General features: G+C 70.7%; 39 protein-coding genes. 18 read left to right on the plus strand and 21 right to left on the minus strand.

Annotation, left to right across the window (positions count from 1 at the left end):
• Window positions 1–599 precede the first annotated feature (599 nt).
• Window positions 600–2,639 (plus strand): NADPH-dependent 2,4-dienoyl-CoA reductase, encoded by a 2,040-nt coding sequence (locus tag AB0D18_RS22305; RefSeq protein ID WP_362421161.1) that lies wholly within the window; start codon window positions 600–602, stop codon window positions 2,637–2,639.
• A 766-nt stretch (window positions 2,640–3,405) separates the two neighbouring features.
• Window positions 3,406–3,954 carry a PadR family transcriptional regulator gene (locus tag AB0D18_RS22310; RefSeq protein ID WP_362421163.1) on the plus strand — a complete coding sequence of 183 codons (549 nt, stop codon included), beginning with the start codon at window positions 3,406–3,408 and terminating at the stop codon, window positions 3,952–3,954.
• 88 nt (window positions 3,955–4,042) lie between these two features.
• On the opposite strand, the gene AB0D18_RS22315 is transcribed toward AB0D18_RS22310, so the two are convergent.
• Together AB0D18_RS22315 and AB0D18_RS22320 are read right to left on the minus strand one after the other, a co-directional pair.
• Window positions 4,043–4,261 (minus strand): EF-hand domain-containing protein, encoded by a 219-nt coding sequence (locus tag AB0D18_RS22315; RefSeq protein ID WP_362421165.1) that lies wholly within the window; start codon window positions 4,259–4,261, stop codon window positions 4,043–4,045.
• A gap of 86 nt (window positions 4,262–4,347) precedes the next feature.
• Window positions 4,348–5,982 (minus strand): right-handed parallel beta-helix repeat-containing protein, encoded by a 1,635-nt coding sequence (locus AB0D18_RS22320; RefSeq protein ID WP_362421166.1) that lies wholly within the window; start codon window positions 5,980–5,982, stop codon window positions 4,348–4,350.
• A 68-nt stretch (window positions 5,983–6,050) separates the two neighbouring features.
• Here AB0D18_RS22320 and AB0D18_RS22325 point away from each other — a divergent pair, with 68 nt between their 5' ends.
• Window positions 6,051–6,728 (plus strand): GNAT family N-acetyltransferase, encoded by a 678-nt coding sequence (locus AB0D18_RS22325; RefSeq protein WP_362421168.1) that lies wholly within the window; start codon window positions 6,051–6,053, stop codon window positions 6,726–6,728.
• 165 nt (window positions 6,729–6,893) lie between these two features.
• On the opposite strand, the gene AB0D18_RS22330 is transcribed toward AB0D18_RS22325, so the two are convergent.
• From AB0D18_RS22330 to AB0D18_RS22355, 6 genes are all read right to left on the minus strand, one after another.
• Window positions 6,894–8,099: a YncE family protein gene (locus AB0D18_RS22330; protein ID WP_362421170.1), complete on the minus strand. Its 1,206-nt coding sequence runs from the start codon at window positions 8,097–8,099 to the stop codon at window positions 6,894–6,896.
• The gene (locus AB0D18_RS22335; RefSeq protein WP_362421611.1) at window positions 8,096–8,887 is read right to left on the minus strand and encodes a polysaccharide deacetylase family protein; all 792 of its coding nucleotides are present in this window, start codon (window positions 8,885–8,887) and stop codon (window positions 8,096–8,098) included. The genes AB0D18_RS22330 and AB0D18_RS22335 overlap by 4 nt, the downstream gene beginning before the upstream one ends.
• 790 nt (window positions 8,888–9,677) lie before the next feature.
• On the minus strand, window positions 9,678–10,199 hold the full coding sequence (locus tag AB0D18_RS22340; RefSeq protein WP_362421172.1) for an ATP-binding protein: 522 nt from the start codon (window positions 10,197–10,199) through the stop codon (window positions 9,678–9,680).
• 247 nt (window positions 10,200–10,446) lie between these two features.
• Window positions 10,447–11,214: an enoyl-CoA hydratase-related protein gene (locus AB0D18_RS22345; RefSeq protein WP_362421173.1), complete on the minus strand. Its 768-nt coding sequence runs from the start codon at window positions 11,212–11,214 to the stop codon at window positions 10,447–10,449.
• A gap of 108 nt (window positions 11,215–11,322) precedes the next feature.
• Complete coding sequence (locus AB0D18_RS22350; RefSeq protein ID WP_362421613.1) at window positions 11,323–12,492, minus strand: Ig-like domain-containing protein; 1,170 nt, start codon at window positions 12,490–12,492, stop codon at window positions 11,323–11,325.
• A gap of 266 nt (window positions 12,493–12,758) precedes the next feature.
• Entirely contained in the window at window positions 12,759–13,979 is a 1,221-nt protein-coding gene (locus AB0D18_RS22355; RefSeq protein ID WP_362421175.1) for an Ig-like domain-containing protein, read from the minus strand.
• A 169-nt stretch (window positions 13,980–14,148) separates the two neighbouring features.
• Here AB0D18_RS22355 and glgX point away from each other — a divergent pair, with 169 nt between their 5' ends.
• Complete coding sequence (gene glgX, locus AB0D18_RS22360) at window positions 14,149–16,437, plus strand: glycogen debranching protein GlgX (protein ID WP_362421176.1); 2,289 nt, start codon at window positions 14,149–14,151, stop codon at window positions 16,435–16,437.
• Here glgX and AB0D18_RS22365 read toward each other — a convergent pair whose 3' ends face one another.
• From AB0D18_RS22365 to AB0D18_RS22385, 5 genes are all read right to left on the minus strand, one after another.
• Window positions 16,438–17,667 carry a hypothetical protein gene (locus AB0D18_RS22365; protein WP_362421178.1) on the minus strand — a complete coding sequence of 410 codons (1,230 nt, stop codon included), beginning with the start codon at window positions 17,665–17,667 and terminating at the stop codon, window positions 16,438–16,440.
• A gap of 111 nt (window positions 17,668–17,778) precedes the next feature.
• Window positions 17,779–18,441: a response regulator transcription factor gene (locus tag AB0D18_RS22370; RefSeq protein WP_362421180.1), complete on the minus strand. Its 663-nt coding sequence runs from the start codon at window positions 18,439–18,441 to the stop codon at window positions 17,779–17,781.
• Complete coding sequence (locus AB0D18_RS22375; RefSeq protein ID WP_362421182.1) at window positions 18,434–19,642, minus strand: sensor histidine kinase; 1,209 nt, start codon at window positions 19,640–19,642, stop codon at window positions 18,434–18,436. Before AB0D18_RS22375 ends, AB0D18_RS22370 begins: the two co-directional genes overlap by 8 nt.
• Window positions 19,643–19,666: 24 nt before the next feature.
• On the minus strand, window positions 19,667–20,509 hold the full coding sequence (locus tag AB0D18_RS22380; protein ID WP_362421183.1) for an ABC transporter permease: 843 nt from the start codon (window positions 20,507–20,509) through the stop codon (window positions 19,667–19,669).
• A 4-nt stretch (window positions 20,510–20,513) separates the two neighbouring features.
• Window positions 20,514–21,482: an ABC transporter ATP-binding protein gene (locus tag AB0D18_RS22385; RefSeq protein WP_362421186.1), complete on the minus strand. Its 969-nt coding sequence runs from the start codon at window positions 21,480–21,482 to the stop codon at window positions 20,514–20,516.
• A gap of 972 nt (window positions 21,483–22,454) precedes the next feature.
• Between AB0D18_RS22385 and AB0D18_RS22390 the strand changes: the two genes are divergently transcribed.
• Window positions 22,455–24,314, plus strand: a complete 1,860-nt coding sequence (locus tag AB0D18_RS22390) for an ABC transporter ATP-binding protein (protein ID WP_362421189.1) — start codon at window positions 22,455–22,457, stop codon at window positions 24,312–24,314.
• Between the two features lie 83 nt (window positions 24,315–24,397).
• Complete coding sequence (locus AB0D18_RS22395; protein WP_362421616.1) at window positions 24,398–26,248, plus strand: ABC transporter ATP-binding protein; 1,851 nt, start codon at window positions 24,398–24,400, stop codon at window positions 26,246–26,248.
• 69 nt (window positions 26,249–26,317) lie between these two features.
• Here AB0D18_RS22395 and AB0D18_RS22400 read toward each other — a convergent pair whose 3' ends face one another.
• Window positions 26,318–26,890, minus strand: coding sequence for a MarR family transcriptional regulator (locus tag AB0D18_RS22400; RefSeq protein WP_362421192.1), 573 nt, complete (start codon window positions 26,888–26,890; stop codon window positions 26,318–26,320).
• Window positions 26,891–26,976: 86 nt separating this feature from the next.
• Here AB0D18_RS22400 and AB0D18_RS22405 point away from each other — a divergent pair, with 86 nt between their 5' ends.
• The 5 genes from AB0D18_RS22405 (at window position 26,977) to AB0D18_RS22425 (ending at window position 32,941) form a co-directional block, all read left to right on the plus strand.
• Window positions 26,977–27,597 (plus strand): hypothetical protein, encoded by a 621-nt coding sequence (locus tag AB0D18_RS22405; RefSeq protein WP_362421195.1) that lies wholly within the window; start codon window positions 26,977–26,979, stop codon window positions 27,595–27,597.
• A gap of 100 nt (window positions 27,598–27,697) precedes the next feature.
• Window positions 27,698–28,282, plus strand: coding sequence for an NAD(P)H-dependent oxidoreductase (locus AB0D18_RS22410; RefSeq protein ID WP_362421197.1), 585 nt, complete (start codon window positions 27,698–27,700; stop codon window positions 28,280–28,282).
• Between the two features lie 3 nt (window positions 28,283–28,285).
• Window positions 28,286–28,702 (plus strand): PPOX class F420-dependent oxidoreductase, encoded by a 417-nt coding sequence (locus AB0D18_RS22415; RefSeq protein ID WP_362421199.1) that lies wholly within the window; start codon window positions 28,286–28,288, stop codon window positions 28,700–28,702.
• Window positions 28,703–29,216: 514 nt separating this feature from the next.
• Window positions 29,217–31,250, plus strand: coding sequence for a M4 family metallopeptidase (locus tag AB0D18_RS22420; RefSeq protein ID WP_362421201.1), 2,034 nt, complete (start codon window positions 29,217–29,219; stop codon window positions 31,248–31,250).
• Between the two features lie 83 nt (window positions 31,251–31,333).
• A complete protein-coding gene (locus AB0D18_RS22425; protein WP_362421204.1) occupies window positions 31,334–32,941 on the plus strand; it encodes a histidine kinase in 1,608 nt (535 codons plus the stop codon).
• A gap of 21 nt (window positions 32,942–32,962) precedes the next feature.
• On the opposite strand, the gene glgP is transcribed toward AB0D18_RS22425, so the two are convergent.
• Window positions 32,963–35,602, minus strand: coding sequence for an alpha-glucan family phosphorylase (glgP, locus tag AB0D18_RS22430; protein WP_362421207.1), 2,640 nt, complete (start codon window positions 35,600–35,602; stop codon window positions 32,963–32,965).
• A gap of 276 nt (window positions 35,603–35,878) precedes the next feature.
• Between glgP and AB0D18_RS22435 the strand changes: the two genes are divergently transcribed.
• The 6 genes from AB0D18_RS22435 to glgB all read left to right on the plus strand — a co-directional run bounded on the left by AB0D18_RS22435 (window position 35,879) and on the right by glgB (window position 46,464).
• Entirely contained in the window at window positions 35,879–36,751 is an 873-nt protein-coding gene (locus tag AB0D18_RS22435; RefSeq protein ID WP_362421210.1) for a hypothetical protein, read from the plus strand.
• Between the two features lie 221 nt (window positions 36,752–36,972).
• On the plus strand, window positions 36,973–38,211 hold the full coding sequence (locus AB0D18_RS22440) for a S8 family peptidase (protein WP_362421213.1): 1,239 nt from the start codon (window positions 36,973–36,975) through the stop codon (window positions 38,209–38,211).
• A gap of 311 nt (window positions 38,212–38,522) precedes the next feature.
• Window positions 38,523–40,559 (plus strand): alpha-1,4-glucan--maltose-1-phosphate maltosyltransferase, encoded by a 2,037-nt coding sequence (locus AB0D18_RS22445; protein ID WP_362421216.1) that lies wholly within the window; start codon window positions 38,523–38,525, stop codon window positions 40,557–40,559.
• Window positions 40,556–42,304 (plus strand): maltose alpha-D-glucosyltransferase, encoded by a 1,749-nt coding sequence (gene treS / locus AB0D18_RS22450; RefSeq protein WP_362421219.1) that lies wholly within the window; start codon window positions 40,556–40,558, stop codon window positions 42,302–42,304. Before AB0D18_RS22445 ends, treS begins: the two co-directional genes overlap by 4 nt.
• 153 nt (window positions 42,305–42,457) lie before the next feature.
• On the plus strand, window positions 42,458–43,939 hold the full coding sequence (locus AB0D18_RS22455) for a maltokinase (RefSeq protein ID WP_362421222.1): 1,482 nt from the start codon (window positions 42,458–42,460) through the stop codon (window positions 43,937–43,939).
• Window positions 43,940–44,001: 62 nt separating this feature from the next.
• Window positions 44,002–46,464 carry a 1,4-alpha-glucan branching enzyme gene (gene glgB, locus AB0D18_RS22460; protein WP_362421224.1) on the plus strand — a complete coding sequence of 821 codons (2,463 nt, stop codon included), beginning with the start codon at window positions 44,002–44,004 and terminating at the stop codon, window positions 46,462–46,464.
• Here glgB and AB0D18_RS22465 read toward each other — a convergent pair.
• From AB0D18_RS22465 to AB0D18_RS22490, 6 genes are all read right to left on the minus strand, one after another.
• Window positions 46,451–48,895, minus strand: coding sequence for an ATP-binding domain-containing protein (locus AB0D18_RS22465; protein WP_362421226.1), 2,445 nt, complete (start codon window positions 48,893–48,895; stop codon window positions 46,451–46,453). The two genes, glgB and AB0D18_RS22465, sit on opposite strands and share 14 nt — an antisense overlap.
• Window positions 48,896–49,079: 184 nt before the next feature.
• Window positions 49,080–49,421: an STAS domain-containing protein gene (locus AB0D18_RS22470; RefSeq protein WP_362421228.1), complete on the minus strand. Its 342-nt coding sequence runs from the start codon at window positions 49,419–49,421 to the stop codon at window positions 49,080–49,082.
• Between the two features lie 190 nt (window positions 49,422–49,611).
• Window positions 49,612–50,895: an SUKH-4 family immunity protein gene (locus AB0D18_RS22475; protein ID WP_362421230.1), complete on the minus strand. Its 1,284-nt coding sequence runs from the start codon at window positions 50,893–50,895 to the stop codon at window positions 49,612–49,614.
• Window positions 50,896–51,009: 114 nt separating this feature from the next.
• Entirely contained in the window at window positions 51,010–52,617 is a 1,608-nt protein-coding gene (locus AB0D18_RS22480; protein ID WP_362421233.1) for a serine/threonine-protein kinase, read from the minus strand.
• The gene (locus AB0D18_RS22485) at window positions 52,614–54,419 is read right to left on the minus strand and encodes a serine/threonine-protein kinase (protein ID WP_362421236.1); all 1,806 of its coding nucleotides are present in this window, start codon (window positions 54,417–54,419) and stop codon (window positions 52,614–52,616) included. Before AB0D18_RS22485 ends, AB0D18_RS22480 begins: the two co-directional genes overlap by 4 nt.
• A 275-nt stretch (window positions 54,420–54,694) precedes the next feature.
• Window positions 54,695–56,377 (minus strand): MFS transporter, encoded by a 1,683-nt coding sequence (locus AB0D18_RS22490; RefSeq protein ID WP_362421237.1) that lies wholly within the window; start codon window positions 56,375–56,377, stop codon window positions 54,695–54,697.
• A gap of 108 nt (window positions 56,378–56,485) precedes the next feature.
• On the opposite strand from AB0D18_RS22490, the gene AB0D18_RS22495 reads away from it, so the two are divergent.
• Complete coding sequence (locus tag AB0D18_RS22495) at window positions 56,486–57,157, plus strand: TetR/AcrR family transcriptional regulator (RefSeq protein ID WP_362421239.1); 672 nt, start codon at window positions 56,486–56,488, stop codon at window positions 57,155–57,157.
• Window positions 57,158–57,671: the final 514 nt, after the last annotated feature.

The following is a 57,671-nucleotide window of genomic DNA, read 5'->3' on the forward strand; positions in this document are numbered from 1 at the left end:
CGGGCTTTCCTCCGGACGTTTTCGTTCGGTGTTTCATTTTGTTCTGTTCTTGCGTTTCCGACTCTATCAGACCGTTTCCGTTCCGACTTCCTCGGCGCTTTCCAGGTTCTTCGCTTTCGCGTTTTCCCTTTCCGGCGGTTCCGACTCTATCAGATCCTTTCGGGCCTGATTCCCAGTCAGTGGCCACCCGGCGAAGCCGGATGTTTATGCCGTGTCTTTGCGGCCGTGGGGCCGTTCCGACGAGTGAGACATTAGCGGATTCCTGGGCCCCGATGCCAATCGGGGCTCGTCCTCGTCGAACTCATCGAACGCGGATTCCTCATTTCGCAAATGTGCATGGAAATGAGCACGACTGACGTCGGTCACATTGATCATGGTTTCTGCGGAATGGCTGTCACTTGCCCGGTCAGGAACCGGTACTCACATAGGACAACCCGCAGAACCTTACGGAGGCACCGGCTCCGCGTCAAACCGGTGGCGGGTCGGGCCGGGTGTGGGGTACGTGACCCACCGCTCATCCCCTGATCGCCCACCCGACGCTATTGTGCAACTAGTTGCATAAGTGTTGTCGCGTGAGCGCATGGACCTGGAGGCGTCGGATGAGCCAGTCGAGCCCGTCGAGTCAGTACCCCCACCTGTTGGCCCCGCTGGACCTGGGCTTCGTCACTCTGCCCAACCGCGTGGTCATGGGATCCATGCACGTCGGTCTGGAGGAGGCGGAGCACGGGTTCGAGCGGATGGCTGCCTTCTATGCCGAGCGGGCGCACGGCGGGGTCGGGCTCATGGTCACCGGGGGCATCGCGCCGAACGACCGCGGGCGCCCGTACCCCGGCGGCGCCAAGCTGACGACTCCCGAGGAGGCCGCGCAGCACCGCGTCATCACGGACGCCGTGCACGGAGCCGGCGGGCGGATCGCGATGCAGATCCTGCACTTCGGGCGGTACGCCTACCACCCCGAGCTCGTCGCGCCGAGCGCTCTCCAGGCGCCGATCAGCCCGTTCGTACCTCATGCGCTGACGGACGCCGAGGTCGAGGAGACCGTCGAGGACTTCGTACGGGCGGCGGGGCTGGCCAAGGAAGCTGGGTACGACGGTGTCGAGATCATGGGGTCGGAGGGGTATCTGATCAATGAGTTCATTGCCTCCCACACCAATAAGAGGGACGACCGGTGGGGCGGCTCGTACGAGAACCGGGTGCGGTTCCCGCTGGAGATCGTTCGGCGGGTGCGGGAGCGGGTCGGGCCCGACTTCATCCTGATCTACCGGCTCTCGATGCTGGACCTGGTGCCGGGCGGGTCGACGTTCGACGAGGTCGTGGAGCTGGCGAAGGCGGTGGAGGCGGCCGGGGCAACGATCATCAACACCGGGATCGGATGGCACGAGGCGCGGATTCCCACCATCGCGACGTCCGTGCCGCGCGGTGCGTACGCCTGGGTGACGAAGAAGGTCATGGGGTCGGTGGGGATTCCGCTCGTCACGACGAACCGGATCAATACGCCGGAGCTGGCGGAGGAGCTGCTGGCGGGCGGGTTCGCGGATCTGGTGTCGCTGGCGCGGCCGTTCCTGGCGGACCCGGAGTTCGTCGCCAAGGCGCGGGACGGGAAGTCCGCGTCCATCAATACCTGCATCGGGTGCAACCAGGCCTGTCTGGACCACACCTTCAGCGGGAAGATCACCTCGTGCCTGGTGAACCCGCGGGCCTGTCACGAGACCGAGCTCGTCCTCTCCCCCACCCGGCTGCGCAAGCGCGTCGCCGTCGTCGGGGCCGGTCCGGCCGGGCTCGCGTGTGCGGTGACGGCTGCCGAGCGGGGGCACGCGGTGACGCTGTTCGATGCTGCTGATGTGGTGGGCGGGCAGCTGAACGTCGCACGGCAGGTGCCCGGCAAGGAGGAGTTCAACGAGACGCTGCGGTACTTCCGCAACCGGCTTCAGGAGTACGGCGTCGAGGTCAGGCTGTCGACCGCGGTGACGCGTGAGGTGCTTGAGGCGGGTGCGTACGACGAGGTGGTCCTTGCCACCGGTGTCACGCCGCGCATCCCGGAGATCGAGGGCATCGGCCACCGGAGCGTCGTCCGCTACCTGGAGGTGCTGCGCGGTGAGGTCCAGGTCGGTGAGCGGGTCGCGATCCTCGGGGCCGGCGGGATCGGCTTCGACGTCGCGGAGTTCCTGACCGACGAGGGCGAGGAGGCGTCGCTCTCCCCCGAGGTGTTCTTCCGGCAGTGGGGTGTGGACATGGAGTACGAGGGCCGGGGCGGGCTGCGGGCTCCGGAGCGGCCGAAGTCCACGCGGACCGTGCACCTGCTCCAGCGCAAGGAGACCAAGGTCGGCGCCGGGCTCGGCAAGACCACCGGGTGGATCCACCGCACCGAGCTGGCGCAGCGCGGCGTGACGATGGTCGCCGGGGCGACGTACGAGCGCATCGACGACGAGGGGCTGCATGTCGTGGTGGGCGGCGAGCGGAAGGTGCTGGAGGTGGACACCGTCGTTCTGTGCACGGGGCAGGAGCCGCGCCGGGATCTGTACGAGGAGTTGGTGGCCGGTGGCGTGCCGGTGCATCTGATCGGCGGTGCGGACGTGGCCGCGGAGCTGGACGCGAAGCGGGCGATCCGGCAGGGGACGGAGCTGGCGGCCGGCTTGTAGGGCCCCGGCCCTTCCTTCCGGGCCTTTGCTCGGTCCGGCCGGGCGGGCGTGCGGGGCGGGGCCTTTGCTCGGTCCGGCCGTGCGTGCAGGGCAGGGCGGGGCCCTTGCTTGGTCTGGCCGTACCTGCTGGGCGGGGCCCCTGCTTGGTCCGGCCGCTACCTGCGGGACCGGGCCCGTGATCGGCACGACTGTGCCCGCTGGGCTGGAGCCTGCTTGGTCCAGACCGTACCCGCTGGGCAGGAACCTGCCGGTCCGCCCGAACCCGCGGGGCAGACCCTGCCTGGTCTGCCCGAACCCGGCCGGGGCAGACCTGCCTGGTCCCACCCGTGCCGGCTGGGCAGGAACCTGCCGGTCGGCCCCAACTCGCGGGGCAGACCCTGCTTGGCCTCGCCCCGTACCCGCCGGGGCAGGCCTCTTCCTGGCCCGCCTGTACCCGCTGGGCAGGCCCTGCCTGATCCCGTCCCTACCTGCTGGGCCGCCCCCCCTGATCGGCACGACTGAGCCTGCTGGGCCGGAGTCTGCTTGGCCCGCCCGTACCCGCTGGGCAGACCCCTTGGTCGGCACGGCCGTAACTGCTGGGTCGGAGCCTGCTTAGTCTGGCCGTGCCTGCTGACCAGCCCCCTGATCGGCACGACCGTGCCCGCTGGGCCGGCCCTGCTTGGGGCGCCCGTGCCCGCTGGGCCGGCCCTGTTTGGGTCGGGTCGGGCTCGTTGGGGCGGGTCCTGATTGGTCTGGCCGGGGCTGTGTCGCTGCCTAGGATGCGCTCATGTCACTCCCCCACGCGATCCTCACCGCCCTGCTGGAGAAGCCCTCCTCCGGGTTGGAGTTGACTCGGCGGTTCGACGTTTCCATCGGGTACTTCTGGTCGGCGACCCACCAGCAGATCTACCGCGAGCTCGGCAAGCTGGAGCAGGCCGGGCTCATCCGGGCGCTGCCGCAGGACGTGCCGACCCGGGGGCAGAAGCGGGAGTACGAGGTCCTGGACGCCGGGCGCGAGGAGCTGGTCGCTTGGGTGGCCAGGGCCGAGGATCCCAAACCGCTGCGGGACGCGTTCGCGCTGCGCCTGCGGGCCGCGGCGATGGTGGGCACCGGGGAGCTGCTGGCGGAGGTGGAGCGTCATCTCGGTCTGCACCGCGTGCAGTTGGCGACGTACCAGGAGTTCGAGAAGCGGGACTTCCCGGCGCGGGCGAGCGGCCGTGAGGAACGGTTGCAGCATCTGGTGCTGCGGGCCGGCATCGAGATGGAGCGGTTCTGGGTGGGGTGGCTGGAGGAGGCCATGGTGGAGCTGCGGGAACTGCGGGAGCTGGACGGGTAGGCAGAGGTCAGAGGGCAGAAGTCAGAGGGCAGAAGTAGGGAGGGCCGGAAACCCTGGCGGGGTTCCGGCCCTTCCCGTGCTTCGGGCCTCAGCCCTGGCGGGAGGTCCAGAACTCGTTGAAGTCGAGCCGGCCGTCGCTGTTGCCGTCGTGGGCGTTGATGATGGCCTGGGCCACGGTCTCGGTGACGGTGAAGTCGCCGAGCTCCGCCATCACGCTCTTGTACTCGGCAGCCGTGATCGTGCCGTCGCCGTTCTTGTCGAACTTGCCGAACGCCTTGCGCGCCGACTCGATGTCGATGTCCGCCATGTGGTCCACCCCTTGGTGCAGTCAGGCCGGTCGCTGTCGTCGATGTGTCGTCACTGTCGGCCGGGCCAATTCGATACGGCGACAGGTTAGCGGCCCTGGTACGCACCGAGGTGGGGAGGGTTCGGGATCCGGTTGCCGAAGTAGTCGCGGGTGACGCCGTCGGCCTCGGGAGTGCCCGCGCCGCGCGCCGGGGAACCGGGCTTCAGCCGTACGTCGCCGGGGGTGGCCGGAGCGGGGACGCTGAACAGCGGGTCGGCGTTGACCGCGTACGGGTCCCGGGGCTGGGCGGTGTTCAGGTAGAGGTTCCCGGAGAAGGTGGAGAGGGTGTCGACGGTCGGGGAGCCGGTGGGGGTCGGTGCGCCGACGAAGACGTTGTTGCGGAAGGTGGTGCCCGTCTGGCCGTTGTTGCTGACCATCCGGGTGTGGGGGTGCTTGGTGACGATGGTGTTGTGGTGGACCTGGGTGTCGGTGGTGGGGCCGCAGACGACGGCGACGACGCCGTAGGGGGCCTCGGTGTTCCGGTCGTTGATGCTGATGTTGTGGCGGACCTTGTTGCCCTTGCTGGTCATGCCGGCGCCGTTGCAGACGAGGAGGAAGCCGCCCTCGTTGTCGTGGCTGTAGTTGTACTGGAAGACGTTGTCGGTGTTGCCGCCGTCGATGTCGAAGGCCTCGGAGTCGCGGGTTCCGTGGCCGCCGGTGACTTCGTTGTACTGGGTGAGGACGTTGTCGGAGTTCCAGGACCAGACGCCCGCGTTGTAGCCGGCGGAGCGCATGTTGAAGCCGTTGACGTAGTTGTGCTCGACGCGGGCGCCGTCGGCGTTGTGGGTGACGATGGCGTCGCCGCCGACGTCGCGGACGTCGTTGCGTTGGATGCGTACACCGGTGAGGGGCTCGAAGGACGTACCCGGGCCGTCCGGGTATGCGGTGCGGCGGCCCCAGGTGGACATGGTGCCGATGCCTGTCCGGTCGACGTGCTTGACGGTGGAGTCCTCGATGCGGATGCCGTCGAAGCGGGTGGGGGTCCTGTCGCCCTGCACGACGAAGAGGATGCCGCCACTGGGGTCGGGGTCCTTGTGGTCGGAGCCGTTGACGTCGTGCACGTCCACGTGGCCGACGACGTAGTGGCGGCCGACGCCGAAGTCGGTGAGGAGTACGAGGAGGCCTGCGCGGCGCTGTTCGGGGGTGGGGGCCGGGCCGGTGTTGGAGAGGTCGAGGTTGCGGATCTCCCAGCCCTGGGAGTTGCGGAGGAGGAGTGCGGCTCGGGCGCCGGCGCCCTCGATGTGCGGCTTGGCGCCGGTGCCGTACGCGTCGAGGCGGATGGGGGAGGTGGGGGTGCCGTTGCCGGTGGGGGCGAGGGTGCCTGTGCAGGTGGTGCCGCGCTTGAGGAGGAGGCGGTCGCCCGGGCGGTAGGCGGTGGAGGCTTTGGCGAGGGTGCGCCAGGGGGTGCGGACGCTGGTGCCGTTGGAGGTGTCGTTGCCGGAGGTGCAGTCGAGGTAGTGGGTGGTGGTGGGGCGGGGGCGGGTCTCGGTGGTGGTGGGGCGGGGGCGGGTCTCGGTGGTGGTGGCGGGTGTGGCGGTCGCAGTGGTCGCGACGGTCGCAGTGGTCGCGGCCGTTGCGGCCGTTGCGGTGGGCAGTACGGCGGTGGCCAGGGCCAGGAGGAAGGTGGCGGCTCGCGGGGTGGGGCGGTGGGGTACGCGGCGGCGGGGTGCGGGGGTCGACATGGCCGGACGGTAGGCGGTGCGGGTGGGGCGACGCCATGGACGGAACACGCCGGTGCTTGGATCTCTCCATGAGAGATCAAGTCACCGCTCCCCGCGGACCCAACTCGCTTGCCCAGTTCCTCGATTCGGCCGCTCGCGGGGTGTTTCCGCCGCCGGACGGCGGCGTGACCGTCGTACCGCAGGCGGATCAGCGGGTGGCGGGGGTCCTGTCCTTCACCGCCCACTCGGTGATCTTTACCGACCAGGATCCGGAGTGGGTGCGTACGACGCTGGCGGCGACGCCGTGCGATCCGCTCGCGGCGTCCATGAACCCGCTCTTCCTGGTGGCGCTCGCGGAGCGGGCCGGGCGTCGGATGAACGACACGATCGACCTGCTGACCGTGGCGGGCACGTTGCCCGGCCGCCCCGATCCGGAGCTGGGGCTGAAGGAGATCGACGACCCTTCGCATCCGCGGGTGGCACGGGCGATGAAGTTCCGGGACGGGGTGCGGGTGTGGGCGGCGGACGCCGGCGGCGTGCTGGTGCTGGGGCGGGGAGTCGCTGGGCGGTGGGAGGCGGCGATTGAGGTCGACCCGGGGGTACGGGGGCGGGGGCTGGGGCGTCAACTTGCGGTGGCTGCGCGGCAGTTGGTGCCAGGTGGGGTGGTGTGGGCGCAGCAGCCGCCTGGGAATGCACGGAGTGTGCGGACTTTTCAGGCGGCGGGGTTTCGGCCGGTGGGGTCGGAGGTTTTGATGGTGGGGGTGTAGGGGCAGGGGCCTGGGGCGGTCGGCGGGAGGGGCTTGGGGCGGGGGCATCGTGCGGGTGCGTGGGGGCTGATCGCGCAGTTCCCCGCGCCCCTAAAAGATTGCCCCGAGCTGCCTTGGGGAGCGGGGCCGGCGCCCCTGAAGGGCGCCCCCTTGCCTGTCGCGCCCCTATCGGAAGATTCCCGTGTGGCCCAGTGAGTAGCGGCCCGGTTGGGGGTAGACCGCGAGGCCGTGGGGGCCGTCGCCGACCGGGATGCGGGCCAGTTGCTTTCCGGAGGTCGTGTCGATCGCGTACACCTCGGAGTCGTAGCGGCCGGCGAGCCAGAGGACCTTGCCGTCCGCCGAGACGCCGCCCATGTCGGGGCTGCCGCCGTCCGGCAGGTGCCACTTCTTGGTGAGTTTGTTCTTCGCGAAGTCGAAGACGGAGATGGAGCCTTCGCCGCGGTTGGGTACGTACATCTCCTTGGAGTCCCGGGAGATGTAGAGACCGTGGCAGCCCTTGCCGGTGGGGAGGAGTTTGGGGGCGGTGAACTTCTCGCCGTCCAGGACCCACATTCCGTGCGCCATCATGTCGGCGATGTAGAAGGTCTTGCCGTCGGGAGAGATTTTGACGTCCTGCGGCATGGCTCCTTCGAAGGGGAGCTTCTGCTGGCCGACAACCTTCATCTGCTCCGTGTCGACCTTGAGGAGTTCGCCGGAGAACTCGCAGGAGACGACGAAGTAGCGGCCGTCGGCGGAGAAGTCGGCGTGGTTGACGCCCGCGCAGGTGACCGGCACGGTCTTGACGCGGTTCATGGTGTGCGGGTCGCGGAAGACCAGTTCGCGGTCCATGGACGCCATGACGATCGCGTGCTTGCCGTTCGGGGTGAAGTAGAGGTTGTACGGGTCGTGGACCTCGACCGGCTTGCCCGCCACGCCGTCGGCGGGGTTGATCGGGGTGAGGGTGTGGCCGCGGTTGTTGTTGACCCAGAGGGTCTTCAGGTCCCAGGACGGGACGACGTGCTGCGGCTGGATGCCGACCGGGATCGTCTCGATGACCTTGTACGTGGCGGGGTCGATGACCGAGACGGTGTTGGACTTGGTGTTGGGGACGTAGACGCGGGAGGGGAAGTTGCGGGCCACCGGGGCGATGTTGCCGGGACGGTTGGCCGCGTAGATGTCCTGGGGGTTCTGCACCGGGGGCATCCCGGGCAGGCCCGGCGGGGCCGCCTTCTTGAGGTGGGCGGGCGGGGCCTCCGCGTTCGTGCCGAGGGCCTTCACTCCGGTCTTGTCGGACGGCTCCGCGCAGCCCGTGAGGGCGGAGAGCAGGACGGTCGCCGCGCAGAGGGCGCGGGTGCGGGGGGACAGGCGGGAGGACAGCGGCAGCGGGGTCATGTCGTCAGCAGCTCCGTGGTGGTCACCGCGCGCAGCTTGCGGCGGTGGAGGTCGTCGAGGAGGGCGGGCAGCGCGGCGACCGTGTCCGCGTAGCCGAAGTGCAGGCTCACCACGGATCCGTTGCGGATCTCCCCGGCGACCTTGCGGGTGACGGCCGTCGCGCCGGGCGAGGTGAAGTCGAGGGAGTCCACGTCGTACGAGAGGACGTGGGGATAGCCGGCCCGGCGGGCGAGCCGCTGCACGAGCGGGGTCGCGTACTGGGTGCGGGACGGGCGGAACCAGGTGCCGATCGAGCCGGTGAGGCGGCGCAGACGCTGGGCGCAGTCGGTGATTTCGCGGTACGCCTCCCACTCGGGCATCTCGGAGACGGTGAGGTGCCGCTGGGTGTGGTTGCCGAGGTCGTGGCCGCCGTCGAGGATGCGGCGGGCCATGTCGGGGTGCTCGTCGAGCCAGCTGCCGACGGCGAGGACGGTGATGCGGGCCCCTGCGCGTTCGGCCTCGGCGAGTACGGCGCGGGCGATCGCGGGGTCGCCCTGGCCGTGGAAGGTGAGGGCGACGCGGGGGCGGTCGCGGGGGCCGTGCTCGACCTGGGCGGGGTGGCCGGGGAACCGGCGGGGGGCGGGCGCGGAACCTTGGCCGGGCCTGGCGTGCCCGCGGCCCGGTGCGGCGCCGGGGGTGTCGGCAGAGGCGGAGGAGGCGGAGGAAGAGGCGGGGGCTCGGCCGGGGGTGCCCGGGGATGCGGCCCCGGCGGGGCCGTTCGTGGTGGCGGTGCCTCCGGTGCCGGTCATGCCGTCGCGCCCCGCTTCGGCGCCCGGGTGCGTGGGGCCGGGGGCGGTGGTTCCGTCGCCCGCCCCGCGTCCCGACGCTCCGGAGCCGCCCGGCCCCTCGCACCCTGTCGCGAGCACGCCCGCGAGTGCGGCGGCGGCCCCGGCCCGCAGCAGGGCGCGGCGGCCGGACCGTGGGGCGGGACCGCCTTCCCCCGCGGCGGGGACCGTTCCGGATTCTCTGCACGGCGGGCTGCGGCGGTCGGTCGGTGGTGCGATGGGGCTCACCTCGCCAGGTGGGGTGGGGGTGGGGCAGGGCCGGCCCCGGTGAGCACCATAAATGTGAAAAGAGCAGAATGTGCCGATTGCTCCTTCGGGGGCGTTTCGGGTCCGGCACGGACACGAGCCACCCGGCACCCGAACATGCCTCTCGGGTCAATGAATCACGCAGCGAATCCCATAGTTATGCAGTGAATGCGAGGCCAGTGGTCCACCTCACCAACGATTCACTTCTTAAGTGAGAGGGTTTGCGGCGGTTTGCCCGAGTAGGGACTTTTGGCTTGAAGCCGCCCGTCTGCCATAGTCGGAGACACGAACCCCATTGACCCGGGCCAGTTCGTCATCCAGGCCCTGGAGCACACCCCTTTTTCGCTCCACGGCCCTTTCGGAAGCCCCCGCAGTGCGCCCCACCCCGGCGCCTGGGGGCTTCTGGCGTTTCCGGGCCCCGCAGCCCTGAACCCCAATCCCGAAAGCCCCGGCCCCCGGCCCCGTAAGACCTCTAGCGCTCGCGAGATCTCCAGTGCTCGCGAGACCTCTAGCGCTCGCGGTCGACGACCCGCATCTCGAACCACGTCGTCTTGCCGCGCGGCAGCAGGTCCACGCCCCACCTGTCGGAGAGCTTGTCCACCAGGAAGAGGCCCCGGCCGCTGACGTCCGTCTCGCTCACCGGCATCAGGCACGGCAGGCCGCGCGACGGGTCGCGCACCTCGATGCGGATCCAGCCCCTGCGGCGCAGCATCTTCAGCCCGAAGACCCGGGCACCGGTGTGCCGGACGGCGTTGCCCACGAGTTCCGAGACGAGCAGCACCGCGAACTCCGAGACCTGCGGGGACAGTCCCCACTTCCGCTGTACGACCCACAGGGCGAGCCGGCGCGCGGTGCCCGCGGACTCGCCCAGCGAGGGCAGCTTCACCTCGCCCTCCGCCGGGTCCCCGAAGGTGTCCAGCTCCGTGCGCGTCCGTTCGTCCTCGACGGCAGGCGTCCACCGCGCGGCGGTCAGATGCCCCTGCTGCCGCGGTTCCTCCACACCCTCCAGGCCCGCCATGCCCTCCATCATGGCCGCACCCGGTGCCGTCCGGAGCCGTTCCGGGGGAATCAATCCCCCGGAACGACTCCCCCACAGGGCGGCTCCCGGCATATGTCAGAGCCAAAAGCAAGGGCCTGTGCCCGTACTGACCTGCGGCTACCCGCTGCGTGCGACTGATCACCCGCAGTACCGCGCAAGGTCGGCTTAAGGTCCCCTTAAGGCTGAGCTAAGCCGGCGAACCCCCCACATGGATGATCCTCCGTCAATTTGCGGCCACTCAGAGGAACTTGGCCTTGCCCGGACCCTCCTCCACGAAGCTTCGCATGCCGCGCTCGCGGTCCTCGGTGGCGAACAGGGCCGAGAACCAGGTGCGTTCGACGGCGAGGCCGGTCTCCAGGTCCGTCTCCAGGCCGGTGTCGACGGACTCCTTGGCCGCGCGCAGCGCCAGCGCCGGGCCCTGCGCGAGCTTCGCGGCCCATGCGTGTGCCTGCTCGTACACCTCGGCGGCCGGTACGACCCGGTCGACCAGACCGATCGCGAGGGCTTCGTCCGCCTTCACCATGCGGCCGGTGAAGATGAGGTCCTTGGCCTTGGAGGGGCCGACGAGGCGGGAGAGGCGCTGGGTGCCGCCGGCGCCCGGGATCACACCGAGCAGGATCTCGGGCTGGCCGAGCTTGGCGTTGTCGGCGGCGATGCGGAAGTCCGCGCAGAGCGCCAACTCGCAGCCGCCGCCCAGCGCGTAACCGGTGACGGCGGCGACGACGGGCTTGGGAATGCGGGCGACCGCGGTGAAGGACTCCTGGAGCGCCCTGGACCGTACGACCATCGCGGCGTGGTCCATCGCCTGCATCTCCTTGATGTCCGCACCCGCCGCGAACACCTTCTCGCCGCCGTAGACGACGACCGCGCGCACGTCGTCGCGGCGGGTGGCCTCCTCGGCAAGCTCGCGCAGGCGGTCCTGGGTGGCGACGTCGAGGGCGTTCATCGGGGGACGGTCGAGGCGGATCGTGCCGACGCCGGAGGTGACTTCGAGAGTGACTGTCATACGGGCGAGGTTAGCGCTCGTTCACGAAGAAGGGACCGGAGCACATGTACGGGCCCGGTGCACTTGGTCACACAGTGCGCCGGGCCCGTACAGGTGAGGCAAGGAGGGTTACTTGGTCCACTCCGCCCACGACATGTTCCAGCCGTTGAGGCCGTTGTCGGGGGCGATCTGCTTGTCGTGGGAGTTCTTGACGATGACGACGTCGCCGATCTGCGAGCTGTTCCAGAACCAGGCCGCCGGGGTGCCGCTGTCCCCCGCGCCGCGCTGGTCGCGCAGGCCGACGCAGCCGTGGCTGACGTTGGCGGAGCCGAAGGTGTCGGAGGAGGCCCAGTAGTTGCCGTGGATGAAGGTGCCGGAGTTCGACAGGCGCATGGCGTTGGGGACGTCCTTGATGTCGTACTCGCCACCGAAGCCGACGGTGGCGCCGTTCATCCGGGTCACCTTGAGCTTCTCGCTGATGACCATCTGGCCGTTGTACGTCGTCGTGGACGGGGCGCCCGCGGTGATCGGGATCGTCCTGATCAGCTTGTCGTCGCGGACGACCTTCATCGTCTTGCTCTTGGCGTCGACGGTAGAGACCTGGCTGCGGCCGATGGTGAACTTCACCGTGCGGTTCTGCTTGCCGTAGACGCCCGGGCGGCCCTCGACGCCGTCCAGGTTCATCTTGACGGTGACCTCGGTGCCCGGCGCCCAGTACTTCTCGGGGCGGAAGTCCAGGCGGTCGTTGCCGAACCAGTGGCCCTCGATCGGCACGGACGGCTCGGCCGTCACCTTGATCGCGTTCCGTACGGCTTCCGGCGAGGTGATGCCGCGGGTGAAGTGGAAGGACACCGGCATGCCGACGCCGACCTTGGTGCCGTCCTCGGGCCGGAACTCACCGATGAAGGTGTTCTTCGGGACGAGGGTCGTGAAGGAGGTGTCCTGGGCCGACGCGCGGCCCTCGGAGTCCTTCGCGATGGCGTGCACCTTGTACGTCGTACTGGCGGCGAGGTGGTGGGAAGGCTCCCAGCCGCGGCCGTCGGCGGCGAGCTTGCCCTCGATCTCGTTGCCCTTGGAGTCGGCGACCTTGACCTCGGTCAGCTTGCCCTTGTCGGCGGATATCTTCAGGGTGCCGCTGGTCGCGACGTCCTTGGCACCGTTCTTCGGGGCGACGGTGACGACCGCCTGGGACGCCTTGGTGTCGGCCTGGGCCGCGCCCGGCTTGGCCGTGTCCGGCTTGCCCGTGCTGTCCGATGCGCCGCCGCCGCAGGCGGTGACCAGAAGCAGCAGGGCGCCCAGTGCGGGCGCGAGCAGTGCCCGGCCGCCGCGCGGACGTGTTCCCCTGGGCCCGGAAGTGACCGGGATCGGCTGCCTGTTCAATGTGGAATTCTCCCCTCGCGCACGGCCCTGACCAGGCCCGCACCCCCGCACGCAACTACCGCGCACTGTGCGCTAGATAATCACATCGGGTGCGCTCGGGACTCCCCTGGAATGTCACCGTTCAGTCCCAAGGTTCAGCCCCGCCGTTCACCCCCAAGACGCAGGCCAGGACCGTCGCGGGGCCCTCAGCGCAGGGCGGAGCCCGCCGTCCATTGGTCCCAGTCCATGTTCCAGCCGCCGAGGCCGTTGTCGGGAGCGACCTTTCGGTCATGTGAGTTGACCACTTCGACGATGTCGCCGACGAGCGTGCGGTCGAAGAACCAGCCCGCCGGGGTGCCCCCGCTGCCGCCCTTCTCGTCGCGCAGTCCGATGCAGCCGTGGCTGGCGTTGCTGGAGCCGAAGACTCCGCTCGACCAGTAGTTGCCGTGCAGGAAGGTGCCGGAGGAGGTGAGGCGGATGGCGTGCGGGACGTCCGCGATGTCGTACTCGCCGCCGAAGCCGACGGTGCGGCCGTTCATCCGGGTCACGTCGTGCATCTCGCTGACCACCATCTTCCCGTTGTACGTGGGGTTCTTGTCGGTGCCCGCACTGATCGGCAGCTCGGAGAGGACCTCACCGTCGCGGGTGATGGTCATGGTGTGGTCCGCGGCGTCGACGAGGGAGCTCTGGTGGCGGCCGACGGTGAAGGACACGGTCTTGTTCTGGATGCCGTAGACGCCGGGGGCGGCCGGTACGTCGCGCAGCTGGATGTCGGTGGTGACGCGGGTGCCGGGACGCCAGTACGTACGCGGCCGGAAATCGAGGCGTTCCTTGCCGAACCAGTGGCCGACGACGGGTACGGCGGGCTGCGAGGTGACGCGGATGGCGCGCTCGACGGCGGCCTTGTTCACGATGGCCCGGTTGAAGGAGAAGGAAATGATCATTCCGGTGCCGACGGTGGAGCGGTTCTCCGGCTTGAAGTAGCCGATGAAGCGCTCGTCGGGGACGTGGGTGGTGAAGGAGGTCGTACGGGCGGACCGGTGGCCGTCCTCGTCGACGGCGACCGCGTGGACGGTGTACTTGGCGGCCAGCACCAGCTTCCCGGTGGTGTCGGCGGCGTCCGGCTGCCAGGAGGTGCCGTCGGCGCTGATCCGTCCCCGTACCTCCTGCTGCTCGGAGTCCTCGACGCGCATGACCTTGACCCGCTCCAACGTGCCCTCGGGGACGGTCACTTCGAGCGGGTCGGCGACCTTGACGTCCTTGGCGTTGTCGGCGGGGACGATCTGGATCGCCTCTTCGGGGGAGAGGGGCTCGGATTTGAACCAGGAGCCGATGCCGCCGCCGGAGCAGCCGCTGAGGGCGAGGGCCAGGGCCAGGGCGGTTCCGGCGCGGGCGAGGGTGGTGGCGAGGGCGGGGGTTCTTGTCACTGGGTGTCTCACGTTCGGGTCAACGGCCAGCGGCCTGCGGGGGAAACGTGAGTGCGAGCGCCACTCTGGGCATGACAGCAGGGAGGACCTCATGTGGAGAGCCTGGCGGCCGGGACGCCGTCGTGCCTCTCGACTCGCCGGTCCCCGACGAGTCGCGGGAGGCTTAACGGTGTCGAGCGCACCCGAACAGGACGTGCAGGAAGTACCGGGGGGCGATGTGCCCCACGGCCCCTGGGCCGGATCCCCGAACGGGGCCGCGACGGAGGCCGCGAGCGGCAACGGCCACCGCAAGCAGCCCGGCGAGAGCCCCCGGCCACCCGTGTGGCCGGGGGCTCCGAACCCCCTGGGGGCCCGGTTCCGGGTCGGCCCCGACGGGGTGGCGGGGACCAACTTCGCACTGTGGGCGGGGGGCGCGGAGGGCGTCGAGCTGTGCCTCTTCGACGAAGCGGGCGAAGAGACCCGCTGCCGGCTGAGCGAACTGACGCACGAGGTGTGGCACGGCTTCGTGCCGGGGGTGCGGCCCGGCCGGCGGTACGGATTCAGGGTGCGCGGGCGGTGGGACCCGTGGACGGGTGCCCGCTGGAACCCGGCGAAGCTGCTGCTCGACCCGTACGCACGGGCGGTCGACGGCGACTTCGTACTCCCGCCCGAGGTGTACGGGCACGTACGGGACTGGCCGCAGCAGCACGTCGCCGACACGGTGCGCGACGAGCGGGACTCCGCTCCGTACGTCCCGAAGGGCGTCGTCGTCCACGATGACGACGACTGGGTGGACGACCGGCGGCCGAAGACGCCGTGGGCGGACTCGGTGATCTACGAGTTGCACGTGCGCGGCTTCACGATGCGGCACCCGGGGATCCCGGAGGAGCTTCGGGGTACGTACGCGGGCCTGGCGCATCCGGCGGCGATCGAGCACCTGGTGCGGCTGGGGGTGACGGCGGTGGAGCTGCTGCCGGTGCACCAGTTCGCGCACGAGGGCCACCTGCTGCGGCGGGGGCTGAAGAACTACTGGGGCTACAACTCCATCGGCTACTTCGCCCCGCACGCGGGGTACGCGGCGAGCGGGACGACCGGGCAGCAGGTCGGCGAGTTCAAGCGGATGGTGCAGGCGCTGCACGCGGCCGGCATCGAGGTGATCCTGGACGTGGTCTACAACCACACGGCCGAGGCCGGTGAGTTGGGGCCGACGCTGTCGATGCGGGGGATCGACAACCGCGGGTACTACCGGTTGCAGGGCGATACACGGCGGTACGCGGACTACACGGGGTGCGGCAACACTCTGCATGTCGTACAGCCGCACGTGCTCCGCCTCATCACGGACTCGCTGCGGTATTGGGTCACCGAGATGGGGGTGGACGGCTTCCGGTTCGACCTGGCGGCGGCGCTGGCGCGGTCGATGCACGACGTGGACATGCTCTCCCCCTTTCTCGCGGTGATCGCCCAGGACCCGACGCTGCGGCGGGTGAAGCTGATCGCGGAGCCGTGGGACGTGGGGAGCGGCGGCTATCAGGTCGGCGCCTTCCCACCCCTGTGGACGGAGTGGAACGACCGCTACCGGGACGCGGTACGGGACTTCTGGCGGGGCGCGCTGCCGGACGTACGGGATCTGGGCTACCGGCTGTCGGGGTCGAGCGACCTCTACGCGTGGGGCGGCCGGCGGCCGTACGCGTCGGTCAACTTCGTGACGGCGCACGACGGTTACACGCTGCGGGACCTCGTCTCGTACGAGCAGAAGCACAACGCGGCGAACGAGGAGGGCAACCGGGACGGGACGAACGACAACCGGTCCTGGAACTGCGGGGCGGAGGGCGAGACCGACGACGCGTCCGTCCTCGCCCTGCGCAGGCGGCAGCTGCGCAACCTGGTGACGACGCTGCTGCTGTCGACGGGCGTGCCGATGCTGGTCGCGGGTGACGAGATGGGCCGCACGCAGGGCGGCAACAACAACGCGTACTGCCAGGACAACGAAATCAGCTGGGTGGACTGGTCCCTGCTGGAGGCCCCGGGCTGGCGGTCCCTGTTCGACCTGACGTCGCGGCTGCTGGCGCTTCGGCACGCGCATCCGGTGCTGCGGCGGCGGGCGTTCTTCTCGGGCCGGGCCCAGGGGGCGGACGGGCTGCGGGACTTGGCGTGGTTCACGGTGCGGGGTGAGGAGATGACACCGGACGACTGGTACGCGCCGGCGGCGACGCTCGGGATGTACCTGTCGGGGACCGACATTCCGGGACGGGACGCGCGCGGCGAGAAGGTCGTGGACGAGAGCTTCCTGGTGGTGCTGCACGCGGGGGCGGATCCGGTGGACTTCCGGCTGCCAGGGGAGCCGTGGGCGGCTTCGTACGAGGTGGTGGTGGACACGTCGGTGGAGGAGCCGGTTGAGGTGGCGGCGGTGCGGTACGCGGGGGGTGCGGTGGTTTCGGTGCCGGGGCGGGCGGTGGTGCTGATGCGGGTGGGGAGGTGATCAGGGGGTGAGGAAGTAACAGGTGTAGGCGCCCTTGAGGGTGTCTCCAAGGGTGCTGAGATCGCTCCGCTGGGTGTAGTACCCGTTGTCGATCGTGTCGGATCGCCAACCGGCGGGCATCGAGTCGTACTTGCGGCCGCACTCGTCCATGGCGATGCTGTCGGCCTGCTGCTCCTCGTCGCCGTCGGCCGGCTCGTCGATGGCCACCTGGCCGAAGACGCGCAGGTCGTGGCGCTTGCCGCAGTCCACCGGGCGGGCCAGCTGTTTGACCTTCATGCCGGTGTCCTTGGAGTCGGCGCAGGTACCGGGCTTCATGTCCTGGAGCGCGACGAGGAGCTTCTCGGCGTCGTCGACGGTCGCACCGACGGGCGCGGGGGCGGGGATCGCCCGGCCGAAGTGGGTGAGGGTGTACTGGGCGCGGAGGGTGCGGACGCCGGGGAGGTGGCTTGCCGCGTTCTTCTTCAGGACCGGCAGGACGCCGTCGAGGTTGGCCTCGATCCTGGTGACCCGGCCCTTGGCGTCGACGTCGACGGTCAGCGGGGCCTGCGTCGTGGGGCCGTCCTTGTTCTCCTGCCAGATCGCCGCGCGCAGCGCATCGGGCAGGAGTTGTCCGACCGACTGCCTGTTGATCTTCTCGGTGTAGCGGCGGGTGCCGTCCGGCTGCACCTTCGGGGCGTTCTCGGCGGACAGCTCGGCCAGGATGTCGCTCAACGGTGTGCGGTACGGGGCTGCTTCGCCGGAGTGGCTCAGCATCTCGTCCGCCTTCTTGGCGAACTCGCTGCCCGCCGCGCTCGAGTAGCGCAGCCAGCGGCCCGACGAGGTGTGGTGGAGCACGTCGCCGTCGGCGACGATCAGGCTCTGCCGGCTCTTCCGGGTGTCCTCGTTCAGGTCCTCCAGCAGGGACGCCGGGTGCGCGGCGGGCATCAAGAACGTGTGCTCGGCGGAGGCGGACTGCGTGGTGTAGTCCTGGTCGCCCTCGTCCCGTTGGACGATGTCGCCCTTGGCCGAGCCGTAGACGAGGGTGGAGACGAAGTGGGCCGAGCCGGTCTTCTCCGTCACGCTGTGGGCGGCGGAGACCTGGTCGCGCACCTGCTTCTTGAAGAGCGGGTGCGGGCCCGCGGGCGGCTGCGCCGCGCTCTGCCCCGTGCTCGGCGCCGTCCGCTCGACGCGGGTGCCCGTTCCGTCGTCGCATGCCGTCACCACGGCGAGCAGCAGTGCCAGGACCGGCACCGCTCTCCACTTCTTCCCCACTGTCCCCACCCCTTGTGTTCACATCGCTTCGCCCATGGTGCGGGTGGGGCGGGAGGGGTGAACAGCACGCGCTGATCACGAAGAACGGCGTCAGCCGAGGATGCCGCGGTCGTAGGCCGTGGCGACTGCTGCCGCGCGGTCGTTCACCGCCAGTTTTGCGTAGAGGTGGGTGAGGTGGGTCTTCACCGTGGCCTCGCTGATGAAGAGGATGCGGGCGATCTCTCGGTTGGACGTGCCCTTGGCGACGAGGGTGAGGACTTCGAGTTCGCGGGCGGACAGCGCCGAGGCCGAACTCCCTTGTACGGGGCGGGGGTTGCGCACCTGAGTGATCAGGCGGGTGGCGACGGCCGGGGAGAGGACCGTACGGCCGGCGGCAGCCGCTCGTACCGCTGTGAAGAGTTCGTCGCGGGGGGCGTCCTTGAGGAGGTAGCCCGTCGCACCCGCTTCGATGGCGGGGAGGGTGTCCGTGTCCGTGTCGTACGTGGTGAGGACGAGGACCTTGGAAGGGAGGGCTCGGCGGGTGATTTCGGCGATCGCGGCCACTCCCCCGCCGCCCGGCATGCGGAGGTCCATGAGGATCACGTCGGGGGCCAACTCCGCTGCCAGTTCGACGCCCTGCGGGCCGCTCGACGCCTCGCCGAGGACCTCGAAGCCGGGGGCAGCGGCGAACATGCCGCGCAGGCCGTCCCGTACGACGGGGTGGTCGTCGACGAGGAGGAGGGTGATCACGGAGGTGTCGGAGGTCTCAGGCATGGTTCACCAACGGTACGCGGGCGGAGATCGCCGTGCCGAAGCCGGGTTCGGACTCGATGTCGACGGTGCCCGCGAGGCGTTCGGCGCGCGCACGCATGCCGGTGAGGCCGTAGCCGATCGACGTGTCGGCGCAGAGGTCGAAGCCCCGTCCGTCGTCGCGGACGTCGAGGGTGATCTCGTCACCCATGTAGGAGAGGGTGACGCCGACCCGGGTGGCGCGGGCGTGCTTGGCCGTGTTGGTGAGGGCTTCCTGGGCGATGCGCAGGAGGGTGGCCTGGATCTCGTCGTGCAGGGGGTCGACTGTGCCGGTGACCGTGAACTCGGCCTGGGTGCAGGCCGATCGGGACCAGTCGTCGACGGTCTTCCTGAGCGCCGCGGGGAGGTCGTCGTGCTCCAGGGCGGCGGGGCTCAGATCGCGTACCGAGCGGCGGGCCTCGCCGAGTCCGGTACGGGCGAGGCTGGTCGCCCGGTCCAGGTGCGCCTGGGCGGCGTGGCGGTCGGCGCAGTCGGCGGCGGCCTGGAGCTGGGTGACGATTCCGGTCAGGGCCTGCGCGATGGTGTCGTGGATCTCGGCGGCGAGGCGGGTGCGTTCGGCGGTCACACCGGCCTCCCTCGCCTGGACGACGAGCTGGCCGTGCAGGGCGGCGTTCTCGGCGAGGGCCTGCTCCAGGCGGGCGTTGGCGTCTTCGAGGGCGAGGATGGTGGCGGCCTTGTTCCGCCGGTCCTTCTCCGACTTGTTTCCGAGGTGCTCGAAGGAGAGGGCGAGTACGGAGTGCAGCAGGAACAGCGCGACGAACAGCAGCCATACTCCGCCGGACTGCCCGAGCGCCATCGTCACCGCCGTCGCCAGCAGCCCCGCCCGCGCCCACCGGCCGCGCAGCAGATGCCCTGCGTCGAAGTATCCGAGCACCGCGTAGATCGTGAAGAAGGGGTTGAGCCAGGTGAGCCCGAAGGCGAGGAGCGTGCGCAGGGTGTAGTACGTCGCCTGCCGGGCGGTGCCGCCCTCGGGGAGGGCGGCACCCGAGCGCCCGGCCCACACGTGCAGGAGTACCGCCACCGCCACCGACGGGGCGAGGACGTGCAGTTGGGCCCGGGTCATCAGCTCGCCGACCGTACACAGGGCGATCCCGGTGCTGAGGGCCAACAGGCCGTACGGTCCCCAGCTGAAGATCCGCTCCCGCAGTTCGTCCTCGATGTTCATCGCCCGCTCCCCCGGTCCTTGCGCCTACTCCCAGCGGAACCAGCGCGACGCCGCACCGGTGAGTCCCGCCGCCCACAGGGCCATGATCCCCAGGTACGACCAGTTCGGCCAGGATCCGCGCATCGCCTGGTCGAGCGCCTGCGACGCGGCGCCGAACGGGGTGAGGCCGACGATCGTCCGCAGCAGGTCCGGCATCGCCTGCACGGGCAGCCAGACGCCCGAGGTGAACATCATCAGGATGAAGACGACGGAACCGATCGCCGTCGCCGCCTTGGTCGTCGCGGCGATCGCGGCGAGGGTCGCGCCGAGGGCCAGCGCACAGCCGGTCATCAGCAGCATCGACAGTACGTAGCCGGGCCTGGCGAACGGCAGCGGTACGCCGAAGGCGAGGCGGCCCACCGTGATCGCGAGCAGCGCGGAGGCGATCATCGCGGCCCCGTGCAGGGCGATCTGCGCGCCGAGGATGGCCAGGGGGCGTACCGGGGTGGTGGACAGGCGGCGCAGGATGCCGCGTTCGCGGTAGCTGGTGAGGACGGGCGGCATGGCCTGGACGGAGGCCATGATCATGCCGAGGAGTACGGCGACCGGGACGTAGAGGTCGATGACGCGGCGCCCGCCGAGGTCGGCGGAAGGCTCCCGGAAGGACGGGATCAGGCCGAGGATCACCAAAAGGGCGGTCGGAAAGCCGAGGATCCAGAAGAGGGCGCCGGGCTCGCGGAGGAAGAGGCGCCCCTCGGCCTTGAGAACCGCGGCGAGCGCGGGGCCGCCTGGGAGGGGGCGGCGGGCGCGGGGGCGGGGTCGGGGTCGGGGTCGGGGTCGGGGGGAGCCGGCGGGAGTGGGGGCGGTGGCGGGGGCTGCGGTGGGCATGGGTTCAGGCGGCCTTGTCTGTGCGCGAGGGAGTGGCGGCGACGACTGTGGATGCTGGGGCGTCCGGCTCGCCGGTGAGGTCGAGGAAGGCGTCGTCCAGCGTGGCGTCGGTGACGCGGAGTTGGCGGGCGGTGATCCGGTGCTGGGCGAGCAGGGTGATGACCGCGTTGACGGTGGCGTCGGTGCCGGTGATGGTGACCTGCTCGCCCCGGTGGTCGACGGAGGCGACCTCCGGCAGTACCGCGAGGTCCGGTGCGTCCAGCGGGCGGGACGGGGTGAAGCTGATGACCGTGGAGCTGGAGGAGCGGCGGATCAGGCCGGACGGTGAGTCCAGGGCGGCGACCCGGCCCTTGTCGATGACGGCGATACGGTCGCAGAGGCGCTGGGCCTCCTCCATGAAGTGGGTGACCAGGAGGACGGTGACGCCCGAGTCCCGTACGTCCTCGATGAGCTTCCAGGTGTCGCGGCGGGCGCGCGGGTCGAGTCCGGTGGTCAGCTCGTCGAGGACGACGACCCTCGGGTTGCCGATCAGGGCGAGCGCGATGGACAGGCGCTGCTTCTGACCGCCGGAGAGCTTGGCGAAACGGGTGGTCAGCTTGTCGGTGAGGCCGAGGCGTTCGGCGAGGGTCCGCCAGTCGGCGGGGTCCGGGTAGAAGGACGCGTACAGCTCAAGCGCCTCGCGGACCAGGATCTTGGGCTGGAGCTCGCTCTCCTGGAGCTGGGCGCCGAGGAGACGGGTGACCTTCTCGTGGTCGGTGACCGGGCTGAGGCCGGCGACGCGGACGGTGCCGGAGTCGGGGATGCGCAGGCCCTCGACGCACTCGACGGTGGTGGTCTTGCCGGCGCCGTTGGGCCCGAGGATCCCGAAGATCTCGCCCTCCTCGACGGTGAAGGAGACACCGTCGACGGCGGGCCGGCCGACGTAGGTCTTGCGGAGCTCGCTGACTTCGATGAGGGGCTTGTTCAGGGGCATGGGAGGAGCATCGCGGCGGCCGGGGCACGGCGGTATCGGCCATCGCGCTCGACCGGGGCATCAGCCGATCGGTTGAGGGGAACGCCGGTCGGGGGATCCGTCCCGTACGACACCCGGAGCCGACTCGGGGTGCGTACGGCGGCCTGCCGGCTCGGGGTGCGGACGGCAGCAGCCTGCCAGCTCGGGGTGCGTACGGCAGCAGCCTGCCAGCTCGGGGTGCGTACGGCAGCAGCCCGCCGGCTCGGAGGCGGCTCGGGGGTGTCGTACGGATGCCGCCCGGGAGGCGGGCCGGGGGTGCCGCACGGCTGCCGCCCGGAGGACACCGGGGGTTCCCGCACGGCCGCCGCCCGGGAAGCGGGCCGGGGAGGTCGCACGGCTGCCGCCCCGGAAACGACCCGGGGGCGCCGCGACTGCCACCCGGAGGCCGTCCGGGGGTTCCGCACGGCTGCCGCCCCGGAGGCGGTCCGGGGTTGCGGTACGACTCCCGCCCACGGCGGCAGACCGCGTCGCGCCCCGGAAACGGCCCGGGGCTCCCATACGACTGCCGCCCCGGAAACGACCCAGGGACGCCGCCCGACTGCCGCCCGGAGGCCGCCCGGAGGCCGCCCGGAGGCCGCCGCACGACTGCCGCCCCGGAGGCGGCCCGGGGCTCCCGTACGACTCCCGCCCACGGCAGCAGACCGCCTCGCGCCCCGGAAACGGACCGGGGTTCCCGTACCACTCCCACCCCGGAAACGACCCGGGGCGCCGCACGACTGCCACCCGGAGGCCGTCCGGGGTTCCCGTACGACTCCCGCCCACAGCGGCAGACCGCGTCGTGCCGCGGAAACGGCCCGGGGTTCCCGTACGGCTCCCGCCCCGGAAGCGGACCGGGTTGTCGTACGGCTGGCGCCCCTCGGCGTACGGCGGACCGGCTTCGTGCCTCGAATACTCACTGGGCTATGTCCGAGGCGGCTCGTAGGCTCGGGCCCGATGACCGATACACACACCTCCCCCGCGCCCAAACGATCCGCCGTACGTGCCCTGCTGCGGCTCTGGCCCTATGTCAGACCGGTCCGAACACGCTGGGGCGGTGCGGCAATTGTCGCGATCGTGGCCTCGTGTCTGAGTCTGCTCTTCCCTCTCGTACTGAAATGGATGGTCGACGGGCCGATCGCGGACGGCGATCCGGGCGGGGTGTGGCTGGGGGCGGGCATGCTGCTCGGGCTCGGCATCGTCGAGGCGCTGCTGTTCGGGCTCCGGCGCTGGATGATCGCGCGGCCGCTCGCCTCGGTGGAGGCGCAGCTGCGGGCCGACCTGTACCGGCACGTACAGCGGCTTCCGGTGGCGTTCCACGACAAGTGGGCCTCGGGGCAGTTGCTGTCGCGCAGTACGACGGACCTGATGCTGATCCGGATGTTCCTGGCGTTCCCGCTGACCTTCCTGATCGTCAACGGGACCACGATCCTGCTGGGGTTCGTGATCCTGCTGATGCAGGAATGGTCACTGGGGCTGGTGCTGATGCTGCCGGTGATTCCGCTGGTCGCCCTGTGTGCGCTCTTCGAGGTGAAGTACGCCCTGGTGTCGCGCAAGGCGCAGGACCAGGTGGGCGATCTGACGACGGTCGTCGAGGAGAGCGTGCTCGGCATCCGGATCATCAAGGGCTTCGGCCGGCACCGGGCGCAGGCGACCGCGTTCCGTGAGCTGTCGTTGCGGTTGCGCGGTACGGAGCTGCACAAGGCCCGGCTCCTGGCAGGCGTCCTGGGCCTGATGACGCTCGTCCCCGAGCTCGCCATCGGGGCGGCCCTGGTGCTCGGCACGGTCCAGGTGGCGGACGGCGGTCTGTCCGCGGGCACGCTGGTCGCGTTCCTGTCGACGGCGCTGGCGCTGCGCTGGCCGGTGGAGTCGCTCGGCTTCCTGCTCGCGATGAGCCAGGAGGCGGCGACGGCGACGGACCGGTTCTTCGAGGTGATGGATGTGGCGGAGGAGGTTGAGGGGGAGGCTGAGGCCGGAGTGCAGGAGGCCGGGGGCGGGGGGCTCCGGTTCGAGGGCGTCGAGTTCCGGTACCCGGACGCTCCCGCCGACTCCGTACCGCTGCTGGACGGCATCGATCTGCACATCCGGCCGGGCGAGACGCTCGCGCTGGTCGGGGCCACCGGGTCCGGCAAGACCACGCTGACCGCTCTGGTGCCCCGGCTGCACGAGGTAACCGGCGGGCGCATCACGCTCGACGGGCAGGACATCGCCGCGATGCCCCGCGAGGAGCTGCGCACCCTGGTGTCGGTGGCGTTCGAGGAACCGACGCTGTTCTCGACGTCGGTCGGGGAGAACGTACTGATGGGGGCGGGCGGAGCGGCCGCCGGTGACGACGAGCTCCGGCGTGCGCTGGGCATCGCCCAGGCCGACTTCGTGCACCACCTGCCCGAGGGTGCGGCCACCCAGGTCGGCGAGCAGGGGCTCAGTCTCTCCGGCGGCCAGCGGCAACGGCTCGCACTGGCCAGGGCGGTGGTGGGCAGCCCACGTTTCCTGGTGCTCGACGATCCGCTCTCGGCTCTCGACGTGCACACGGAGGCGCTGGTCGAGGCGGCGCTGCGGCGGGTGCTGGACGACACCACGGCGCTGGTGGTGGCCCACCGGCCGTCCACGGTGATGCTGGCCGACCGGGTGGCGCTGCTGTCCGGCGGCCGCGTCGCGGCGGTGGGCACGCACCACGAACTGCTGCGGGACAACGCGGAGTACGCGTGGCTGATGTCGGGCGCCGAGCCGGGTGCCGAACCGGGTGGGCCATCCGGAGCCGGGCCATCCGGAGCCGAAGCAGCCGGGAAGAGTCTTCACGAAAGGGCGGACGCGTGACCACCATCGATCAGGGCCGGCCGCCCGAGGCCGGGGAGGAGTCCGGCGGGCCGACGGAGTACAAGTCCGAGCCCGACGGGACCCTGCCGAAGTCCGGCCCCGGCTCCCCCGGCACCCCCGGCACCCCCAACTCCCCCGGCACCTCCGACTCCTTCGACCAGGACGACCTCCCCTCGCCCCCCGGCGCCACCTGGCGCCTGCTCGGTACGCTGCTGCGGCCGCGCCGTCCGTACGTCCTCGTCTCCGTCCTCTTCCTGCTCCTCCAGCAGGCCGCCGTGCAGGCGGGCCCGCTGCTCGTCGCGTACGCCATCGACCGGGGCGTACCCGCCTTCCGGCGCGAGGACTACGGGCCGCTGATCGCGGTCGGGGTCGGCTATCTGATCTGTTCGGTGGCCTCCGGCCTGCTCCAGTACGCCTTCTTCCGCACGTCCGCACGCGTCAGCCAGGACGTACTGCTCGATCTGCGCGGCAGGATCTTCCGGCACGCGCAGGCGCTCAGCGTGGACTTCCACGAGCGCTACACCTCGGGCCGGCTGATCTCCCGCTCCACCACCGACGTCGAGTCGCTGCGCGAGCTGCTCGCCGAGGGCCTCCAGGAACTGATCGGCGTCGTCCTCGCCTTCGTCTACATCTCGGCGATGCTGCTCTGGCTGGATTTCGGGCTCGGGGCGGTCGCGGTGGCCTCGTTCGTACCGCTGTACCTGCTGGTGCGGCTGTACCAGCGGCGGGCCGGTGTCGTCTTCGGCCGCCGGTCGACGGCGGTCGCCGCGGTGATCGTGAAGTTCGCGGAGACCCTGAACGGCATCCGCCCGGTGCAGGCCTTCCGCCGCGAGCAGGCCAACGACAAGGCGTTCGCCGCCCTCAACCGCAAGCACGAACTCTCCAACGGGGACAGCCTGTTGGAGATGGCGCGTTACGTGACCGGCTCCCGCCTTGTCGCGAACACCGCCGTCGCGGGCATCGTCCTGTGGGGTGCCTACCGGGTCGCCGAGGGCAGCCTCGCCCTGGGCGTGCTGGCGGCGGCGGTCCTGTATCTGCGGCGGCTGTACGACCCGATCGACCGGCTCGGCATGTTCCTCAACGCCTTCCAGTCGGCGGTGGCCTCGCTGGAGAAGATCGCGGGACTGCTCGCGCAGACGCCGACGGTGCCGGAGCCTTCCGAGCCGAAGACCCTCCCGGTCAAGGACTCCGAACACCCGGGCCGCGGCGTGGAGTTCGACGGCGTACGGTTCGCCTACCGCACCGGCGGCGAGGTACTGCCGCGCTTCGACCTGACGCTGGCCGCCGGGGAGACGGTCGCGGTCGTCGGCTCGACGGGTGCGGGCAAGTCGACGCTCGCGAAGCTGCTGGCCCGGTTCTACGACCCGACCGAGGGGCGGGTGCTGCTCGACGGCACCGATCTGCGCGACCTGCCGGTGCCTGAGCTCAGGCGCGGGGTGGTCATGGTCACGCAGGAGGCGTTCCTGTTCTCCGGCACGGTCGCCGAGAACATCGCGATCGGCCGCCCCGAGGCGACCCGCGAGGACATCGAGCAGGCGGCGAAGGCGATCGGCGCGCACGAGTTCATCGTGGGGCTGCCCGACGGCTACGACACGGACGTGCGCAAGCGCGGCGGGCGCATCTCCGCGGGCCAGCGGCAGTTGGTGGCGTTCGCCCGCGCACTGCTGGCGGACCCGGCGGTACTGATCCTGGACGAGGCGACCAGTTCGCTCGACATCCCCGGCGAGCGGGCGGTGCAGCAGGCGATGCACACGGTGCTGAACGGCCGTACCGCGGTCGTCATCGCGCACCGGCTGTCCACGGTGGAGGTCGCGGACCGGGTGCTGGTGATGGAGCACGGGCGGATCGTCGAGGACGGCGCACCGGCCGAACTCATCGGCGGCGAGGGCAGGTTCGCGGATCTGCACCGGGCCTGGCGGGACAGCCTGGTCTGAGCCCGCACCGTGACGGGCCCCGGCACGGGAGTGCGCCGGGGCCCGTCCGGCTCCCCTGCCACTGAGGGCCTACGTGCTACGGGGCTCCGGCTCAAGGCGCTCAGGGGCCCGTGGCTCCTTCCCGTCCGAGAGGTGCGTTACGACGATCTCGCCGATCTCCGCGTAGGCGGCGAGCTGCTCGGGCGTCAGCAGGTCGATGAAGCTGCGGCGCACCGACTCGACGTGCGGCGGGGCCGCCTCGTGGAGGGTGCGCAGCCCTTCCCCGGTGAGTACGACCTCCGCGCACCGCGCGTCCGACGCACACCCCTCCCGCACGATCAGGCCCCGCTGCTGCATCCGCTTCAGATGGTGCGAGAGACGGCTGCGCGACCAGAGCATCCGGTCCGCCAACTCGCTGATCCGGCACCGGTGTTCGGTGGAGAGGCCCAGATGGGACAGCACGTCGTAGTCGGCGTCCGACAGCTCGCTGTCCGCGGCGAGGTCGCGGGAGATCCGCCCGCCGAGCAGCAGGTGCATACGGCGGTACGCCTGCCAGGCGCGCTGCTCGGATTCGGTCAGCCAGCGGGGCTGCGGATCCGGGGCGGGATGCGGGGCCGAGTGCGGGGTGGCGTCCGGGGCGGGGTGCGGGGTGGAGGGGGTCACGTACCGCAGCGTACCGAGAAATGATTGACACGTCATCGAACTGACCCCTAACGTAATCGATGACACGTCAACCAAATGGGGGTGTGATGGCAGGCGACGCACGCGAACAGCAGGGCCGGCCGGCCCCCTCCATGACGCGCCGTCTGGTCCAACTGGCAGCAGGGCTCGCCCTGTTCGGCATCAGCATGGCCCTGATGATCGCCGCGGGCCTGGGCGCCTCCGCCTGGGACGTACTCCACCAGGGCCTCTCCCGTACCACCGGCATCTCGCTGGGACTGGTCGTCACCGGCACCGGCGTGCTGGTGCTCCTCGCCTGGTTCCCGCTGAAGGTGCGCCCGGGAATCGGCACGGTCTGCAACATTCTCGCCGTCGGGCTGGTCGCGGACCGGACGCTCGCCCTGCTTCCGGCCCAGCTCGACGGGGCGGCCGTGCGCACGGTCCTCCTGCTCTCCGGCATCGTGCTCAACGCGCTGGCGACGGGCCTGTACGTCGGCGCGGGGCTCGGCCCCGGACCCCGGGACGGCCTGATGACCGGCCTGGCCAGGCACCGCCTCTCCCTCCGCACGGCCCGCACCGGCATCGAGCTGACGGTCCTGCTCGCGGGCTGGCTGCTCGGCGGCACGGTCGGCATCGGCACGGTGCTGTTCGCGGCGGCGATAGGCCCGCTGACACAGCCGGCGCTGCGCCGCTTCACCCTCGACCACTGATCCCGCTGATCACACAAGCACTGATCACACAAGCACTGTTCACCCACACGCACTGTTCACCCACGCACGCGCTCTTCGCGTACTCACGAAGGAACTCCCGATGTCTTCTCGGCTGTACGTCCTCTCCGCCAGCACCCGTCCGACCTCGTCCGGCCGTCCGCTGGCCCGGTGGGTCGCCGAACTCGCCGCCGCCCGCGAGGAGTTCGAGGTCACCACGGTGGACCTCGGCGAGGTCGCGCTCCCCTTCCTGGACGAACCGGAGTACCCGTCGACGGGCCGCTACGCCCACCCGCACACCCAGGCCTGGAGCGAGCGGATCTCCCCCGCAGACGCCTTCGTCTTCGTGATGCCGATGTACAACGGCGGCTTCACCGCACCCCTGAAGAACGCGATCGACTCCCTCTACGCGGAGTGGCAGGACAAGCCGGTGGGCCTGATCAGCTACAGCGCGGGGCAGACGGGCGGCGCACCGGCGATCGAGATGATCCGTCCGGTACTGAGCCGGGTGGGCCTGCGCACGGCGGACCGCACCCTGTCCGTCCCCGGCATCGAGGGCCTGATCGACCGCACCACGAACACCTTCCCGCCCACCCCCGAACTGACGACAGGGGCCACGGCCGTCCTCGACGAACTCGCCTCCCTCGTCACCCTCGGCACCCCGGCCGCCGAGACGGCGGGCGTCTGACCCATGCCCACCACCACTTCCCCACAGCTCTCCCCCGGCCTGAAGCAACACCTGGACGCCTCACCGGCATTCGGCACGGTGGCCACCCTCCTGCCCAGCGGCCGGCCGCACCTGACGATGGTCTGGGTGACACGGGACGGCGACGACCTGCTCTTCTCCACCACCGTCGAACGCCTCCAGGGCAAGAACCTGTCCCGGGACCCCCGGGTCACCGTCCTCGTCACCGCCCCCCAGGACCCCTATGCGTACGCGGAGGTGCGGGGGACGGCGACCCTGACCCCGGATCCGGACCGCGCCCTGGCCAATAGGCTCTCCCTGGCCCACACGGGCCGCCCGTTCGCCGAGTTCAACCCGTCCTCGGCGGCCTCCGACTTCGTGTCGGTCCGGGTCACCCCCACCCACATCACCGGCCGCCTCTGACGCCGACAACCCGGGGGCAGCGTGCCGGGGCCGTCACCCACACCCCTTCACGCTGCCCCCACAACCTCACGAATAAGGTCGCGGCACAGATTCAACTTCACACCCCCGCAACACTTTTCGGCTCACAGGGCGCATGTTTTCAGCCATCCGCAGGCGATACGGCCAATGCGTGGAGGCCCTCCCTTTCCGGGCACCTTCACACGGGGTGGTACGGGCGGGCTTTGCGATGGCAGCGCGCCGCACACGGCTACTCGCCCGTAGGAACGTTCGAGGCCGGTTTTCTTATGCGGATTTCCTTACGCACAGGCAAACGATCCGGATACCGAACATGACCTTGCGAGCAACGGAAGGCTTCCGGCCAAGTTATTGACGGGGTCCTGACAGGGGGCGGGTCCGGCTGTCACTCTTCCGTCGTTCCACGCACCACCCGCTCTGCCTGCTCTGCCTGCTCTGCAAGCTCAGCCCGGCCGGCCCGACCCAGCCGATCGGTACCCCCCTCGCAGAAGGAGTTCGCGTGAGATCCACGCACCGCAAGCGTGCCACCGCGTCCGGCGCACTGCTCGCCGCCGCAGCGCTGCTCGCCGTCGGCGTCCAGTCCGGGACTGCCACCGCCGACAACGCCCCGAGCGCCGCACCCAAGGGTGCCGCCGCGAAGGCCAACCCCGGGGCCCAGCCCGCCAAGCTCACCCCCGCGCAGCGCGCGGCCCTGCTGGCCAAGGCCAACGAGACCAAGGCGGTCACCGCCAAGGAGCTCGGGCTCGGCGCCAAGGAAGCGCTCGTCGTACGCGATGTCGTCCAGGACCTGGACGGCACCACGCACACCCGCTACGAGCGCACCTACGGCGGGCTCCCCGTCCTCGGCGGCGACCTGATCGTCAAGAAGGACAAGGCCACCAAGACGCAGGGCGTCTCACGCTCCAACACCGCGAAGCTCCAGGGCATCGCGGCCGCCGCGAAGGTGGCCCCGGCCGCCGCCGAGAAGCAGGCACTCGGCCTCGCCAAGGCGGAGGGCTCCGCCAAGACCGAGGCGTCCATCGCCCCGCGCCAGGTGGTGTGGATGGGCAACGGCACGCCGGTCCTCGCGTACGAGACCGTCGTCGGCGGTCTGCAGCACGACGGCACCCCCAACGAGCTGCACGTCGTCACCGACGCCGCCACCGGCAAGAAGCTGCACGAGTGGCAGGCCGTCGAGAACGGTGTCGGCAACACCCAGTACAGCGGACAGGTCACCGTCGGCTCGACCCAGTCGGGTTCGACGTTCAACCTGACCGACGGCGGCCGCGGCGGCCACAAGACGTACGACCTGAAGGGCGGCTCGTCGGGCACCGGCACGCTCTTCTCCGGTGCGGACGACGTCTGGGGCGACGGCACTCCCGGCAACCGCGAGACCGCCGGTGCGGACGCCGCGTACGGTGCGGGCCTCACCTGGGACTACTACAAGAACGTGCACGGCCGCACCGGTATCCGCGGTGACGGCGTCGGCGCGTACTCCCGCGTCCACTACGGCAACGCGTACGTCAACGCGTTCTGGCAGGACTCCTGCTTCTGCATGACGTACGGCGACGGCCAGGGCAACACCAAGCCCCTCACCTCGATCGACGTCGCCGCGCACGAGATGACGCACGGTGTGACCGCCGCGACCGCCAAGCTGGTCTACAGCGGCGAGTCCGGCGGCCTGAACGAGGCGACCTCCGACATCTTCGCGGCGGCCGTCGAGTTCAACGCCAACAACGCCAAGGATGTCGGCGACTACCTGGTCGGCGAGAAGATCGACATCAACGGCGACGGCACCCCGCTGCGCTACATGGACAAGCCCAGCAAGGACGGCGGGTCGAAGGACGCGTGGTACGCGGGCATCGGCAACATCGACGTCCACTACTCGTCGGGTCCGGCGAACCACTTCTTCTACCTGCTGTCCGAGGGCAGCGGCGCCAAGGTCATCAACGGGGTCTCGTACAACTCCCCGACCTCGGACGGTCTGCCGGTCGTCGGCATCGGCCGCGCCAAGGCCGAGAAGATCTGGTTCAAGGCGCTGGTCTCGAAGTTCACCGCCAGCACCAACTACGCGGACGCCCGTAAGGGCACCGTCCTCGCAGCGACCGAGCTGTACGGCGCGGGCAGCGCCGAGGTCAAGGGCGTCGAGAACGCCTGGGCCGCCATCAACGTCGGGGCCCGCCCCGGCGGCGGCGACCCGGACCCGGGCGGCACCGTCTTCGAGAACCAGACCGACGTGGCGATCCCGGACGCCGGTGCGGCCGTGACCTCCTCCATCCCGGTCAACAAGACGGGCAACGCCCCGGCGACCCTCAAGGTCGACGTGGACATCACCCACACCTGGCGCGGTGACCTGGTCATCGACCTGATCGCCCCCGACGGCACGGCGTACCGGCTGAAGAACTCCAGCTCCAGCGACTCCGCGGACGACGTCAAGGCGACCTACACGGTCAACGCCTCCTCCGAGGTCGCGGCCGGCACCTGGAAGCTGAAGGTGCAGGACGTGGCAGCGCAGGACACCGGCATCATCAACGGGTGGAAGCTCACCTTCTGATCCGCTGAGGTCCGCCTCCAGAACGACATGACAGTGGTGCCCGGGACCGACGGTGGTCCCGGGCACCACTTACGTTTCCTGGTATGCGTGCCACCTCTGCTCTGCACCGGGACACCCGCCGGGCCCTGCTCCTGGACCTCGCCCTGTGGGTGTTCCTGTCCTTCTTCGTCCTGATGAAGGAGGACCCGAACGACGGCGGGTCCTGGCCCCTGACGGCCGGGGGCGCCGCCTCGCTCGGCGTCGGCGTGCTGCTCTGCCGCGCCGCACCGCTCGTCTCGCTGACGGTCGTGGTGGTGTGCAGCGCCCTGCGCAGTCCCGAGCTGTTCACCCCGTCGTACACGGTGGCGATGTGCGTCTTCGCCTTCCTCGCGGGCAGGCGGGACGCCCGGGTACGGCCCGCCGTGCTGGTCTTCGCCGGGTACGCGGCGGCGGGGCTCGCGCTGAGCCTGACGTACGACGACAAGCTGTGGGTCTGGTTCGCCCAGCTGACGTCGCTGCTGCTGCAGGCCGTGGTCCCGTGGCTGATCGGCAGATACGTCCGCCGTTACGCACAACTCGTCGCCAACGGCTGGGAGTTGGCCGACCGGATGGAACGCGAACAGCAGGCGGTGGCGGACCGCGAGCGGCTGCGGGAGCGGTCCAGGATCGCGGGCGACATGCACGACTCGCTCGGCCACGACCTGTCGCTGATCGCGGTACGGGCCGCCGCCCTGGAAGTCAGCCGCGCACTGCCGCGGGCCGAGCAGGAAGCGGCCGGTGAACTGCGCCGGGCCGCGGCCGATGCCACGGCCCGACTGCGGGACATCGTCGGAGTACTGCGGGCGGACGACGAATCCGCCCCGACGACACCCGCCGGAGAGGCGGTGCCGGAGCTGGTGGAACGGGCCGCCGCGTCAGGACTCACCATCGAACTCACCGAAACCGGCGGCGCGTTGACCCCACCTCCGCCGGTCGCCCGAGCCGTCCACCGGGTCGCCCAGGAAGCCCTGACGAACGCGACAAAACACGCTCCGGGCGCACCGGTGCGGATCCTTGTCCACCGGGACGAAACGACACAGTCGATGACCATCAAGGTCACCAACTCTCCCTCCCCCGGCCCCGTTTCCCCTGAGCCCGCCTCCGGCGGTACGGGCCTGGTCGGCCTGGACGAGCGGGTACGGCTCGCGGGCGGCACACTGACGCACGGGCCGACCGAGGACGGCGGCTTCGAGGTGACAGCCCGGCTTCCCCTGGCCGGAACACCACTGCCACTGACACCCAAGTCCCCTGTCGCGGCAACGGAGTTGCACCGAGCACGCACCCACGTACGGCGCGGCCTGGTACAGGCGATCGTCGCACCGGCGGCGCTGGTCGCGGTGCTCGGGGCACTGATGCTGGTCTACCAGGAGTACGGGGCGTCCCGCTCGGTGCTCACCCCGGACCAGTACGACCGGGTGAAGGTGGGCCGGCACCGGACAGCACTGGAACCGCTCCTCCCCGACCACCCCCTGGACGGCCCCCCGGCAGGCATCGGCCCCGAACCCGCCGAAGCCGACACCTGCACCTACTTCCGCACCGACCGCTACAGACTCACCCCGGTCTACCGCCTGTGCTTCACAGCCGCTGTCCTGACCTCGAAGGACCTTGTAGATGATGTGCCGCGCGAGGAGGAGCGCCTTCAGGGGCGCGGGGAACCACGCACCCGCACATAACGCACCTCCCGCATCAGCGCATCAACGCATCAGCACCCCCGCCCCTTCCCCCGTAGCCTCCGTCGGCAACACCACCAACCCCAGGTCACCGCTGCTCGCGAGCAGCCGATGCGCCGGCAGCACCCGCACCGTGTACCCGTACGGCCCCGTCCGATCAAGGGCAAGCGGTCCCTCGTACGTCCACCGCCCCTCCAGATCCGGCCCCGCCGCCGGCTTCAGCGGAAAGTACTGCGCGCCCCCGATCCGGTCCTCGGAGTCCACCCGCCCCGCGACAGCCTGCACCTCGACGTCGTCGGGCCCGAGATCGCCCAAACCCACCCGGACACGCAGCGCAAGCGTGGAGCCCAGTTCGGCCGTGCCGTTGACGGCAGTGGGGGCGAGCGCCTCGACATGGTCGACGGCGACGCCGGACCACGCGCCCCGCACGCGCGCCTTCCAGGCGGCCAACTCCCGTGCCTTGTCCGGCCCGAGGGCCCGGTGCGCGCGGGCTGCGGGTGCGTACAGCCGCTCCACGTACTCCCGCACCATCCGCCCGGCCAGCACCTTGGGCCCCAGTGTCACCAGGGTCTGGCGGACCATCTCGATCCAGCGGTCGGGCAGTTGCCCGCGCCCCTTCTCGTAGAAGCGGGGAGCGACCCGCTGCTCGATCAGCTCGTAGAGGCCGTTCGCCTCCAGGTCGTCGCGGCGGTCCTCGTCGGTGGCCGCCCCGTCAGCAGTGGGAATCGCCCAGCCGAAGTCCGGCTCGAACCACTCGTCCCACCAGCCGTCCAGTACGGACAGGTTGAGGCAGCCGTTGAGCGCGGCCTTCATTCCGCTGGTGCCGCATGCCTCCAACGGCCTGAGCGGGTTGTTCAGCCACACGTCGCACCCCGGATACAGCTTCTGCGCCATGCGCATGCCGTAGTCGGGGAGGAAGACGATCCGGTGCCTGATCCGGGGGTCGTCGGCGAACCGCACCAGCTCCTGCACGAGCCTCTTCCCGCCGTCGTCGGCCGGGTGGGCCTTGCCCGCGACGACGATCTGGACGGGCCGGTCCGGATGCAGCAGCAGCTCCATCAGCCGGTCGCGGTCCCGCAGCATGAGAGTGAGGCGCTTGTACGAGGGAACCCGGCGCGCGAAGCCGATGGTGAGGACGTCGGGGTCGAGCACCCCGTCGATCCACCCCAACTCGGCCTCCTCCGCGCCGCGTTGCAGCCAGGAGGCCCGCAGCCTGCCCCGCACCTCGTGCACAAGGTTCTCCCGGAGCACCCGGCGCAGGTCCCAGATCTCGCCGTCCGCAATGTCGGCGACGGCGTCCCAGCGGGGCGAGCCGCCGACGGACAGCGCGTCCTCGGTGCGCCCGGCGCCGATCTGCTTGGCGCCGAGGCGTACGACCTCGGGATCGACCCAGGTGGGGGCGTGCACGCCGTTGGTGACGGACGTGATCGGCACCTCGTCGGGGTCGAACCCGGGCCACAGCCCGGCGAACATCCCCCTGCTCACCGACCCGTGCAGTACGGAGACGCCGTTGGCGCGCTGGGCGAGGCGCAGGCCCATGACGGCCATGTTGAAGAGGTTTGGCTCGCCACCGGGGTAGGTCTCCATGCCGAGCCGGAGGATCCGCTCGACGTCGACCCCGGCGAGTTCGCCGTCGTCGCCGAAGTGGTGGGCGACGAGCTCACGGTCGAAGCGGTCGATGCCTGCGGGCACGGGGGTGTGCGTCGTGAAGACGGTCCCGGCCCGCACGGATTCCAGTGCGGCGTCGAAGTCCAGCCCCCTGCCGCCGAGTTCACGGATGCGCTCCAGGCCCAGGAACCCGGCGTGGCCCTCGTTCGTATGGAACACCTCGGGCTCCGGGTGCCCGGTGATCCGGCAGTACGCCCGCACCGCGCGCACTCCACCGATCCCCAGCAGCATCTCCTGCAACAGCCGGTGCTCGCTGCCGCCCCCGTACAGCCGGTCGGTGACGTCGCGCTCCCCCGGCCCGTTCTCCTCGACGTCGGAGTCCAGCATCAGCAGCGGTACGCGCCCCACGCGCGCCTGCCAGATGTTGGCCCGCAGCGACCGCCCGCCGGGCAGCCGGAGGGACACCCGGCACGGGGTCCCGTCGGCCTCCCTGAGCAGGCTCACCGGCAGTTCGTTGGGGTCGAGCACCGGATAGTGCTCCTGCTGCCAGCCCTCCCGGGACAGCGACTGGCGGAAGTAGCCGTGCCGGTAGAGGAGCCCCACCCCGATGAGCGGCACCCCGAGGTCACTGGCGGCCTTGAGGTGGTCCCCGGCGAGGATGCCGAGGCCGCCGGAGTACTGCGGGAGCGCGGCCGTGACGCCGAACTCGGGCGAGAAGTAGCCAATGGCGGCGGGCAGTTCGGCGCCCTCGTACTCCCCCTGACCCTGGTACCAGCGGTTGCCGCCCACGTAGTCGGCGAGATCGTCGGCGACCGCGCCGAGCCGCCGCAGGAACCGCCGGTCCCCGGCCAGTTCGGCCAGCCGCTCGGCGGAGACCGCCCCGAGCAGCCGCACCGGATCCTCCCCGGAGACCTGCCAGCCCTCCGGATCGACGCTTCGGAACAGCTCCCGGGTCTCGGTGTGCCAGGACCAGCGCAGATTACGCGCGAGATCGCTGAGCGGCCGGAGCGGATCGGGAAGAACGGGACGCACGGTGAACCGACGGATTGCCTTCACGTGACCACCTTCGCAGGGGACAGCGGATTCAGGACGAACACACCACAACATGCACCTGCCCGTCACCCTCGACGGTAGTGCCGACCACTACCGCCCCTCCACGGCGCACATCGGGCGGGTGGGGGTGCGGGACGGCGGAAAGGAAGCGGGGGTCACGATCTCGGGGGCGGCGCCACCCGGGTCTGGGAACACGCTTCTGCAAACATCAACGTGCTTGCTAGCGTGCCCACTTCATGGGTATGCACCACGGGGGAGAGCCATGTCGTTCCACGACGAATGGGCACAGCTGAAGGCCGAGGCGCAGGGACGACCGCCCAGGCAGCGGCGGAGCTGGGCAGCCACCACCTCGCCTCCGGATCCGAGCTCTGCACCACGCTGGAGATCTGGACCTCCCAGGTGAAAACCGTCCTTCAGATGTGCGCGCACATATCGAACCACTTGGACTACTCCGTGAACCCCCACGCCCAGGACGAAAAGCTCATCGCGGCCGACATGCAGTCACTGACGAACGCACCGTCGAGCGACCACTTGCCGAAGGCACCCCGCAAGGCCCCGTGGCCCCTGCACCGGTACGTGCTGGTCTGGCTGGGGGTGTTGGGGCTGATCGTCGTCGCAGTGGCCGGTGCGACCCTGCTCGCGAGCGTGTGGGCCCAGTCCGAAGTCGACAAGCAGGAACAGGAGTGCTGTTGGCCGGAAGGGGCCACGCCCGCCTGGATGGGCAAGGAGCTCGGGATCAGGGTCCCGGAGGCGGCGAGCGACCGGCGGGCCGGGTACAAGGTGGGGCAGCGACTGGACACCGGTCTGCTGACGTTCACCCTGCCGACCCGGGACGCGACCGCCTACATCGCCCGGCTGGTCGAGGGGGGCCGCAAGACGTTCCCGAACGACCAGCCGCAGAAGAAGGACTACAGCCCGGCGGACGGCTTCGCCCACCTCGGCCTGCCGGAACCGGAGACCCTGGTCGAAGGAGTGCAGACGACCAGTGAATGTCCTGACGGCCTCAAGACCCCCGAGGGCAAGTACCTCCAGCGCTGCGTCACGATCTTCGTGCACGAGTTCACTCCGGGCAGCACTCGTCTGTACTTCAAGTCGACCATGGAGCCGACCGCCACTCCGCCGCCCGTCCCTGGGAAGACCGGAGCGAAATAGCCCCACCCGCCCCTCCGCGCATACCCCACATTCCCCCCACGAGCGATATGGCCGATTCCGCCCCCTCCGGCGGTCTTGTTGTGGTTCACACCGCACGAGAGGGTGACAAGTGCGCGCGCTGCGGACATACGGCGGCATTCGGCAGACCACCGGATGGAACCGGGCCCCGAGCGGGTCAACTGTGCGGTGCGGGCGTCGGATCGAGGAGGGGAACCTCGCACATGGCACTGTCGCGTCGTCATCGCATGCGGCTGGCCGGGGCCGTTACCGCCGTCACTACGGCGGCGGTTCTTTCGGCCATCGCGCTGCCAGCCCAAGCCGCCACGGCCGTACGTACCCCGGGGGCCGAGGGGCGAATACTGGGGGCCGGGTCGGCCGGTTCCGTCGGCAACAGCTACATCGTCACTCTCAGGAGCGGAACGGGGGGCGTCACGGCTCCGTCGGCGGCGGGCCGGAGTGTCGCCGCGCGGTACGGGGCGAAAATCCGCCACACGTACAGCAGTGCACTCAACGGGTACGCGGTGCGGGCGAGTTCGGCGCAGGCCGGGCGGCTCGCGGCGGATCCACGGGTGGCTTCGGTGGCGCAGGACACCACCGTGTCGCTGCGGCACACCCAGAAGGACCCGCCGTCCTGGGGGCTCGACCGGGTCGACCAGGACGACCGGCCGCTGGACAGGTCGTACACCTGGCCCGAGAGCGCCGGTGCGGGTGTCCACGTGTATGTCATCGACACCGGAATCCGCACCTCCCACCAGGACTTCGGCGGGCGGGCCTCCAGCGGCTGGGACTTCGTGCAGAACGACGCCGTCGCCCAGGACGAGAACGGTCACGGCACGCATGTGTCCGGGACCGCCGCGGGTGGGACGTACGGCGTGGCGAAGAAGGCCGACGTGGTGGGCGTACGGGTGCTCGACGCCGCGGGATCGGGGACGACCGCCCAGGTCATCGCCGGAATCGACTGGGTGGCCAAGAACGCGAAGAAGCCCGCTGTGGCCAACCTGAGCCTGGGCGGCGTGGCCAACGCCCAGCTCGACGCCGCCGTGCGCAACGCGATCCGGTCGGGGGTGACCTTCGTGGTCGCGGCCGGGAACGACTCCCTGCCCGCGAGCCTCTTCTCGCCCGGCCGGGTCCAGGAGGCCGTCACGGTCGGCGCGAGCGACGCCGGGGACGGCCGGGCGAGCTTCTCCAACTGGGGCAGCAGGCTCGACCTGTTCGCACCGGGGGTGGACATCACCTCGGCGGTGAACACCGGTGACGCCGCGAAGGGCACCTTCTCGGGCACCTCGATGGCGGCCCCGCACGTGGCCGGTGCGGCGGCGCTCTACCTCGCCGACCATGCGTGGGCCTCGCCCGCCGACGTCGGCAAGGCACTCACCGACCGTGCGGTCACGGGCCGGGTGAAGGGGGCCGGACTCGGCTCGCCGAACCGGCTGCTTCAGGTCAACAACCCCCGGCCTTGAGACAAGCGGGGCCAGTGGGGCAGCACACCGGCATACATTGCCGGGGGCTGAGCAAGCGGGTCCCGTCGGGAAGCGGCGGGGCCCCTTCGCTTTCCGCCCCGGCTTCCGCCCACGCCTTGCGCGCGCCGTTACGCGGCAGTAGTTAACACGGCACCGGGTTGATGCCGGGAGGTGTGGGGGAAGCCTCCCCCGGTACCCGTGAAGAGCGCAGCCAACACCCCGTGTCCCGCAAGTCGAGCACGGAGAGCGACGAGCAGCTACAAAGAGTGCACGTAAGAGCCCCCGCTGAGCATCGACCCACAGGTGAGCCCATGATCGGTCGTATCCCCGTCCTGGACGTCCTTCCCGCGATCGACCGCGGCCGAAGGCCGGCCAAGGCGGTGGCAGGAGAAACGTTCCAGGTCTCCGCCACCGTCTTCCGTGAAGGCCATGAAGCCGTGGCCGCCAATGTGGTCCTCCTCGATCCCGTGGGCCGCCCCGGCCCCTGGACCCCGATGCGGGAACTCGCTCCCGGCACCGACCGCTGGGGCGGCGACGTGACCCCCGACACCGTGGGCATGTGGTCGTACGCCGTCGAGGCGTGGGGGGACCCCGTCTCGACCTGGCGACACCACGCCGGGATCAAGATCCCGGCGGGCCAGGACACCGAACTCGTCCTCACCGAGGGCGCCGATCTTTACGAACGGGCCGCCGACGGGGTCCCGAAGAAGGACGGGCGCGAGGCCGTGCTCGCCGCCGCGGACGCCCTGCGCGACACCCGGCGCCCGGCCCCCGCCAGGCTCGCCGCCGCCCTCACCCCCGAGGTAGACGCCGCCCTTCGCCGGTACCCCCTGCGCGAACCTCTTTCCACCTCCGATCCCCTGCCCCTGCTGGTCGAACGGCCGCGCGCACTTTTCGGTTCCTGGTACGAGTTCTTTCCGCGCTCCGAGGGCGCAAGAGCACCCGAAGGTGGCGTTCCGGGAACCGAAGGGCAGCAGAGCGGCACTTTCCGTACCGCCGCCGAGCGCCTGCCCGCCGTCGCCGCCATGGGCTTCGACGTGATCTATCTGCCGCCCGTGCACCCCATCGGGACCACCCACCGCAAGGGCCCCGACAACACGCTCTCCGCGACCGCGGCGGACGTCGGCGTGCCCTGGGCGATCGGTTCCGCCGAAGGCGGCCACGACGCCCTCCACCCGGACCTCGGCACCTTCGAGGACTTCGACCACTTCGTCGCCACCGCCCGCGACCTGCGCATGGAGGTGGCCCTCGACTTCGCCCTCCAGTGCTCCCCCGACCACCCCTGGGTCACCGAGCACCCCGAGTGGTTCCACCACCGGGCCGACGGCACGATCGCGTACGCCGAGAACCCGCCGAAGAAGTACCAGGACATCTACCCGATCGCCTTCGACCGGGACATGGAGGGGCTGATCACCGAGACGCTGCGCATCCTGCGGCTGTGGATGGGCCACGGCGTGCGGATCTTCCGGGTCGACAACCCGCACACCAAGCCGGTCGTCTTCTGGGAGCGGGTGCTCGGCGAGATCAACCGCACCGACCCCGACGTGATCTTCCTGGCCGAGGCGTTCACCCGGCCCGCGATGATGCGCACCCTGGGAGCCATCGGCTTCCAGCAGTCGTACACCTACTTCACCTGGCGCAACACCAAGCAGGAACTCACCGACTACGCCCTGGAGTTGGCGCACGAGACAGCCTCGTACATGCGCCCCAACTTCTTCGTGAACACCCCCGACATCCTGCACGCCTACCTCCAGCACGGCGGCCGCCCCGCCTTCGAGGTGCGGGCCGTGCTGGCCGCGACCATGTCGCCGTCCTGGGGTGTGTACGCGGGCTACGAACTGTGCGAGAACACCCCCGTCCGGGACGGCAGCGAGGAGTACAAGCACTCCGAGAAGTACCAGCTCAAGCCGCGCGACTGGGTGGCCGCGGAGCGCGAGGGCCGGTCGATCGCCCCGCTGATCACCACCCTCAACCGGCTGCGGCGGCGCCACCGCGCGCTCCAGCAGCTGCGGGACATCCACTTCCACCCCACGGACAACGACGCGGTGATCGCGTATTCGAAACGCTGTACGACGAAAACGGATTCAGCCGCCGGGGGTGAGGGCGCCTCGAACACCGTTCTGGTGGTCGTGAACCTCGACCCTCACCACACCCAGGAGGCCACGGTCTCGTTGGACATGCCGGCACTCGGCCACGACTGGCACAGTGCCGTCCCGGTGCGCGACGAGCTCACCGGCGAGACCTACCACTGGGGCAGGGCCAGCTATGTGCGCCTAGAGCCGGGCCACGCGCCCGCGCACATCGTGACCCTGCGACCGTCCCCGCTGACCGGAGGGTCACCCACATGATCGTCAACGAGCCCGTCCACGACACCTTCGAGGACACCCCCGCCAAGGACCGCGACCCCGAGTGGTTCAAGCGCGCGGTCTTCTACGAAGTCCTCGTCCGGTCCTTCCAGGACAGCAACGGCGACGGAGTCGGCGACCTCAAGGGCATCACCGCCAAACTGGACTACCTCCAGTGGCTGGGCGTCGACTGCCTCTGGCTGCCGCCGTTCTTCATGTCGCCACTGCGCGACGGCGGCTACGACGTCTCCAACTACACGGCCGTCCTCCCGGAGTTCGGCGATCTCGCCGACTTCGTCGAGTTCGTCGACGCCACGCACCAGCGCGGCATGCGCGTCATCATCGACTTCGTCATGAACCACACGAGCGATCAGCACGAGTGGTTCCAGCAGTCCCGCAGCGACCCCGAAGGCCCCTACGGCGACTACTACATCTGGGCCGACGACGACAAGCAGTACCAGGACGCCCGGATCATCTTCGTCGACACGGAGACCTCCAACTGGACCTTCGACCCGGTGCGCAAGCAGTACTACTGGCACCGCTTCTTCTCGCACCAGCCGGACCTCAACTACGAGAACCCGATGGTGCAGGAGGAGATCATCTCCGCCCTGCGCTTCTGGCTTGACCTGGGCATCGACGGCTTCCGCCTGGACGCGGTGCCGTACCTCTACCAGGAGGAGGGGACGAACTGCGAGAACCTGCCCCGCACCCACGAGTTCCTCAAGCGGGTGCGGGAGGAGATCGACGCCTCGTACCCGGACACGGTGCTCCTGGCTGAGGCAAACCAGTGGCCGGAGGACGTCGTCGACTACTTCGGCGACTTCGAGAAGGGCGGGGACGAGTGCCACATGGCGTTCCACTTCCCCGTGATGCCGCGCATCTTCATGGCGGTGCGCCGCGAGTCCCGCTACCCGGTCTCGGAGATCCTCGCCAAGACCCCGGCGATCCCGTCCAGCGCCCAGTGGGGCATCTTCCTGCGCAACCACGACGAGCTCACCCTCGAAATGGTCACGGACGAAGAGCGCGACTACATGTACGCGGAGTACGCCAAGGATCCGCGGATGCGCGCCAACATCGGCATCCGCCGGCGCCTGGCGCCCCTCCTGGACAACGACCGCAACCAGATCGAGCTGTTCACCGCCCTGCTGCTGTCGCTGCCTGGCTCGCCGATCCTCTATTACGGGGACGAGATCGGCATGGGCGACAACATCTGGCTCGGCGACCGCGACGCGGTACGCACCCCGATGCAGTGGACACCCGACCGGAACGCCGGATTCTCCTCCTGCGACCCCGGCCGGCTCTCCCTCCCGACGATCATGGACCCGGTCTACGGCTACCAGGTGACCAACGTCGAGGCCTCCATGACCTCGCCGTCGTCGCTGCTGCACTGGACCCGGCGCATGATCGAGATCCGCAAGCAGAACCCGGCCTTCGGCCTCGGGTCCTACACCGAGCTGCCGTCGTCCAACCCGGCGGTACTCGCCTTCCTGCGCGAGGCCCCCTCGTCCATCGAGGGCGAGGACGACCTGGTGCTGTGCGTGCACAACTTCTCGCGGTTCGCCCAGCCCACCGAACTCGACCTGCAGATGTTCAACGGCCGCAATCCGGTCGAGCTGATCGGCGGGGTCCGTTTCCCCGCGATCGGCGAGCTGCCGTACCTGCTGACCCTTGCGGGACACGGCTTCTACTGGTTCCGGCTGCGCAAGAACCAGACCTCGCTGGTCCGGCCGCCGAAGCCCAAGCGCTGAGGGGCGGGGCCCCCGGCGAGCGGTTTCCGCCGTCCCGCCGGGGGCACCCTCCCCCTCATACGCGTACCCGACACGTCCCGTACAACCGGACAGCTTTGCCGTAATCCGGGACACTCTGTGCATTCCGTGTGCCCGGGGAAAGGACGCGATGCCATGGATGCCACGCCAGAGGCTGCTTCCGCCTCGCCGCCCGCCTCTCCGCTCATCTCGCCGCTCACCTCTCCGCTGACGTCACCGCCCCTCCCGCACGCCTCGTCCGCACTGCTCGCCTCACTGGCGCCACTGCTGCACGCATGGCTGCCCCGGCAGCGATGGTTCGCCGGCAAGGGCCGGCCGGTGACCGGGTTCGCCCTGGTGTCGGCGACGGAGCTGCTGCCGCTGACCGGTTCGCCGGGGCTGCTCCATCTGCTCGTACGGGCCCAGCAGCCCTCGGCGTCCCCGCAGGGCCCCGGCGCTCCGCCGCCCGCCGACTGCTACCAGTTGTTCCTCGGGGTGCGCAGGTCGCTGCCGCCCGCGCTCGCGCCGGCGCTGATCGGCCGGGTGCAGGAAGGGCTGCTGGCCGGATACACCGTGTACGAGGGCCTCGCCGACCCGAAGCTGGCCGGGCTGCTCCTGGAGCGGCTGCGGGTGCCCGGCACCCTGGGCTCCCTGCGGTTCGACAAGGCCCCCGACGCCCTCCCCCCGGCCGGACTCACCGCGCGCCCGCTCGACGCCGAGCAGTCCAACTCCTCGCTGGTGTACGGCAATTCGTACATCCTGAAGATCTTCCGAAGGATCCATCCGGGGGCCAACCCCGATCTGGAACTCCCCCTCGCCCTCACCCACGAGCGGTGCGTGCGGGTACCGGCCCCGGTCGCCTGGTTCGAGGGGGCGAATCCGGAGGACCTCTTCGAGCCGTTCACGCTCGGGCTGCTCCAGCCGTTCCTGGACGGGGCGCAGGACGGCTGGCAGAGAGCGCTCGATTCGCTGTCCGTCGGATGGGAATTCGCCCCGGAGGCAAGGGAGTTGGGCCAGGTCGTCGCCGAAGTGCACACCGCGCTCGCCGCCGCTCTGCCGACGCTCACCCTCGGCCGCCCGCAGGTGGCGGTCGTCGCGGACCGGATGACCGAGAGCCTGGAGACGGCGGCGCAGGCGGTGCCCGCCCTGCTGCCGTACGCGCCGGGCCTGCGGTCGGCCTTCGACGCGGTACGGAAACTGGGCGGCGCCGGACCGGTCGTGACCGCCCAGCGCATCCACGGCGACCTGCATCTGGGCCAGACGCTGCACGGCCGCGACGGCGAGTGGTCGGTGATCGACTTCGAGGGCGAGCCCGCGAAACCGATCACCGAACGCCGTCACCCGCAGCCCGTCTTACGGGACGTGGCGGGCATGCTGCGCTCCTTCGACTACGCGGCGCGCATGAGCCGACCGTGGAACCCGGAGTGGGCGGACCGCTGCCGCGCCGCCTTCTGCGAGGGGTACGCGGCCGCCTCCGGCACCGACCCGCGCGAGCTGCCCGTACTGCTGCGGGCGTACGAGACCGACAAGGCCGTCTACGAAGTGCTGTACGAGGCGCGGCACCGGCCCAGCTGGCTGCCGGTGCCGATGGCGGCGGTCCGGCGCCTCGCCAACTTCCCTTCCACAGAAGCTCGTTGAGACATCCGACTGTGAGCTCACTCTGCCGTGAGCTTTCTTGCTGTTCCTGAGGAGGACCACCCGTGACCCCCCGTCCCACCCCTCCCCCCGGCGAAGACGCCCCCCGCCCGCCCCGCCGCACGACGCCGGAGGCCGCGGCCCCCAAGCCGCCGAAACCGAGGGCGGAGAAGGCCGAGGGGGCGAAGGCCAGGCCCGCGAAGGCGACCAAGACCACAGGGCCCGCGAAGGCCGCAGAGCCCGCGAAGGCCCCGAAGCCTGCGAAGACCGGGAAGCCCGCGAAGGCCGGGGCAGCCAGGGCCGGGGTTGCCAAGGCCCCCTTGCCGCTCGACGGCGAGGAGCGGGCGCGGCTGCTGGCGGGGACCCACCACGATCCGCACGGCGTCCTCGGCGCGCATCCCGTTTCCGCCCAGGCCGTCCCCGGCACCCCGGGCCCCGGCGTCCGGTTCCGGGTGCTGCGGCCGTACGCGAAGGCGGTCGGCGTCCTCGCGGACGGGGTGCACACCCCGCTCCTGGACGAGGGCGACGGCCTGTTCGGCGGGGTGCTGCCGCTCACCGACGTTCCCCCGTACCGGCTCCACGTCACTTACGACGACAACGAGATCACGGTCGACGACCCGTACCGCTTCCTGCCCGCGCTCGGCGACCTCGATCTGCATCTGATCGGCGAGGGCCGGCACGAGGAGCTGTGGAAGGCGCTCGGCGCCGAGCCGATGACCCACCAGGGCACCGCCGGCACCCGCTTCACGGTGTGGGCACCCAACGCGCTCGGTGTCCGCGTCGTCGGCGACTTCAACTACTGGGACGGCACCGGATATCCGATGCGCTCGCTCGGCGCCACCGGAGTCTGGGAGCTGTTCCTGCCCGGGGTCGGCGAGGGCGCGCTGTACAAGTTCCAGATCACCCGGCCCGACGGCTCGCACACGATGCGCGCCGACCCGATGGCCCGGCACACCGAGGTGCCGCCCGCGAACGCGTCGATCGTCACCGCCGCGCACCACGAGTGGCAGGACGCGGCGTGGATGGCCTCGCGTGCCGAGCTCCCGGTGCACGAGGCGCCGTTCTCCGTGTACGAGGTGCACCTGGCCTCCTGGCGACCCGGTCTGACGTACCGCCAGCTCGCCGATCAGCTCCCCACCTACGTCGCCGACCTGGGCTTCACGCACGTCGAGCTGATGCCGGTCGCCGAGCACCCGTTCGGCGGCTCCTGGGGCTACCAGGTGACCGGCTTCTACGCGCCGACCTCGCGGATGGGCGGCCCGGACGACTTCCGCTTCCTGGTCGACGCCCTGCACCGGGCCGGCATCGGCGTGATCGTGGACTGGGTGCCCGCGCACTTCCCGCGCGACGACTGGGCGCTCGCCGAGTTCGACGGCCGCCCGCTGTACGAGCACGAGGACCCGCTGAAGTCGGCGCACCCCGACTGGGGCACGCTCGAATTCGACTTCGGCCGCACCGAGGTCCGCAACTTCCTTGTGGCGAACGCCAGTTACTGGTGCGAGGAGTTCCACATCGACGGCCTGCGCGTCGACGCGGTCGCCTCGATGCTCTACCTGGACTACTCGCGCGAAGAAGGCCAGTGGGTGCCCAACGAGCACGGCGGCCGGGAGAACCTCGACACCGTCGCCTTCCTCCAGGAGATGAACGCCACCGTCTACCGCCGCAACCCCGGCGTGATCACCATCGCCGAGGAGTCCACCGCCTGGGACGGCGTCACCCGCGCCACCCACCACATCGGCCCCGGTGGCTTCGGCGGTCTTGGCTTCGGGCTGAAGTGGAACATGGGGTGGATGCACGACTCCCTCGGCTACGCGTCGAAGGAGCCCGTGCACCGCAAGTACCACCACCACGAGATGACCTTCTCGATGGTCTACGCGTACAGCGAGAACTACGTCCTGCCGATCTCCCACGACGAGGTCGTGCACGGCAAGCGCTCCCTGGTGGGAAAGATGCCGGGCGACTGGTGGCAGCAGCGGGCGACGCACCGCGCCTACCTCGGCTTCATGTGGGCGCACCCCGGCAAGCAACTCCTTTTCATGGGGCAGGAGTTCGCGCAGGGAGCCGAGTGGTCGGAGGCGCACGGCCCGGACTGGTGGCTGCTCGACCCGTCGTACGGCGCAGAGGCCGACCACCGGGGCGTACGCGACCTGGTCCGCGACCTCAACACCGAGTACCGCGCGGAGCCGGCCCTGTGGGAGCGCGACACCGCCCCCGAGGGCTTCGCCTGGGTGGCCGGCGACGCAGCCGAGGACAACGTGTTCGCGTTCCTGCGCTTCGACGCCGCCGGGAACCCGCTGCTCGCCGTCTCCCACTTCTCGCCGGTCGTACGGCAGGACTACCGGATCGGCGTCCCCGACGACGTACCGGCGTGGACGGAGGTCCTGAACACGGACGCGGAGCGCTACGGCGGCAGCGGCATCCACCACCCGGAGCCGCTGAAGCCGGAGTCGGTCCCGCACCACGGCCGCCCGGCGAGCATCAGGATCACGCTGCCGCCGCTGGCGACGGTGTGGTTCAGGCCTGCGTGACGGCCTGCGTGAAGGCCTGCGTGACGGCCTCCCCGAAGGGCTGCTCCCCCGTGTGGACCAGGCCCAGCTGCTGAGTCGCCCTGGTCAGCGCCACGTACAGATCACCCAGGCCGCGCGGCGAGCCGGACCTGATCAGGTCCGGCTCCGCCACCACCACCGTGTCGAACTCCAGCCCCTTCGCCTGGTGCGGGGCCAGCAGCACGACCCGGGCGGTGAGGTCGGGCTCGGCGCCGCAGGAGGCCTCCGGCAGCTCGGCCGCCAGGGCGGGGAGCAGGTCCGCGGGGGCGACGACGGCGATCCGGCCGCCGGCGTCCATGCCCGCGAGCGACTCCGTGACGGCCTCCGCGACCGCAGGGGCCAGGGCGTCCGGCGCCGTGGCCCGGATCCACGGCTCGACTCCGGTGGACCGTACCGAACTCGGCGGTTCGAAGGAGGGGTCGGCGGTGCGCATCACACGGGCCGCCAGCTCCATGATCTCCGCCGGGGTGCGGTAGTTCACGCCGAGCCTGGTGTGCTCGAAGCGGTCCCCGACGTACGGATCGAGGATCTCCTTCCAGGAGCCGCAGCCTGCCGCGTCACCGGTCTGCGCCGGGTCGCCGACCAGGGTCATCGACCGGGTCGGACAGCGGCGCATCAGCAGCCGCCAGGCCATCGCGGACAGCTCCTGCGCCTCGTCCACGATGATGTGGCCGAACGCCCAGGTACGGTCCGCGGCGGCGCGGGCGGCGGCGCTGCGGTGGTCGTCCTCGTCGTGGCGCTCCGCGAACCGCTCGGCGTCGATGATGTCGTGCGCGGAGAGCAGCTCGGAGTCCTCGTCCTCGATGTCCTCGAACTCGTAGGTGCGCGAGCCGTACGACACATCGAGCACACCCTGCGCGTACGCCACCCGCTCCTCGTACTCGCGGGCCGCGGCGGCGCGGGCCGCGTGGTCGTCCGAGCCGAGCAGCTCGGCGGCCTCGTCGAGGAGGGGTACGTCGGCGGGGGTCCAGGTTCCCGTGTCCGCCGCCCTGCGGATCGACTCGACGTCGGCGTCCGGGAGGTGGGAGGGGGCCTCCAGGAATTCGGTGATCAGCTGCTGGGGGGTGATTTCCGGCCACAGGCCGTCGATCGCGGCGAGCACGTCCGGGTTGGCGGCGATCTCCTTGCCGAGCTGCTCGATCTCGGCGGGGGCGAGGAGGTTCTCGTCGGGGGCCAGTTCCTCGCCCAGCTCCTCGGCGATGGCCTCGTACGGCGCCCGGCCGATGCCTTCGGCGAGCTGCTCGGTGAGGACGTCCAGGAGGTACCGGCCGAAGTGGGCGCGGGCCAGGTTGTGCGGCAGCCGGGTCGTACGGGCGTGGTGGCGGGCGTCCTCGGCCATGGCGCGCTCCAGGTGGAGCGTGTACTGCTCGTGCGCGATCTCCAGTCCTTCACTGCCGGGGACGTCCTGCCGGTCCCGTACGACCTGGGCGAGTACGTCCGCCATGCCGGCCCGGCCCTTGACGGCGGCGGCCTCGGGGGTGTCCGTCCCAGTGGCGGTGACGCCGGGGAAGAGCTCGCCCGTGGTGGCGAGCAGGACGCCGGTCTCACCGAGGGAGGGCAGGACGTCGCCGATGTAGCCGAGGAAGGCCGGGTTGGGGCCGACCACCAGGACGGCGCGGCGGGCGAGGAGCTCGCGGTGCGCGTAGAGGAGGTAGGCGGCGCGGTGCAGGGCGACGGCGGTCTTGCCGGTGCCGGGGCCGCCCTCGACGACGAGGACTCCGCGGTGCGGGGCGCGGATGATGCGGTCCTGCTCGGCCTGGATGGTCTGCACGATGTCGGCCATGCGGCCGGTGCGGGCGCCGTTCAGGGCGGCGAGCAGGACGGCGTCGCCGCTCGGGTCCTCGTGGCCGGTGCGGTCGGTGTCGCGCAGGTCGAGGATCTCGTCGTGCAGCGCGGTGACGGTGCGGCCGCGGGTGGTGAGGTGCCGGCGGCGGCGCAGGCCCATCGGGGAATGCCCGGTGGCGAGGTAGAAGGGGCGGGCGATCGGGGCACGCCAGTCGATCAGCAGAGGGGTGCGTTCCGCGTCGTCGCGGCGGATTCCCGTGCGGCCGATGTGATGGGTCGTAGCCGGGGTCGTAGCCCCTTCCGGTTCCGCGCTTTCCGTGCCCTCTGCGTCCTCTGCACCTTCCGTGCTTACGGTGCTTCCCGTGCTTTCCGCGTCGGAATGGAAGTCGAGGCGGCCGAAGCAGAGTCCTGATTCCACCGAATTCAGCGCGGCCAGCACTCCGGACCGTTCCGCCACGGTCACCTCGCGCTCCACGCGCGCCTGCTGGCCGGTGCCGGCCTGGGCGAACGAGCCCTGTACGGCGGTCTCCGCCTGTCCCCGGAGCACATCGAGCCGCGCGTACAGCTCATCAAGGAATTGCTGCTCGTGACGCAGCTCCTGGAACTCCCGGGATTCCCGGGTTGACAATTCCTCGGTTGACAAGTCTTCCCCCACTGGGTTACGGTGTCGGTATCTCGCTTCTCCATGACCTCTTTTGGATGCAGTCATGGAAACGCCCAATATACGCAGAGAAATACCCCGGCTGTCAATTGCGCCGGGGTATTTCTTTTGTGCGTGTGCAGGCGTCCGCGCTGCGGCCTCGCGGGGCGGCTCAGCCCTCCGGTAGCTCCTCGACGAAGGTCAGAGGCACCAACAACTCCACGTACTGCAGGATCCTGAGCACGTCACGGTCGGGGCAGTGGACCTCGAACTCGCCTCCCCAGCGCGCGACCTGGCCCCGGACCCGGAGCAGCAGGGCGAGGCCGCTGCAGTCGAGGAAGGTGACCCGGCGGAGGTCGACGACGGTGCGGGGCGGGTGGGACGTCAGGACCCGGTCTATCTGCGGGCCGCACTGGAGCGCGGCGAAGAGGTCCAGCTCACCGGTCATCGCGAGAACGAGAGCGTTCCCCGCGCGACGCGCCTCGACGGCCTGATCGACGGTTGATTCCGACATGTGCGACACCCCAGGTGCTCAAACTGTCTGCCTGACTGCGGTCGTTGATCGAGTCACCGGGGTCTGGGATGGCCTCCATGAACGTAAGCACCACCCTCTGCGCAGAATCGATTACCCATCCAGACTTAACCCATAAGAGTGAAGATCAATCAACTTGGTTGACGCGTGGCTTGGTTGGCTCTTGACCTGATCAGTAGCCGTAGACGGTGAGGGCGGTGATGGTGGCGAAGACCTGGTCCCAGATCTCCCGGGAGGGTGCGTCGTCGGCGAACGCCTCGGGGTCCAGGTCCTGCATCCGGCTCTCATACTCGAACTCCGCGCCCGACTCGTCGGGGTAGGGGTCCCAGCTCGCGTTCATGTACCGGCGCAGGTTCTCCAGGAACAGCGTGAAGGTCTCCACGTCGCGCGAGAGGTACACGGCCTCCCCGTCGTCCGGGCCTGCGAGGTGCACGACGCCGGTGGTGCGGTGGATACACACCTCCCGCTCCTCGCCGTCCCCCGGGTCCAGGTGGCCGAACCCGAGCAGGTCGGGGTCGCCCTCCAGCGGCTCGACCGCAGCGAAGGAGGAGAAGCTGGCGACCCCGCCCACCCACCAGCCGGGTATGCCGACCTCGGCGAGGAACGTACGGCTCGGGCCGTGCTCCAGGGCGGCGGGCAGGTCCGCCTCCGGGAAGCGGCGCACCCTTTCGCCCTCGCCGAACGCGGCACGCATCCTGGCCGCGGTGAGCGGCGGGTCCAGGTCGGGCGATCCGTCGAGCGGGAGGCCCGGCCCGCCGTTCTCCGCCGACTCGTACGACGCGCCGCCTGTCGGCCAGTCCGCCAGTACGGCGGGGTGGATGCGCAGTACGGCGACGCCGTGCTCGTCCTCGACGAGGTAGCGGCCCCCGGTGTCGAGCGGGGCCGAGTACTCCCAGGCGGGCGGGACGGACAGGGCGGGCGCCGCCGGGTCCGTGTCGAAGAGCGCCGGCAGTTCGTTCTCGGCGTCCCGGCCGGGGCCGTGGCGCTGCACCTCACCGGTCGGCGGGGCGGGGACGCTCTCGCCGGTGTGGGCGTCGAACCAGCGGTTGTCGCACCACATCCCGTCCACATGGATCAACTCCCGCCCCCGGTGGATCTTCTGGACCGCGCCGGCGTCACCGCTGAGGTTGGGCTCGGCCACGTAGTGCCCGGCCGGGCGCCACCAGGCCCACTCCGTGCTCCAGGGCATGCCGGGGGCGGCGGTCGCGACCTTCGCCGCGTACTCCCCGTGTCCCAGGACCCTCGCGGCGAAGTGCAGCCAGGCGGCGAACTCGGCGCGCTCCACGTCGGCGGTGCCGAATATCGCCTCGGCCTGCCGGAAGACGGCCCGGCCCTGCTCGGCGGCCGCCGACTCCCGCTGCTGCGAGGACAGTTCGTCCCGTACGGCCGCGCGGTCGGCGTGCAGCAGGGCCGCCGGGTCCGCGAGCAGCGTGTCCAGTACCTGGGCGTGGTGCATGGCCTGATCTCCCCGTGAGTCCATGCAGATCATCCTGGCATCCGGCACTGACAATCGGGTCCGGAGGCCGTGCCGGGCGACGGCGAACCTTGCGAGGTGGCGCTCGGAAGAACTTCAATGACCCTGCGGGGGGATGGCCGCCAGGGCCGCGCGGGCGATCCGTGCGGCTTCCGTCTTGCAGGTCGACTCCGGATGCTTGTCACCGCCCAGTTCCACCCAGAGGGTCATGTTGCCGTCACGCACGCGCAGGTCGCAGTGTTCGTCGGGGCCGTCGGGCCGGTCCCAGTACGCCTCGTCGCCAATGCCGAGTCCGCTGTCGCGGGTGCCGTCGGCCGCGCCCTCTGCGAACTCCTCGCGCTGCCGGCCGGTCGCGTTCGCGTCGTCTCCGGAGGTGCGCCGCAGCGTCCACTTGATGTAGGCGAGCGTATAGGCGTTCTCCAGGACATAGCCGTTCCCGAGGTCCTGCGTGCCCATCCAGGTGCAGCTCGTCGAGGCCTCGCTGGTGTTGTCTCCGTACGAGTCGCGGTCCTTCTTCCGCTCCGGCAGCCCGAGTTGACCGGCCGCCTCTGCGCAGGTGGGGATCATTGCGTACTTGTCGGGCGGCCCGGACCAGCCGCCCGCGCCGCCGCCGCCAGTCGTCAGTACGTACGCGCCGACGCCGAGGCCCGCGACGGCGAGCACGCCCGCGACCACGAGGGCCGTGATCTTCATGGCCCGTCCGCGTCGGGGTGTACCCGCGAAAGGCGGCGGTGGCCCGAAGCCGGGACCAGGAGCAGAGGGAGAGACCCAGGTGGGGGAGTACGCGCCCGGGGCGGGGGTGCGGTCCGTGGTGTCGAGCAGTCGGTCGATCTCGGACTGCTGGGCGGCGATCAGGCCGTGTACCGAGGGCGGCCAGGGCCGTTCGGCGGCTGTGATCGGGCCGAGGAGAGCGAGGAGTTGCCGCGGGGTCGGCCGGTCGGCGGGGGCCTTGGCCAGGCACGGTCCAATGAGGGCGGCAAGGCCCGGCGGCAGCGTGGTCAGGTCTGGCTCGGTGTGGACGACGTTGTAGAGGGTCCCCGCCATCGAGGTGCCGGAGAACGGGCTGTCGCCGGTGGCCGCCATCGCGAGGACCGCGCCGAGCGCGAACACGTCGCTCGCCGGGGTGAGTTCCTGGCCCTCCGCCTGCTCCGGCGACATGAAGGCGGGCGAGCCGACCACCCAGCCGGTGTGGGTGAGGGCGGTGGCCTCCGCGCCCTCGGCGACGCGGGCGATACCGAAGTCGATGACGCGTACGCCGTCCTCGGCGAGCAGCACGTTCTCCGGCTTGAGGTCGCGGTGGACGATGCCGGTGCGGTGGATTTCGACCAGCGCGGTGGCCAGGCCCGCGGCGAGACGGCGTACCGCCTCCTCGGGCAGCACCTCGGCGTCCTCCACCGCCGCGCCCAGTGACGGGCCTGCCACGAATGCCGAGGCGAGCCAGGGCAGTGAGGCCTCGGTGTCGGCGTCCAGGACCGCTGCCGTGTAGGCGCCGGAAACCTGGCGCGATGCGGCGACCTCGCGGCGGAAGCGGGCGCGGAACCCGTCGTCGGTGGCGAACCGGGCGTGCACCTGCTTGACCGCGACGAGGCGGCCGTCCGGTGCGGAGCCGAGGAGCACCCGGCCCATGCCGCCCCGGCCGAGCTCGGCGAGCAGCCGGTACGGTCCGGCCGTGGCCGGGTCGGCGGGGCCCAGTGGCTTCATCATGCCGAGCCCGCCTTGTAGGTCCCCTTGGCCACGGACACGGCGAGGGCCTCGCACTTGTCGCCGGTGGGGTAGGCGGTGCCCTCCACGGCGACGAACACGTAGAAATTGACGTCCCGCGCGTACAGCACACAGCCGCCGTCCGGTTCGCCGTGCCAGAACGCCTCCTCGCCGGTCCCGATGTCTTCGCGGTGGGTGGTGCCGGTGATGTAGAGGGCCTCGTAGTGTTTCTTCGCCCGCTCCGCGCCGGTCTTGTCCTTTGCTGTCCGGTACCGGTCCCACGTGAGGTCGATCTTGTCGCCGGAGCGGCTCTGCCAGATGCAGCGGCCCTCTTGGTAACGAGCCTTGTCGTCGTAGTCCTCCCGGTCGGAGACCTCGCTGCCGGGTCGGTTGGGCAGGAGCGTGAACCCGGTCGGCACCTTCACCTCGTCCGCGACCTTCTTGCAGGACGCGGGGAGTCCGGTGTACTTGTCGGCGACTTGGGCGAGGGGCTTGTTGCCCGGCGTCGGGACGACCTCCGTACGGAACGGGTTCATCTCAGGCGGCAGGAACGTAGCGAGCAGCGCCAGGACGGTGGCCAGCGCGGCGACGGAACCACCGGCGATCCAGGCGAGGCGCCTGCGCCGTGAGCCGGTGGCGGGCGGGGGCACGGGCGGTGCCGGATGCCCCTGATGTCCCTGATACCCCTGATATGCCGGATGCGGCACAGCGGCGGGCAGGTGCGGGGCCTGGGCGGCCGCCGTCATGGTGGGGGCGTGGTGGAGGGAAGCGGGGCCGAGACGGGTGGCGCTGGGCGCTGGGGGGCTGAAGGGGGTGGCATCGGCGGGCGAGGCAGCGGTGGCTGCGGCGTGCTCAGGCGCGGCACCGGTGGCTGCGGCATGCGGAGGCGCGGCACCGGTGAGCGTCGCGCTTCCGCCCGCCCCGGTGACGTACCGGTCGATCTCGGCCCGCTGTGCGCGCGCGAGTCGGTGCACCGCCTCAGGCCACGGCCGCGACGAGGGCCGCACCGGCCCGATCATCGAGAGCAGGGCCTGCGGCGAAGGACGCCGCGCCGGATCCTTGGCCAGGCACGCCTCGATCAGGGGCAGCATGGCGGCCGGCACAGCGCTCAGGTCGGGCTCGGAGTGCGCGACGTTGTAGAGGATGCCCGGCACCGAGGTGCCCGCGAACGGCGGCCTTCCGCTGCAGGCCATGACCAGGGTCGAGCCCAGCGAGAACACATCGGCGGCTGCGGTCAGTTGGCGCCCGTCCACCTGTTCCGGCGCCATGAACGGGGGCGATCCCACCAGGGCCCCGGTGTGCGTGAGCTTCGTCTGCCCCTCCGCCGCCCGGGCGATGCCGAAGTCGATGACGCGGACGCCGTCCTCGGCGAGCAGCACATTGGACGGCTTGAGGTCCCGGTGGACGAGACCGGCCCTGTGCACGTCGGCCAGCGCCTGCGCGAGACCGGCCGCGAGGAGCCGGCTCGACTCCAGCGGCAGCGCACCTACGGCGTCCAGGGCCTGGCTCAGCGAGGGCCCGGCCACGAACTGGGCGGCGAACCACGGCGTCGCCGCGTCCGGGTCGGCGTCGACCACGGGCGCGGTGTAGGCGCCGGACACCTGCCGGGAGGCCGTCACCTCGCGCCGGAACCGGGTCCGGAAGCCGTCGTCCCCGGCCAGTTCGGCGTGCACCTGCTTGACCGCGACGAGCCGTCCGTCGGGGGCGACGCCCAGGAGTACCCGGCCCATACCGCCCTGTCCGAGCTCGGCCACCACCCGGAACGGTCCTATGTGCGCCGAGCCCGGCACTCCGGAAACCCCCATGTTGCCCCGCCCCTCCCCCGCCGACCATCGAAGCGAGGCGATCATACGGGTAGCGCGGTGATGGGTGACGAGCGCGTTCTTCCTACCTGACCTCCTGCAGGGCCTCGTTCAACTCCCCCCGCTGCACGTCCAGTACGGTCGCCATCTCCTCGCTGGTGGTTCGCCACGTCACCAAGCAACCATGCCGTCGGCTTGCTGGAGATTCTCCAGCGGTCGTACCCAGCGGGTCGTACCCAGCGGGTCGTGCCTAGCGGGTCGTGCGCAGCGGGTCGTGCCTAGCGGGTCGTGCGCGTCAACTCCCTTTCCGGAGCCGACTCTTCCGTCTGTGCCGCGCCCGTCCCCCTGCCCCGGCGCGGCAGCAGGACCGCGACCAGGACCGTGCCCGCACCGAGTACCACCGCGCCGATCAGGCTGGTGTGCGCGACCGCGTCCGAGAAGGCGGAGCCGACGGCTTCCGCCATGTCCTTTGCTCCCTGGGCGAGTTGGCCCGCCTGGCCCTTGAGCTGGGCGGCCTGTTCGGCGCTGGTGGCCTTCGCGGCCTGGCCCGCCAGCGCCTGTGCCTTCTCGCCGATGCCCTGCGCGACCGCGTACCCGGCGCCTACCGAGTCCTGCGCGGTGTCGAGAGCCGACGCGGGCAGCTGCGAGCCCTTCGTACCGTCGGCCAGGTGCGAGGAGTACGAACCGGCGAGCACCGAGCCGAGTACGGCGATGCCGAGCGAGCCGCCCAGCTCCAGGGAGGTGTCGTTGACGGCGCCGCCGACGCCGAGCTCGGACTCCGGGAAGGCGCCCATGATCGCGTCGGTGCAGGGCGAGAGCGCCAGGCCGATGGCGAGGCCGAGGATGACGAGGGGCGGGACGAAGTCGCCGTACGAGGACGCCGCGTCGATCCGGGTGAGCAGGGCGAGCGCGACCGTGCCACCGACCATGCCGGCCGTGACGGTGGCCTTCATGCCGAGGCGCGGGGTGAGGAAGCCGGTCAGCGCGGAGCCGACGAAGACCGCTCCGGCCAGCGGCAGCATCCGTACGCCCGTCTCCAGGGCGTTGAAGCCGAGCACGAACTGCAGGTGCTGGGTGAGGAAGTAGAACGCGCCGAAGACGGCCAGGAAGAAGAGCGCGACGGCGAGGTTGGAGCCCGCGAAGCCGCGGTCGAGGAAGCGGCGGACGTCGAGGACGGGGCGCGGGTGGCGCAGCTCCCAGAGGACGAAGAGGAGCAGGCCGACGCCCGCGACGGCGGCGGCGCCGATCGCCTTGCCGTCCCAGCCGAAGTGCGGGCCTTCGATGATCGCGAAGATGAGGGCGGCGACCCAGACGACGGAGAGGAGTCCTCCGACGTAGTCGATCCGGCCGTGGGTGGAGGCCTTGGACGGCGGTACGAGGGTGAACGCGCCGACGATCGCGAGGGCGGCGACGGGCACGTTGATCAGGAAGGTCGAGGACCAGCCGTGGTCTTCGAGGAGCGCGCCGGCGACGAGCGGACCCGCGGCGATGGCGAGTCCCGCGGTGGCGGTCCAGATGACGATCGCCTTGGCGCGTTCGGCGCGCGGGAAGGTCGCGGCGAGGAGGGAGAGCGTCGCCGGCATGATCATCGCGGCGCCGACACCCATCACCGCGCGGGCGGTGATGACACCGTTGGCGCTGTCGACGAGCGAACCCGCTATGGAACCTCCGCCGAAGACGAGGAGGCCCAGGACCAGTGCGCCGCGGCGGCTGTACTTGTCGCCTATCGCGCCGAGGAGCAGCATCAGTGCGGCGTACGGGACGGTGTAGCCGTCGACGACCCACTGGAGGTCCGCACTGTTCAGCCCGAGATCCTTGGTCATGTCCGGGGCGGCGACGGTGAGGGCGGTGTTCGCCATCACGATGATCAGCAGGCTGAGACAGAGGACCAGCAGGGCCCACCAACGCCTCGGGTAGGGCCGGTCCATCTTTTCGACCGGCTGGTTCGCGACCAGGGGCACGATTTCCACCTCTTCGTTGCAGTCCGGGACTTGCGCTTGCACAGCGATGTGCAATTACACAGCTGTGTGCAAGTTACGGGAATGCACAGCCGTGTGCAAAATGGGGGCATGACCACGGGTGGCTCGACCAGTACCGGTACCGGTAGCTCAGGCAGTTCAGGCAGGGCGGATGCGAACCGTCGCCGCATCATGGACGTCGCACTGGCGGAGCTGTTGCGCGATCCGGACGCGAGCATGGATCAGATCGCGCGGGCGGCGGGGGTCGTACGGCGCACCGTGTACGGGCACTTCCCGAACCGGGAGGCACTGGTCGCCGCGCTCGTCGACGGCGCGGCGGAGGCGGTCATCGAGGCACATGCGGCGGGGCGCGCCGGGGTGGACGACCCGGCGGAGGCGCTCGCGCGGGCGACGCTCGCGGTCTGGCACATCGCGGACCGCTACCGGCTGCTGGTCGCGCTGGCGCAGCGGAGCGTGACGATGGCGGGCATCAAGCAGAGGCTGACGCCGGTACGGGAGGGCTGTGTAGCACTGCTGCGGCGGGGGCAGGCGGAGGGGGCGTTCCGGTCGCCCGTACCGGCGGCGGCACTGGCGTACGTCCACGAGCAGACGCTCTTCGCGCTCATGGAGGCCGTGAACGAGGGGTCACTGGCGGCAGAGGACGCGGGCCGCGCGGCGGCGACGACGGCACTGCTTTCGGCGGGGGTGGGGGTGGGGGACGTGGAGTCGCTGCTGGGGCGGGTGGGGGTGGGGGATGCGGGGGACGAGTCGGTGCGGGGCTGAGGGGGGCGTTTGGTGCGGGGCTGGGCGGGGCGCTGAGCGGGGGGATTGTGCGGGTGTGTTGTGGCTGGTCGCGCAGTTCCCCGCGCCCCTAAATGCCTGCCCCTCACCCCGAGCCTCCTTGGGCAGCGGGGCCGCCCGCTCCCCCTCCCCGACCCCCTAGCCTCCTTGGGCAGCGGGGCCGCCCCCGGGGGCGGAACGGGTGGGCAAGGGGGCGGCCCCCACGCAGAGCACGCCCCCTCCGCGACCGCACTCGCTCCGCCACCGCACCCGTGCGGCCCGGTGGGCCGCTCCGCGGAGGCGGCCCCTCCCCACCCCTTCACCTAAACCGCTCGCCGCGGGGCGGGGGCGGGAAAAGCATCACGGCTGGCGCCGGTGGGGGCGCGTGTTCCGGGCTGCGCCCGGTGCACGGCTGCGCCGCGCGTCCTCAAACGCCGGACGGGCTGAAGAGGCTGGACCGAGCTGAAGTGGCTGGACCAGGCTGAGTGGCTGGAGCGGGCTGAGTGGCTGGAGCGGG

The sequence above is a fragment of the Streptomyces sp. NPDC048442 genome (assembly GCF_040651475.1).
Classification (GTDB): Bacteria; Actinomycetota; Actinomycetes; order Streptomycetales; family Streptomycetaceae; genus Streptomyces.

Excerpts from the sequence above, each read along its gene's own strand:
- AB0D18_RS22305 (WP_362421161.1), top strand. The coding sequence starts at position 600 with ATGAGCCAGTCGAGCCCGTCGAGTCAGTACCCCCACCTGTTGGCCCCG.
- AB0D18_RS22310 (WP_362421163.1), top strand. The coding sequence starts at position 3,406 with ATGTCACTCCCCCACGCGATCCTCACCGCCCTGCTGGAGAAGCCCTCC.
- AB0D18_RS22315 (WP_362421165.1), bottom strand. The coding sequence starts at position 4,261 with ATGGCGGACATCGACATCGAGTCGGCGCGCAAGGCGTTCGGCAAGTTC.
- AB0D18_RS22320 (WP_362421166.1), bottom strand. The coding sequence starts at position 5,982 with ATGTCGACCCCCGCACCCCGCCGCCGCGTACCCCACCGCCCCACCCCG.
- AB0D18_RS22325 (WP_362421168.1), top strand. The coding sequence starts at position 6,051 with ATGAGAGATCAAGTCACCGCTCCCCGCGGACCCAACTCGCTTGCCCAG.
- AB0D18_RS22330 (WP_362421170.1), bottom strand. The coding sequence starts at position 8,099 with ATGACCCCGCTGCCGCTGTCCTCCCGCCTGTCCCCCCGCACCCGCGCC.
- AB0D18_RS22335 (WP_362421611.1), bottom strand. The coding sequence starts at position 8,887 with ATGACCGGCACCGGAGGCACCGCCACCACGAACGGCCCCGCCGGGGCC.
- AB0D18_RS22340 (WP_362421172.1), bottom strand. The coding sequence starts at position 10,199 with ATGATGGAGGGCATGGCGGGCCTGGAGGGTGTGGAGGAACCGCGGCAG.
- AB0D18_RS22345 (WP_362421173.1), bottom strand. The coding sequence starts at position 11,214 with ATGACAGTCACTCTCGAAGTCACCTCCGGCGTCGGCACGATCCGCCTC.
- AB0D18_RS22370 (WP_362421180.1), bottom strand. The coding sequence starts at position 18,441 with ATGCCTGAGACCTCCGACACCTCCGTGATCACCCTCCTCCTCGTCGAC.
- AB0D18_RS22375 (WP_362421182.1), bottom strand. The coding sequence starts at position 19,642 with ATGAACATCGAGGACGAACTGCGGGAGCGGATCTTCAGCTGGGGACCG.
- AB0D18_RS22380 (WP_362421183.1), bottom strand. The coding sequence starts at position 20,509 with ATGCCCACCGCAGCCCCCGCCACCGCCCCCACTCCCGCCGGCTCCCCC.
- AB0D18_RS22385 (WP_362421186.1), bottom strand. The coding sequence starts at position 21,482 with ATGCCCCTGAACAAGCCCCTCATCGAAGTCAGCGAGCTCCGCAAGACC.
- AB0D18_RS22390 (WP_362421189.1), top strand. The coding sequence starts at position 22,455 with ATGACCGATACACACACCTCCCCCGCGCCCAAACGATCCGCCGTACGT.
- AB0D18_RS22405 (WP_362421195.1), top strand. The coding sequence starts at position 26,977 with ATGGCAGGCGACGCACGCGAACAGCAGGGCCGGCCGGCCCCCTCCATG.
- AB0D18_RS22410 (WP_362421197.1), top strand. The coding sequence starts at position 27,698 with ATGTCTTCTCGGCTGTACGTCCTCTCCGCCAGCACCCGTCCGACCTCG.
- AB0D18_RS22415 (WP_362421199.1), top strand. The coding sequence starts at position 28,286 with ATGCCCACCACCACTTCCCCACAGCTCTCCCCCGGCCTGAAGCAACAC.
- AB0D18_RS22425 (WP_362421204.1), top strand. The coding sequence starts at position 31,334 with ATGCGTGCCACCTCTGCTCTGCACCGGGACACCCGCCGGGCCCTGCTC.
- AB0D18_RS22435 (WP_362421210.1), top strand. The coding sequence starts at position 35,879 with ATGGGCACAGCTGAAGGCCGAGGCGCAGGGACGACCGCCCAGGCAGCG.
- AB0D18_RS22440 (WP_362421213.1), top strand. The coding sequence starts at position 36,973 with ATGGCACTGTCGCGTCGTCATCGCATGCGGCTGGCCGGGGCCGTTACC.
- AB0D18_RS22445 (WP_362421216.1), top strand. The coding sequence starts at position 38,523 with ATGATCGGTCGTATCCCCGTCCTGGACGTCCTTCCCGCGATCGACCGC.
- treS (WP_362421219.1), top strand. The coding sequence starts at position 40,556 with ATGATCGTCAACGAGCCCGTCCACGACACCTTCGAGGACACCCCCGCC.
- AB0D18_RS22455 (WP_362421222.1), top strand. The coding sequence starts at position 42,458 with ATGGATGCCACGCCAGAGGCTGCTTCCGCCTCGCCGCCCGCCTCTCCG.
- AB0D18_RS22470 (WP_362421228.1), bottom strand. The coding sequence starts at position 49,421 with ATGTCGGAATCAACCGTCGATCAGGCCGTCGAGGCGCGTCGCGCGGGG.
- AB0D18_RS22475 (WP_362421230.1), bottom strand. The coding sequence starts at position 50,895 with ATGCACCACGCCCAGGTACTGGACACGCTGCTCGCGGACCCGGCGGCC.
- AB0D18_RS22480 (WP_362421233.1), bottom strand. The coding sequence starts at position 52,617 with ATGATGAAGCCACTGGGCCCCGCCGACCCGGCCACGGCCGGACCGTAC.
- AB0D18_RS22485 (WP_362421236.1), bottom strand. The coding sequence starts at position 54,419 with ATGGGGGTTTCCGGAGTGCCGGGCTCGGCGCACATAGGACCGTTCCGG.
- AB0D18_RS22495 (WP_362421239.1), top strand. The coding sequence starts at position 56,486 with ATGACCACGGGTGGCTCGACCAGTACCGGTACCGGTAGCTCAGGCAGT.